Annotated in this window: 54 protein-coding genes and 1 riboswitch (1 of these 55 running past the window's edge); of the genes, 26 read left to right on the top strand and 28 right to left on the bottom strand. The window is 57.9% G+C overall.

Annotated elements, in window-relative coordinates; all coding sequences use genetic code 11:
• From galE to modE, 3 genes are all read right to left on the bottom strand, one after another.
• A protein-coding gene (gene galE / locus AC27FC_RS13655; protein ID WP_023334950.1) for a UDP-glucose 4-epimerase GalE crosses the window boundary here: on the bottom strand, window positions 1-468 show its start. 549 nt of this gene lie to the left of the window's left edge; 468 of the gene's 1,017 nt are visible here — the first part of the coding sequence; the start codon lies at window positions 466-468; the stop codon falls past the left edge of the window.
• Window positions 469-669: 201 nt separating this feature from the next.
• Entirely contained in the window at window positions 670-2,142 is a 1,473-nt protein-coding gene (gene modF / locus AC27FC_RS13650) for a molybdate ABC transporter ATP-binding protein ModF (protein WP_196354697.1), read from the bottom strand.
• 67 nt (window positions 2,143-2,209) lie between these two features.
• Complete coding sequence (gene modE / locus AC27FC_RS13645) at window positions 2,210-2,998, bottom strand: molybdenum-dependent transcriptional regulator (RefSeq protein WP_033144964.1); 789 nt, start codon at window positions 2,996-2,998, stop codon at window positions 2,210-2,212.
• A 127-nt stretch (window positions 2,999-3,125) separates the two neighbouring features.
• Here modE and AC27FC_RS13640 point away from each other — a divergent pair, with 127 nt between their 5' ends.
• The 4 genes from AC27FC_RS13640 to modC all read left to right on the top strand — a co-directional run bounded on the left by AC27FC_RS13640 (window position 3,126) and on the right by modC (window position 5,977).
• A complete protein-coding gene (locus AC27FC_RS13640) occupies window positions 3,126-3,275 on the top strand; it encodes an AcrZ family multidrug efflux pump-associated protein (protein ID WP_023310811.1) in 150 nt (49 codons plus the stop codon).
• Window positions 3,276-3,453: 178 nt separating this feature from the next.
• The gene (modA, locus tag AC27FC_RS13635; RefSeq protein WP_087822196.1) at window positions 3,454-4,227 is read left to right on the top strand and encodes a molybdate ABC transporter substrate-binding protein; all 774 of its coding nucleotides are present in this window, start codon (window positions 3,454-3,456) and stop codon (window positions 4,225-4,227) included.
• Complete coding sequence (modB, locus tag AC27FC_RS13630; RefSeq protein ID WP_032641645.1) at window positions 4,227-4,916, top strand: molybdate ABC transporter permease subunit; 690 nt, start codon at window positions 4,227-4,229, stop codon at window positions 4,914-4,916. The genes modA and modB overlap by 1 nt, the downstream gene beginning before the upstream one ends.
• 2 nt (window positions 4,917-4,918) lie before the next feature.
• Window positions 4,919-5,977, top strand: a complete 1,059-nt coding sequence (gene modC, locus AC27FC_RS13625; RefSeq protein WP_029742082.1) for a molybdenum ABC transporter ATP-binding protein ModC — start codon at window positions 4,919-4,921, stop codon at window positions 5,975-5,977.
• Here the strand turns inward: modC and AC27FC_RS13620 are convergent, their stop codons facing one another.
• Window positions 5,978-6,796 carry a pyridoxal phosphatase gene (locus AC27FC_RS13620; RefSeq protein WP_126795114.1) on the bottom strand — a complete coding sequence of 273 codons (819 nt, stop codon included), beginning with the start codon at window positions 6,794-6,796 and terminating at the stop codon, window positions 5,978-5,980.
• Between the two features lie 140 nt (window positions 6,797-6,936).
• Between AC27FC_RS13620 and pgl the strand changes: the two genes are divergently transcribed.
• Complete coding sequence (gene pgl, locus AC27FC_RS13615; RefSeq protein ID WP_487160231.1) at window positions 6,937-7,932, top strand: 6-phosphogluconolactonase; 996 nt, start codon at window positions 6,937-6,939, stop codon at window positions 7,930-7,932.
• A 77-nt stretch (window positions 7,933-8,009) separates the two neighbouring features.
• On the opposite strand, the gene AC27FC_RS13610 is transcribed toward pgl, so the two are convergent.
• Window positions 8,010-9,293, bottom strand: coding sequence for a putative acyl-CoA thioester hydrolase (locus AC27FC_RS13610; protein WP_033144970.1), 1,284 nt, complete (start codon window positions 9,291-9,293; stop codon window positions 8,010-8,012).
• 226 nt (window positions 9,294-9,519) lie between these two features.
• On the opposite strand from AC27FC_RS13610, the gene hutI reads away from it, so the two are divergent.
• The 5 genes from hutI (at window position 9,520) to hutH (ending at window position 15,765) form a co-directional block, all read left to right on the top strand.
• Window positions 9,520-10,743 (top strand): imidazolonepropionase, encoded by a 1,224-nt coding sequence (gene hutI, locus AC27FC_RS13605; RefSeq protein ID WP_096150609.1) that lies wholly within the window; start codon window positions 9,520-9,522, stop codon window positions 10,741-10,743.
• Entirely contained in the window at window positions 10,740-11,678 is a 939-nt protein-coding gene (hutG, locus tag AC27FC_RS13600; RefSeq protein WP_196354696.1) for a formimidoylglutamase, read from the top strand. Before hutI ends, hutG begins: the two co-directional genes overlap by 4 nt.
• A gap of 19 nt (window positions 11,679-11,697) precedes the next feature.
• Window positions 11,698-12,432 (top strand): histidine utilization repressor, encoded by a 735-nt coding sequence (locus tag AC27FC_RS13595; protein WP_023310841.1) that lies wholly within the window; start codon window positions 11,698-11,700, stop codon window positions 12,430-12,432.
• 127 nt (window positions 12,433-12,559) lie between these two features.
• Window positions 12,560-14,245 (top strand): urocanate hydratase, encoded by a 1,686-nt coding sequence (gene hutU, locus AC27FC_RS13590; RefSeq protein ID WP_196354695.1) that lies wholly within the window; start codon window positions 12,560-12,562, stop codon window positions 14,243-14,245.
• Entirely contained in the window at window positions 14,245-15,765 is a 1,521-nt protein-coding gene (gene hutH, locus AC27FC_RS13585; RefSeq protein WP_196354694.1) for a histidine ammonia-lyase, read from the top strand. The genes hutU and hutH overlap by 1 nt, the downstream gene beginning before the upstream one ends.
• A 98-nt stretch (window positions 15,766-15,863) precedes the next feature.
• Here the strand turns inward: hutH and AC27FC_RS13580 are convergent, their stop codons facing one another.
• Both AC27FC_RS13580 and bioA read right to left on the bottom strand, forming a co-directional pair.
• Entirely contained in the window at window positions 15,864-16,340 is a 477-nt protein-coding gene (locus tag AC27FC_RS13580; RefSeq protein ID WP_008501131.1) for a kinase inhibitor, read from the bottom strand.
• Window positions 16,341-16,388: 48 nt separating this feature from the next.
• Window positions 16,389-17,678, bottom strand: coding sequence for an adenosylmethionine--8-amino-7-oxononanoate transaminase (gene bioA, locus AC27FC_RS13575; RefSeq protein WP_400457444.1), 1,290 nt, complete (start codon window positions 17,676-17,678; stop codon window positions 16,389-16,391).
• 86 nt (window positions 17,679-17,764) lie between these two features.
• Here bioA and bioB point away from each other — a divergent pair, with 86 nt between their 5' ends.
• The 4 genes from bioB to bioD are packed head-to-tail and all read left to right on the top strand — an operon-like array spanning window position 17,765 to window position 21,392.
• Window positions 17,765-18,805 (top strand): biotin synthase BioB, encoded by a 1,041-nt coding sequence (gene bioB, locus AC27FC_RS13570; protein ID WP_033144975.1) that lies wholly within the window; start codon window positions 17,765-17,767, stop codon window positions 18,803-18,805.
• Entirely contained in the window at window positions 18,802-19,959 is a 1,158-nt protein-coding gene (gene bioF, locus AC27FC_RS13565; protein ID WP_196354692.1) for an 8-amino-7-oxononanoate synthase, read from the top strand. Before bioB ends, bioF begins: the two co-directional genes overlap by 4 nt.
• Window positions 19,943-20,698 (top strand): malonyl-ACP O-methyltransferase BioC, encoded by a 756-nt coding sequence (bioC, locus tag AC27FC_RS13560; protein WP_196354691.1) that lies wholly within the window; start codon window positions 19,943-19,945, stop codon window positions 20,696-20,698. Before bioF ends, bioC begins: the two co-directional genes overlap by 17 nt.
• Window positions 20,691-21,392, top strand: a complete 702-nt coding sequence (gene bioD, locus AC27FC_RS13555; protein WP_167818311.1) for a dethiobiotin synthase — start codon at window positions 20,691-20,693, stop codon at window positions 21,390-21,392. The genes bioC and bioD overlap by 8 nt, the downstream gene beginning before the upstream one ends.
• Here the strand turns inward: bioD and AC27FC_RS13550 are convergent.
• Window positions 21,355-22,077, bottom strand: a complete 723-nt coding sequence (locus AC27FC_RS13550; protein WP_167818310.1) for an ABC transporter ATP-binding protein — start codon at window positions 22,075-22,077, stop codon at window positions 21,355-21,357. The genes bioD and AC27FC_RS13550 overlap by 38 nt on opposite strands.
• Window positions 22,078-22,829: 752 nt before the next feature.
• Between AC27FC_RS13550 and uvrB the strand changes: the two genes are divergently transcribed.
• A complete protein-coding gene (gene uvrB, locus AC27FC_RS13545) occupies window positions 22,830-24,845 on the top strand; it encodes an excinuclease ABC subunit UvrB (RefSeq protein WP_029742168.1) in 2,016 nt (671 codons plus the stop codon).
• Between the two features lie 529 nt (window positions 24,846-25,374).
• Here uvrB and yvcK read toward each other — a convergent pair.
• Entirely contained in the window at window positions 25,375-26,283 is a 909-nt protein-coding gene (yvcK, locus tag AC27FC_RS13540; protein WP_029742167.1) for a uridine diphosphate-N-acetylglucosamine-binding protein YvcK, read from the bottom strand.
• Window positions 26,284-26,508: 225 nt separating this feature from the next.
• Window positions 26,509-26,642: riboswitch (molybdenum cofactor riboswitch) on the top strand.
• Between yvcK and moaA the strand changes: the two genes are divergently transcribed.
• The 6 genes from moaA to AC27FC_RS13510 all read left to right on the top strand — a co-directional run bounded on the left by moaA (window position 26,630) and on the right by AC27FC_RS13510 (window position 30,109).
• Complete coding sequence (gene moaA / locus AC27FC_RS13535) at window positions 26,630-27,619, top strand: GTP 3',8-cyclase MoaA (protein ID WP_064672124.1); 990 nt, start codon at window positions 26,630-26,632, stop codon at window positions 27,617-27,619. Its footprint overlaps the riboswitch before it by 13 nt.
• Before the next feature lie 24 nt (window positions 27,620-27,643).
• Window positions 27,644-28,156, top strand: coding sequence for a molybdenum cofactor biosynthesis protein B (moaB, locus tag AC27FC_RS13530; RefSeq protein WP_196354690.1), 513 nt, complete (start codon window positions 27,644-27,646; stop codon window positions 28,154-28,156).
• A gap of 3 nt (window positions 28,157-28,159) precedes the next feature.
• Window positions 28,160-28,645: a cyclic pyranopterin monophosphate synthase MoaC gene (gene moaC / locus AC27FC_RS13525; protein ID WP_008501142.1), complete on the top strand. Its 486-nt coding sequence runs from the start codon at window positions 28,160-28,162 to the stop codon at window positions 28,643-28,645.
• Window positions 28,638-28,883, top strand: coding sequence for a molybdopterin synthase sulfur carrier subunit (gene moaD / locus AC27FC_RS13520; protein WP_023334974.1), 246 nt, complete (start codon window positions 28,638-28,640; stop codon window positions 28,881-28,883). The genes moaC and moaD overlap by 8 nt, the downstream gene beginning before the upstream one ends.
• Window position 28,884: 1 nt before the next feature.
• Complete coding sequence (gene moaE / locus AC27FC_RS13515) at window positions 28,885-29,337, top strand: molybdopterin synthase catalytic subunit MoaE (RefSeq protein WP_182931662.1); 453 nt, start codon at window positions 28,885-28,887, stop codon at window positions 29,335-29,337.
• A gap of 64 nt (window positions 29,338-29,401) precedes the next feature.
• On the top strand, window positions 29,402-30,109 hold the full coding sequence (locus AC27FC_RS13510; protein WP_033144982.1) for a Bax inhibitor-1/YccA family protein: 708 nt from the start codon (window positions 29,402-29,404) through the stop codon (window positions 30,107-30,109).
• Window positions 30,110-30,209: 100 nt separating this feature from the next.
• On the opposite strand, the gene AC27FC_RS13505 is transcribed toward AC27FC_RS13510, so the two are convergent.
• Genes AC27FC_RS13505 through AC27FC_RS13495 form a run of 3 tightly spaced genes read right to left on the bottom strand, consistent with a single transcriptional unit; the run spans window position 30,210 to window position 33,168 of the window.
• Entirely contained in the window at window positions 30,210-31,172 is a 963-nt protein-coding gene (locus AC27FC_RS13505; RefSeq protein WP_196354689.1) for a lysylphosphatidylglycerol synthase domain-containing protein, read from the bottom strand.
• Complete coding sequence (gene clsB / locus AC27FC_RS13500) at window positions 31,172-32,410, bottom strand: cardiolipin synthase ClsB (RefSeq protein WP_048979617.1); 1,239 nt, start codon at window positions 32,408-32,410, stop codon at window positions 31,172-31,174. The genes AC27FC_RS13505 and clsB overlap by 1 nt, the downstream gene beginning before the upstream one ends.
• Window positions 32,407-33,168 carry an endonuclease/exonuclease/phosphatase family protein gene (locus tag AC27FC_RS13495; RefSeq protein WP_023334979.1) on the bottom strand — a complete coding sequence of 254 codons (762 nt, stop codon included), beginning with the start codon at window positions 33,166-33,168 and terminating at the stop codon, window positions 32,407-32,409. The genes clsB and AC27FC_RS13495 overlap by 4 nt, the downstream gene beginning before the upstream one ends.
• A 133-nt stretch (window positions 33,169-33,301) precedes the next feature.
• Here AC27FC_RS13495 and AC27FC_RS13490 point away from each other — a divergent pair, with 133 nt between their 5' ends.
• Window positions 33,302-33,712, top strand: a complete 411-nt coding sequence (locus AC27FC_RS13490; protein WP_014883088.1) for a YbhQ family protein — start codon at window positions 33,302-33,304, stop codon at window positions 33,710-33,712.
• Here AC27FC_RS13490 and AC27FC_RS13485 read toward each other — a convergent pair.
• The 5 genes from AC27FC_RS13485 to cecR are packed head-to-tail and all read right to left on the bottom strand — an operon-like array spanning window position 33,674 to window position 39,314.
• Window positions 33,674-34,780, bottom strand: coding sequence for an ABC transporter permease (locus tag AC27FC_RS13485; RefSeq protein ID WP_039261395.1), 1,107 nt, complete (start codon window positions 34,778-34,780; stop codon window positions 33,674-33,676). The genes AC27FC_RS13490 and AC27FC_RS13485 overlap by 39 nt on opposite strands.
• A gap of 9 nt (window positions 34,781-34,789) precedes the next feature.
• Window positions 34,790-35,923 carry an ABC transporter permease gene (locus AC27FC_RS13480; protein ID WP_087822210.1) on the bottom strand — a complete coding sequence of 378 codons (1,134 nt, stop codon included), beginning with the start codon at window positions 35,921-35,923 and terminating at the stop codon, window positions 34,790-34,792.
• Window positions 35,913-37,652: an ATP-binding cassette domain-containing protein gene (locus tag AC27FC_RS13475; protein ID WP_094934357.1), complete on the bottom strand. Its 1,740-nt coding sequence runs from the start codon at window positions 37,650-37,652 to the stop codon at window positions 35,913-35,915. The genes AC27FC_RS13480 and AC27FC_RS13475 overlap by 11 nt, the downstream gene beginning before the upstream one ends.
• A complete protein-coding gene (gene hlyD / locus AC27FC_RS13470) occupies window positions 37,645-38,640 on the bottom strand; it encodes a secretion protein HlyD (RefSeq protein WP_094934356.1) in 996 nt (331 codons plus the stop codon). The genes AC27FC_RS13475 and hlyD overlap by 8 nt, the downstream gene beginning before the upstream one ends.
• Window positions 38,637-39,314, bottom strand: coding sequence for a transcriptional regulator CecR (gene cecR / locus AC27FC_RS13465; protein WP_064672132.1), 678 nt, complete (start codon window positions 39,312-39,314; stop codon window positions 38,637-38,639). Before cecR ends, hlyD begins: the two co-directional genes overlap by 4 nt.
• 207 nt (window positions 39,315-39,521) lie before the next feature.
• On the opposite strand from cecR, the gene rhlE reads away from it, so the two are divergent.
• Together rhlE and dinG are read left to right on the top strand one after the other, a co-directional pair.
• Window positions 39,522-40,907: an ATP-dependent RNA helicase RhlE gene (gene rhlE / locus AC27FC_RS13460; RefSeq protein ID WP_033144989.1), complete on the top strand. Its 1,386-nt coding sequence runs from the start codon at window positions 39,522-39,524 to the stop codon at window positions 40,905-40,907.
• Window positions 40,908-41,004: 97 nt separating this feature from the next.
• A complete protein-coding gene (dinG, locus tag AC27FC_RS13455) occupies window positions 41,005-43,182 on the top strand; it encodes an ATP-dependent DNA helicase DinG (RefSeq protein ID WP_112778330.1) in 2,178 nt (725 codons plus the stop codon).
• On the opposite strand, the gene AC27FC_RS13450 is transcribed toward dinG, so the two are convergent.
• The 5 genes from AC27FC_RS13450 to AC27FC_RS13430 all read right to left on the bottom strand — a co-directional run bounded on the left by AC27FC_RS13450 (window position 43,169) and on the right by AC27FC_RS13430 (window position 48,530).
• Window positions 43,169-43,672, bottom strand: coding sequence for a fimbrial protein (locus AC27FC_RS13450; protein WP_196354688.1), 504 nt, complete (start codon window positions 43,670-43,672; stop codon window positions 43,169-43,171). The two genes, dinG and AC27FC_RS13450, sit on opposite strands and share 14 nt — an antisense overlap.
• A complete protein-coding gene (locus tag AC27FC_RS13445; RefSeq protein ID WP_047061877.1) occupies window positions 43,669-44,661 on the bottom strand; it encodes a fimbrial protein in 993 nt (330 codons plus the stop codon). The genes AC27FC_RS13450 and AC27FC_RS13445 overlap by 4 nt, the downstream gene beginning before the upstream one ends.
• Window positions 44,662-44,681: 20 nt before the next feature.
• Entirely contained in the window at window positions 44,682-47,225 is a 2,544-nt protein-coding gene (locus tag AC27FC_RS13440) for a fimbria/pilus outer membrane usher protein (protein WP_143347355.1), read from the bottom strand.
• A 25-nt stretch (window positions 47,226-47,250) separates the two neighbouring features.
• Entirely contained in the window at window positions 47,251-47,925 is a 675-nt protein-coding gene (locus AC27FC_RS13435; RefSeq protein ID WP_143347354.1) for a fimbrial biogenesis chaperone, read from the bottom strand.
• Between the two features lie 68 nt (window positions 47,926-47,993).
• Window positions 47,994-48,530 carry a fimbrial protein gene (locus AC27FC_RS13430; RefSeq protein WP_029739812.1) on the bottom strand — a complete coding sequence of 179 codons (537 nt, stop codon included), beginning with the start codon at window positions 48,528-48,530 and terminating at the stop codon, window positions 47,994-47,996.
• Window positions 48,531-48,796: 266 nt separating this feature from the next.
• Here AC27FC_RS13430 and ybiB point away from each other — a divergent pair, with 266 nt between their 5' ends.
• A complete protein-coding gene (gene ybiB, locus AC27FC_RS13425) occupies window positions 48,797-49,759 on the top strand; it encodes a DNA-binding protein YbiB (protein ID WP_196354687.1) in 963 nt (320 codons plus the stop codon).
• 116 nt (window positions 49,760-49,875) lie between these two features.
• On the opposite strand, the gene ybiJ is transcribed toward ybiB, so the two are convergent.
• The 3 genes from ybiJ to mcbA all read right to left on the bottom strand — a co-directional run bounded on the left by ybiJ (window position 49,876) and on the right by mcbA (window position 51,077).
• Window positions 49,876-50,136 carry a DUF1471 family protein YbiJ gene (ybiJ, locus tag AC27FC_RS13420; RefSeq protein ID WP_023310874.1) on the bottom strand — a complete coding sequence of 87 codons (261 nt, stop codon included), beginning with the start codon at window positions 50,134-50,136 and terminating at the stop codon, window positions 49,876-49,878.
• 285 nt (window positions 50,137-50,421) lie between these two features.
• A complete protein-coding gene (locus AC27FC_RS13415; RefSeq protein WP_196354686.1) occupies window positions 50,422-50,688 on the bottom strand; it encodes a DksA/TraR family C4-type zinc finger protein in 267 nt (88 codons plus the stop codon).
• Between the two features lie 122 nt (window positions 50,689-50,810).
• Entirely contained in the window at window positions 50,811-51,077 is a 267-nt protein-coding gene (mcbA, locus tag AC27FC_RS13410; protein ID WP_032661263.1) for a DUF1471 family periplasmic protein McbA, read from the bottom strand.
• A gap of 243 nt (window positions 51,078-51,320) precedes the next feature.
• Here mcbA and rlmF point away from each other — a divergent pair, with 243 nt between their 5' ends.
• On the top strand, window positions 51,321-52,232 hold the full coding sequence (gene rlmF, locus AC27FC_RS13405) for a 23S rRNA (adenine(1618)-N(6))-methyltransferase RlmF (RefSeq protein ID WP_048976788.1): 912 nt from the start codon (window positions 51,321-51,323) through the stop codon (window positions 52,230-52,232).
• A gap of 46 nt (window positions 52,233-52,278) precedes the next feature.
• Here the strand turns inward: rlmF and ybiO are convergent, their stop codons facing one another.
• The 3 genes from ybiO to glnP all read right to left on the bottom strand — a co-directional run bounded on the left by ybiO (window position 52,279) and on the right by glnP (window position 55,995).
• Window positions 52,279-54,492, bottom strand: a complete 2,214-nt coding sequence (gene ybiO / locus AC27FC_RS13400; RefSeq protein WP_182071419.1) for a mechanosensitive channel protein — start codon at window positions 54,490-54,492, stop codon at window positions 52,279-52,281.
• A 124-nt stretch (window positions 54,493-54,616) separates the two neighbouring features.
• Window positions 54,617-55,339 (bottom strand): glutamine ABC transporter ATP-binding protein GlnQ, encoded by a 723-nt coding sequence (glnQ, locus tag AC27FC_RS13395; protein WP_032641580.1) that lies wholly within the window; start codon window positions 55,337-55,339, stop codon window positions 54,617-54,619.
• Window positions 55,336-55,995 carry a glutamine ABC transporter permease GlnP gene (gene glnP / locus AC27FC_RS13390; protein ID WP_003858462.1) on the bottom strand — a complete coding sequence of 220 codons (660 nt, stop codon included), beginning with the start codon at window positions 55,993-55,995 and terminating at the stop codon, window positions 55,336-55,338. The genes glnQ and glnP overlap by 4 nt, the downstream gene beginning before the upstream one ends.
• Window positions 55,996-56,042: the final 47 nt, after the last annotated feature.

The raw sequence follows: 56,042 nt of genomic DNA, 5'->3' as shown, positions 1-56,042 counted from the left end.
CACCATCAGCTTGCTTTTGCCGTACGGGCTTTGCGGGGTACCGGTCGGGAAGCTTTCAACGTAAGGGATTTTGGGCTGATCGCCGTAGACGGTGGCGGAGGAGCTAAAGATGAAGTTTTTGACGTTCGCCGCGCGCATGGCGGAGATGAGACGCAGAGTGCCGTTGACGTTGTTGTCGTAATACTCGAGCGGCTTTGCAACGGATTCACCGACCGCTTTCAGACCCGCGAAGTGGATCACCGCTTCGATGGCATGGTCGTGAAGGATCTCGGTCATCAGCGCTTCGTTGCGGATGTCGCCTTCCACGAAAGTCGGTTGTTTACCGCCAAGGCGTTCAATCACCGGCAGCACGCTGCGCTTACTGTTGCACAGGTTGTCGAGGATGATGACGTCGTGACCGTTTTGCAGCAGTTGCACGCAGGTATGACTACCTATGTAACCGCTACCACCTGTTACCAGAACTCGCATATTTCGCTCCATTGGGCTTATGGTATGTAATAACCATAGCATAACAGAGACGCGAAAAGTGTGACATGGGATAAAATAGTGGAATCGTTTACACTCGTTTTCACACTCGCTTTTACAATGACTGAGTGCATTCTAGATCAAAGAGATAGCGATGTATTGATGCAAGTTATCTGAAAAAGAGGAGGGCAGAGCCCTCCACGGTTAATCGACGTTGCTGAGAAGATAGCGATAACCCTCACCGTCCGGCACAAACTCCAGGCGATGCGTGATGCAGGCGGGGGCATCTTCGGCATGATGTGAAACGAACAGCAGCTGCGTTTCACCTTCGCTAATCAGCACGTCCACAAAGCGGCGGATAAGCTGGCGATTCAGCGGATCGAGTCCCTGCAGCGGTTCGTCGAGGATCAGAAGCGTAGGGTGTTTCACCAGCGCGCGAACGATCAGGGCCAGACGCTGCTGCCCCCACGACAGACTATGAAACGGCGCGTCAGCGACCCGGTTGTCCATGCCCAGAATATCCAGCCACTGTTGGGCCAGCTTTTGCTGTTTGTCCGACACCGCCTGATAAATACCGATGGAATCAAAATACCCGGAAAGGATCGCGTTGCGTACCGTGGTACTGACCCGGTAATCCAGATGCAGGCTGCTGCTGACGTAGCCGATATGTTTTTTAATATCCCAGATGGTTTCGCCGCTGCCGCGACGCCGACCAAACAGCGTCAGATCGTTGCTATAGCCCTGCGGGTGATCGCCGGTTATCAGGCTCAGCAGCGTGGATTTTCCCGCGCCGTTAGGGCCGATAATCTGCCAGTGTTCGCCGGGATTGACCGTCCAGCTAAGACGGTTGAGGATCGGGCGATCGTCATAAGAGACCATCCCATCCCGCAGCACGATGCGCGGCTGGTGGGGATCGAGCGCGTGGCGGGCCGAAGGGGCGTCAGGTTCCGGAAGCGTAATTCCGTCGAGTTGTTCACTGTGCGCGAGCTGGGCAATGAGCGCCTGCTTGAGCAGCGCTGTTTTTTCACCGGTCTCGGTCAGGTTACAGTCGGCCAGTACGCCCGCGTGCTGAATAAAGTCCGGAATTTCATCGAAGCGGTTAAGCACCAAAACCAGGGTATATCCCTGCTGATTAAGCGACTCCAGCAGGGCCGCCAGCTGCGCACGGGACTGCACGTCAAGGCCGTCAAACGGTTCGTCGAGGATAAGCAGCTCGGGCTCGCTCATCAGCGCCTGGCAAAGCAGCGTTTTTCGCGTCTCGCCGGTAGAAAGGTATTTAAAGCGCCGGTTCAGCAGGGCGGTGATGCCGAACCGTTCTGCCAGGCGCTGACAGCGGGCGGGATCTTTTACCTCATCCTGAATAATTTCCGCCGTCGTACGGCCGGTATCTTCTTCGCCAGGGCTGAGTAAATCAGTGTTATTGCGCTGCCACTCGTCGCTTACCAGCTTTTGCAATTGTTCAAATGACAGGCGCGTCAGGCGCGTAAAGTCGCCCTGGCTTTCGCCCTTGAGGAGGGGGAGCTCGCCGGCCAGCGCACGGGCCAGCGCGGATTTACCGCTGCCGTTAGTGCCGACAAACGCCCAGCTTTCACCCGCGCGTATCGTTAAATCAGCAATCGTCAGCGTTCGGGTATCGCTAAGACGAAACGTGCCTTGCGAAATATGCAATGATGACATGGTTTATCCCTGTTTTTGCAGCAACAGATATCAGGGATACGCACTGTCGGCGCGATTGTCAATGCGCTCAGCACAATGTGGCGATAATCACCCGGTCTGCGTTGAACCAGGCGGTAACGACAGAACCTTCTTCTAAACCGTCCGCTTCGCTAAGCGGTATCGTCGCGCAAAGCGGTTGCCCGTCTGCGAGGGTCATCAGCACTTCGCACTGCGCCTGGCCGCGTTCGATATGGCTAATAGCGCCCTGGAGCTGGTTATCGGCCGCCTTTGCGGCGTTGGGATCGCGCGTGATATTGACCCACGGCGCTTTCAGCAGCACCAGCACCTCTTTACCTTCATCGAGCTCAAGGCGCTCTGCGCTCTGCGCCGTTATTGCGGCTTTCAGACGGGTGGTGCCATCGGCAAGCAGGATCTCAATATGCTGCTGTACCTGCAGATTGTCGCGCGCCGTCACCGTTCCAAACCACTGGTTGCGGGCGCTGGTTTGTAACGAGAAGCGGGAAATGGCGGCCAGCAAGCTGTCCAGCGGAACGTTATCGTCGTCGCTCAACACATCGAACGCCTTTTGCTGGATCTGGGCCAGCAGATCGTAAAGCTGAATAAGGCGCTGGCCATAGCGCGTCACGATCGCACCGCCGCCGCCTTTGCCGCCTGTGGCTCTGTCCACCAGCGGGTGTTCGCTCAGGGTGTTCATTTCGTTGATGGCGTCCCAGGCACTTTTGTAGCTGATGCCCGCGTTTTTCGCCCCCTGGCTAATTGAGCCCGTTTGTTCTATTTGTTTAAGCAGGGCGATACGTCGCGGATCGGCGAAAAGCTTTTGCTGAAGTCGTAGAGTGAGAAGAATTTCGGCCTGCATAACAGTGTCCTGGCAAAAAGAGTATTGTGGCCTAAATGGTGCAGGGCGCAAAGGGTACCGCACAAAAGGGGATGTTTTTCTCACTTGAAAGGGTAGAATGAGCCGTTCACAATATCTGGAGAAAACCATGTTAGAGTTGTTGAAAAGTCTGGTATTCGCCGTGATCATGGTACCAGTAGTGATGGCCATCATCCTCGGTGCCATCTACGGCCTGGGTGAAGTGTTCAACGTCTTTTCGAACATTGGTCACAAAGACCAGGCTAAAAAGCAGCATTGATTCCCCACAAAACGCCCGGCCAGTCCGGGCGTTTTGCTCTCAAGATTTTCCCGTCTACGCCGATATTATTTAACGCATCACACCGGTTTACCCCTTCAGCGTTACGATTAAACGCTGGGATCTCCCTGACGTAATCGTTATATTAAGATGTATATAACGCTACTCACAGGAGTTACAGATGGCACGTTCATGGATACGCCTTTTCGCAGGGGCAACGCTGACGCTTTCACTTACCGGACACGCGCTGGCGGACGAGGGTAAAATCACCGTCTTTGCCGCGGCGTCGCTGACCAACGCGCTGCAGGACATCGCGGCGGCGTATAAAAAAGAGAAAAACGTCGAGGTGGTCTCCTCTTTTGCCTCTTCCTCGACGCTGGCGCGCCAGATAGAAGCGGGCGCACCGGCGGATCTGTTCATCTCGGCTGACCAGAAGTGGATGGACTACGCGACGGAGAAGAAATCGATTGATGCCACAACCCGCGAAACGCTGCTGGGGAATAGCCTGGTTGTCGTGGCGCCAAAAGCCAGCGCGCAGGCGGACTTCACCATCAACAAAGAGACCCACTGGACGAGCCTGCTGAACGGTGGCCGTCTGGCCGTGGGCGACCCGGAGCACGTTCCGGCCGGGATTTATGCCAAAGAAGCGCTGCAAAAGCTGGGTGCATGGGAGACATTGTCACCGAAGCTGGCCCCGGCGGAAGACGTGCGCGGCGCGCTGGCGCTGGTAGAACGCAACGAAGCCCCGCTGGGCATTGTGTATGGCTCTGATGCCGTTGCCAGTAAAGGTGTAAAAGTGGTCGCAACGTTCCCGGAAGACTCCCACAAGAAAGTGGAATATCCTGTTGCGATTGTTGATGGACATAAAAATGCGGCCGTGACGGCCTTCCGCGATTACCTGAAAGGGCCGGAGGCGTCCGCAATCTTTAAACGTTATGGATTTACGACTCACTGATGATATTGACCGATCCTGAATGGCAGGCTGTTCTGCTGAGCCTGAAAGTCTCTTCCCTGGCGGTTGCGCTGAGCTTGCCCTTTGGGATCTTCTTTGCCTGGCTACTGGTTCGCTGTCAGTTTCCCGGCAAAACGCTGCTCGACAGCGTGCTGCATCTTCCGCTCGTTTTGCCGCCCGTGGTGGTCGGTTACCTGCTGCTGATTTCGATGGGGCGACGCGGTTTTATCGGCGAGAAGCTCTACGACTGGTTTGGGCTGACGTTTGCGTTTAGCTGGCGCGGTGCGGTACTGGCGGCGGCGGTGATGTCATTTCCGCTGATGGTGAGGGCGATACGCCTCGCGCTGGAAGGCGTGGACATGAAGCTCGAACAGGCGGCCCGCACGCTGGGCGCAGGGCGCTGGCGCGTCTTTTTCACCATCACGCTTCCGCTCACGCTGCCGGGCATTATTGTCGGGACGGTGCTGGCCTTCGCCCGCTCGCTGGGCGAGTTTGGCGCGACGATCACCTTTGTGTCGAACATCCCCGGCGAGACGCGAACCATCCCGTCGGCAATGTATACCCTGATTCAAACGCCGGGCGGTGAAGGCGCGGCGGCGCGGCTGTGTATTATTTCAATTGTGCTGGCGCTGGCATCGCTGATGGTGTCTGAATGGCTGGCGCGGCTCAGCCGCGAGCGGATGGGGAAATAAGCATGCTGGAACTCCATTTCACCCAGACGCTGGGAAACCATACCCTGACGCTTAACGAGACGCTGCCGGCAAGCGGAATCACCGCTATCTTTGGCGTGTCGGGGGCGGGAAAAACGTCGCTGATTAATGCCATCAGCGGCCTGACCCGCCCGCAGTCAGGCCGTATTGTCCTGAATGACCGCGTCCTGAATGACGTGGAGAACAAAATTTACCTCTCGCCGGATAAACGCCGCATCGGCTATGTTTTCCAGGACGCGCGCCTGTTCCCGCACTACAGCGTGCGCGGCAACCTGCGTTACGGCATGGCGAAAAGCATGGCCGGGCAGTTTGACAAGCTGGTGACGCTTTTAGGCATTGAGCCTCTGCTCGACAGGCTGCCATCCTCGCTTTCCGGCGGAGAAAAACAGCGTGTGGCCATTGGCCGCGCGTTGCTGACCGCCCCGGAGCTGCTGCTGCTCGACGAGCCGCTGGCCTCGCTCGATATTCCGCGTAAACGCGAACTTCTGCCTTATCTACAGCGACTGACGCGCGAAATTAATATTCCGATGCTCTACGTTAGCCATTCGCTGGATGAGATCCTCCATCTGGCCGACAAGGTGCTGGTGCTGGAAGAGGGCAGCGTGAAGGCCTTCGGCAACCTGGAAGAGGTGTGGGGCAGCAGCGTAATGCACCCCTGGTTACCCAGGGAACAGCAGAGCAGCATCCTGAAAGTGAGCGTTCTGGAACATCACCCGCACTACGCGATGACCGCCCTGGCGCTGGGCGACCAGCATCTGTGGGTCAATAAGATCGACAAACCGCTACAGTCCGCGCTGCGAATTCGCATCCAGGCGTCGGACGTCTCGCTGGTGCTGCAGCCGCCGCTGCAAACCAGTATTCGAAATATTCTGCGCGCCAAAGTGGCGGAGTGTTTTGATGATAACGGGCAGGTGGAAGTGAAGCTTGAAGTCGGCAGCAGGACGCTCTGGGCGCGCATCAGCCCGTGGGCGAGGGATGAGTTAGGGATCAAACCCGGCCTGTGGCTTTACGCGCAAATTAAGAGCGTCTCGATTACCGCCTGATTACAGCAGGTGGGTATAAATGTACTGCGCGATGCTGTCGGTGGTGTTGTCGCCAATCACCACGTTGGCGCGGGCTTTTACCGCGTCGTCGGCATTGCCCATCGCCACGCCGGTACCGGCGGCTTCCAGCATGCTGATGTCGTTGTAGTTGTCGCCGAAGGCGATCACGTCACGCATCGACCCGCCCTGTGATTCCACATACTGCGTCAGGCGCTTGCCTTTGCTGTTGCCTTTGCGGGCAATATCCACCTGGTCATGCCAGGACCATTCGCACTCCAGACCCAGCGTTTGTTCCACGTGTTTTGCGAAGGTATTCAGTTTGGTGGTGTCTTCATCGGTCAGGGCGAATTTCCAGATAGCCTCAACGTCCTGGGCTGCCTGACGCAGGGAGGAAACCTGGGTAAAGACCGGACGCTGCGCTTCAGGCAGGGACAACGCCCAGTTGCTGGTGCGCACCACGTGGCCTGTAGGGCGCTCGTACACCATCGCGTTATCCACGTACATCAGGCCGTGAACGGCATGCTCATCCAGCAGATCGATCAGCTGCAGCGCCTGGGGAACCGGCAGCGGGTCGGATTCTAAAACCTTTTTTGCCTGATAATCATACAAATAAGTGCCATTACAACAAATTGCAGGTGTATCTAACGCCAGTGCCTGATAAAAAGGGTGAATGGCAACGTGATGTCGACCCGTTACGATAAGGAGTTGATATCCCACTTCCTGCGCGCGTTTTAGCGCCTCAAGGGAGGAGGGGAGAAGGGTTTTTTGCGGCGTCAGTAAGGTACCGTCTAAATCCAGAGCAATCACACGCGAGGTCATCTGTTTTCCCGGGTTAATATTGAATTTACGTTTTGATGGGATGGTACACCGAGAGGCGAACGCTTCAAAACTCCTGTCGACAATTCAGCATTCACCGTCAAAAGTTAACTACTTTCATGCGCAGTGAGGAGTGAATATTCATGAAACAAACCGTTTATACCGCCAGTCCTGAAAGCCAGCAGATCCACGTCTGGCGTCTAAATACCGAAGGGACACTCACGCTGGTTCAGGTTGTTGATGTGCCAGGCCAGGTGCAACCGATGGTCATCAGCCCGGATAAACGTTTCTTGTACGTGGGTGTGCGCCCGGAGTTCCGCGTGCTGGCCTATCGCATTTCTCCGGACGATGGTGCGCTGACGTACACTGCCGAAGCCCCGTTGCCGGGCAGCCCAACCCATATCTCGACCGATCGTAAAGGCAACTTTGTCTTCAGCGGCTCTTATAACGCGGGCTGCGTCAGCGTAACGCGTCTGGAAGATGGTATTCCGGTCGAAACCGTGGATGTGGTGGAAGGGCTTGAAGGCTGCCACTCGGCGAATATCTCTCCGGATAACCGCACGCTGTGGGTGCCTGCGCTGAAGCAGGATCGTATCTGCCTGTTCACCCTGAGCGACGATGGTCACCTGGTGGCGCAGAATCCTGCCGAAGTGACTACCGTTGAAGGCGCCGGTCCGCGTCATATGGTCTTCCATCCGAACCAGCAGTACGCCTACGTGGTCAATGAGCTGAACAGCTCTGTGGACGTATGGGAGCTGAAAGATCCAAACGGTCAGATTGAGTGCGTGCAGACGCTGGACATGATGCCGTCTGATTTCTCCGATACCCGCTGGGCGGCGGATATCCACATTACGCCAAATGGTCGACATCTGTACGCCTGCGACCGTACCTCCAGCCTGATTACCGTCTTTAGCGTCTCTGAAGACGGCAGCGTACTGGCGATTGAAGGGTTGCAGCCAACGGAAACCCAGCCGCGCGGCTTTAATATCGATCACAGCGGTAAATACCTGATTGCGGCGGGGCAGAAATCCCACCACATCGCGCTGTATGAAATTAAAGGCGAGCAGGGGCTGCTGGAAGAGAAAGGGCGTTACGCCGTAGGCCAGGGGCCAATGTGGGTCGTGGTAAACGCTCACTAAGAGGCTAAAAACAAAAAACCTCGCGAATGCGAGGTTTTTTTATGCCCGGTAAACGCAGCGCCACCGGGCAAAACAGCTTACTGCTTCGGCTCAGCAACCACTTTGCTACCCAGACCGCGGTTGTTGTATTCCCACATGCGGTTGAAGTTAGCGTCGTTCAGGTTGCGCTGCACGTTCCCTTTATCATCCACCGCACCGGTATTGCCGGAGAATGGACGTTTGGAGATCGCGGCATCAGCCCACGGCTTCGCCATGTTGAAGCCTTCATTGATCACGCTGTCGCGGATCACGACCTGACCGTTGGTCGCAGAGTCCACGTCCAGGGAGCGTCCCAGCTGCGCCACGCCGTCACCGGCAGCGTTAAAGCGGCTGTTCACGGCCAGGAAGCCGTAGAAGAGGTTAGACTGGGTTGCCGGAGCAAACACGTAACCTTCCTGCTGGGTGCGTGAGTTCACCACGCGGAAATCGGTATTATCAAACACCACCGCGCCGCGACCGGACACCAGATCCACGTCACCTTCAACGTAGCTGTTGGTCACCAGAGTACGGGTCAGACGGTTATTCTGCAGGGTGTTCTGCACGCCGCTGTTGGTCACGAAGAAGGTGTTCTGACGGCCCAGAATGTTGACATTATTAATCTGCACCTTATCGCCATCGCTACGCAGCGCAACGGCCTGGTGGCTGCCGGCATCAACGCTGTCGCCCAGGGTATTCTGAATGGTCAGGTTCTGCAGCTGCAGACCGTTATTCTGAGACCAGAATACCGCCGAGCACATCACGCCAATGGTGGCGGAACGCTTGCTCTGGCAGTTATCAAACATGTACCACGCCGGTTTACCCGGCATATATTTACCGGCCGGGTTCACCAGGTGACGCCAGGTGTTGCTGTCGATTTCGGAATCAATCGCCAGGCCAATTTTTACGTCGATCGCTTTTTCGCCCAGACCGTAAAGCGTAATGCTGCCTGGGGCCGCCGGAACATACACGGTGCCTTCATATTCACCCGGCAGGATCGCGATGTACTGGCGAGACGCGCTGTGTTTAGTGATGGCAGCATCAACCGCAGCCTGAATAGAGGTATGCGTTACGCCCTGCGCACCCGCCGGGCCAACCACGAAGTCAGGCTGTTTAGGCAGGTTGATAGACGACGGTGTCCACGGCGCAGCGTTAGGATCCATCGCCGAGAAGTAGTGCGCACGATCGAAGTTCTTCGCTTCATCAGCGGACAAAATCGGGCGGGAGGCGGTACCGGGCGCAACCTGCTCAGAAGGGCGCTGATCCGGTGGTGTTGAACTGCATGCGGATAAGGTCACGCCAAAGGCGAGTGCTAACGCCAGACGGGAAATCCTGGAAATGTTCAAGGTAGAGCTCCTGGGTATGCAAGTCTTAAACGGGATAGACGAAATAGCCTGCTTTTTTATACTAAGTTGAGCGAAACGGGAAGATAAAAAGGGTAAAAGTTGCATTTTTAGCCCCGGAGCGGCAGGTAGGTGATCACAAATAAATAACATTTTCCGTCAAGGCGGTTGACAGTGGACGGTGGATGCAAATAAATGTCTATACAACCTAAGACAAGTGGAATGCCCCATGCAGCAGATTCATCCCGACGATGTAATATGGCGAAATGCGCGACTGGCTACGATGGCGCCGGACGTACCTGCGCCTTATGGACTGAAAGAGCAACACGCCCTGGTCGTGCGCGGCCACACTATTCTGGCCGCGATCCCTGAATCTGACATTCCTTCCGGACACCGTCACTGTGTCGATCTTCAGGGACGTCTGGTCACGCCTGGCCTGATTGACTGCCACACCCACCTGGTATTTGGCGGCGACCGCGCGGCGGAGTGGGAGCAGCGTCTGAACGGCGTCTCTTATCAAACCATCAGCGCCCAGGGGGGCGGGATTAACGCTACCGTGACGGCGACGCGCAGCAGCTCAGCCGAAACCTTGCTGAAACTGGCGCAGCAGCGGCTCCAGCGTCTCATGAATGAAGGCGTGACGACCGTTGAAATCAAATCGGGATACGGGCTCAACGCCGAGGCCGAAGAGAAGATGCTGCAGGTTGCCCGCCAGCTGGGTCTCAATAATCCGATCGATATCAGCCCAACGCTGCTGGCGGCCCATGCGGTTCCGCCGGAATACCGGCAGGATCCGGATGCTTACCTCACGCTGGTCTGTGAGCAGATACTGCCCACGCTGTGGCAAAAAGAGTTATATGAAGCAGTCGACGTGTTTTGTGAAAACGTCGGCTTTACCCCGTCGCAAACCGAGCGCCTCTTCAAGGCCGCCGCCGCGCTCGGTATCCCGGTGAAAGGGCATGTCGAGCAGCTGTCGAATCAGGGCGGCGCGGCGCTGGTCAGCCAGTATAAGGGCCTTTCCGCCGATCATATTGAGTATCTCGACGACGCAGGCGTTCAGGCGATGGCGGAAAGCGGCACGGTTGCCGTCCTGTTGCCGGGTGCGTTCTATTTTCTTCAGGAGCGCCAGCGTCCACCGGTTGAACAGCTCAGAAAACAGGGCGTGCCGATGGCCGTCGCCACCGACTATAACCCCGGCACCAGCCCGTTTGCGAGCCTGCACCTGGCGATGAACATGGCCTGCGTCCAGTTTGGCCTGACTCCGGAAGAAGCCTGGGCTGGCGTCACGCGGCATGCCGCGCAGGCGCTGGGCCGTGGCGCAACCCACGGACAGCTCAGGGCAGGGTTTGTCGCCGATTTTATCGTCTGGGATGCACATCATCCGGTTGAGATGGTCTACGAGCCGGGACGCAATCCGCTGTATCAACGTATTTTCCGTGGGGAGGCAGTATGAGGTTATGGCGGCCCGTAGCCGAAACCGTCTGGCAGGGGCGCGATGACAGCGCCGAGGCCAGCAGTGCAAAGCGCATTTTCCAGACGATAAAGCAGCAGGGCCAGTTCACGCCGCTTTCATCCGGCATCGCGCTGATAGGTTTTGAATGTGATGAAGGGGTAAAACGCAATCAGGGCAGGCCCGGCGCCGTGCAGGCACCGGATATGCTGCGAAAGGCGCTGGCAAATATGGCAAGCCATCAGGGACATGATCGGCTGGCGGATATGGGCTCGGTGTACGTTGAAGGCGGCGAGCTGGAAGCGGCACAGCAGGCGTTAAGCGATGCCGTCACGGCCTGTCAGCAGTCCGGGATGCGGACGCTGGTGTTTGGCGGCGGGCACGAAACCGCGTGGGCGCACGGTCGCGGCGTGCTGGACGCCTTCCCGAACGAGCGGGTTGTCATTATCAACCTTGATGCCCATCTCGATCTGCGCAAGGCCGACCGGGCCACATCCGGCACCCCGTTTCGCCAGCTGGCGCGCTACTGCGATGAGCGCGGGCGGGAATTTCACTACGCCTGCCTTGGCGTGAGCCGGGCGGCGAACACGCTGGCGCTGTGGGATGAGGCCGAACGCCTGAACGTCACGCTGGTGGAAGATCTCCATTTCAGGCGCGATGCGCTATCCGCCCTGGAAAGGGTGCTGGCGCAGGCCGATCGTATCTATCTGACGATCGACCTGGACGTCCTGCCCGCCAGCGAAATGCCTGCCGTGTCCGCACCGGCTGCGTTAGGCATACCGGCGCTGGATCTTCTCCTGGTTATCGAACAAATCTGCCGTAGCGGTAAGCTACAGGCCGCCGATCTGGTAGAGTTTAACCCGCAGTACGATCGGGACGGGCAGGGCGCTAAGCTCGCCGCCCGCCTGGCCTGGCAAATTGCTCACTGGTGGGCATAACACTATTCAAGGAGTCACGATGTTTTCACGCTCACCTCTGCCGCAGTCGAGCCCTCCCGCGCCTTTCTATGAAAAGGTGAAGCAGGCAATTAGCGAAAAAATCGCTACCGGCGTCTGGCGCCCGCACGATCGCATTCCTTCGGAGGCCGAGCTGGTAGCGCAGTTTGGTTTTAGCCGGATGACCGTCAACCGGGCGCTGCGCGAGCTGACCGACGAAGGGCTTCTGGTGCGCCTGCAGGGCGTGGGGACGTTTGTGGCGGAACCGAAAGGACAGTCGGCGCTGTTTGAAATCCGCAGCATTGCGGACGAGATAGCCGCGCGTAATCATCAGCACCGCTGTGAGGTGCTGGTGCTCGAAGAGACCCAGGCCAGCGCCGAGCAGGCCACAGAGCTTAACGTCAAGGAGGGAAGCCGCATTTTCCACTCCGTGATGGTGCATTTCGAAAACGACATTCCGGTGCAGATTGAAGATCGCTGCGTGAACGCTGAGCGGATACCGGACTATCTGAACCAGGATTACACCCAGACCACGCCGCATGCCTATCTCTCGCTCGTCGCACCGCTGACGGAAGGGGAGCACATTGTGGAGGCCGTGCGCGCCACGCCGCAGGAGTGCGAAAGGCTACGCATTAAAGAGCACGATCCGTGCCTGCTGATCCGCCGTCGAACCTGGTCCTCGTCGCACATTGTGTCGCATGCCCGGCTGCTTTTCCCGGGGAATCGCTACCGGCTGCAGGGCCACTTCATGTCATAAGTTTTATAAGCGTGATCGCTAACGCAATATAACAAAATTGTATCTTTTTTGTTAAATCTGACCTTGTGTGTGCTTGTCTATACAAGTATATCTAAATGCATCATCTGTCCCCTATGAGGAGCACACAATGTCGTCAGGTAAATACCGCCAGCAGGACGTCCGCGCCGCGCGCGGCACCACGCTTACCGCCAAAAGCTGGCTCACCGAAGCCCCGCTGCGCATGTTGATGAACAACCTCGACCCTGAGGTGGCGGAAAACCCCCACGAGCTGGTGGTCTACGGCGGCATAGGCCGCGCCGCGCGCAACTGGGAATGCTATGACGCAATTGTAAAATCCCTGACCGAACTCGAACACGACGAAACCCTGCTGGTGCAGTCCGGCAAGCCGGTTGGCGTGTTCAAAACGCACAAAAACGCGCCGCGCGTGCTGATCGCTAACTCTAACCTCGTGCCGCACTGGGCGACGTGGGAACACTTCAACGAACTGGACGCGAAAGGGCTGGCGATGTATGGCCAGATGACCGCGGGTAGCTGGATCTACATTGGCAGCCAGGGGATCGTGCAGGGCACCTACGAAACCTTCGTGGAAGCCGGTCGCCAGCACTATAACGGCTCGCTCAAAGGCCGCTGGGTATTGACCGCAGGTCTTGGCGGCATGGGCGGCGCGCAGCCGCTGGCCGCCACGCTTGCCGGCGCGTGCTCGCTCAACATTGAGTGCCAGCAGAGCCGCATTGATTTCCGTCTGCGCACCCGCTACGTCGATGAGCAGGCAACCGATCTGGACGATGCGCTGGCGCGCATCAAAAAATACACCTCCGAAGGCAAAGCGGTGTCGATTGCCCTGTGCGGCAACGCGGCGGACATTCTCCCGCAGCTCGTCGCCCGCGGCGTGCGTCCGGATCTGGTCACCGACCAGACCAGCGCCCATGACCCGCTGCACGGTTACCTGCCAAAAGGCTGGACGTGGGAAGAATATCAGCAAAAAGCGGAAACCGACCCGGAAGGCACGGTACTTGCCGCAAAACGCTCCATGGCCGAGCACGTCTCCGCCATGCTGGCCTTCAGCCAGATGGGCATTCCGACCTTCGACTACGGCAACAACATCCGCCAGATGGCGAAAGAGATGGGCGTGAATAACGCCTTTGACTTCCCGGGCTTCGTTCCTGCCTATATCCGCCCGCTGTTCTGCCGCGGCATCGGTCCGTTCCGCTGGGTTGCCCTGTCCGGCGACCCGGAGGACATCTACAAAACCGACGCCAAAGTGAAGGAGATCGTCGCCGATGACGAACACCTGCATCGCTGGTTGGACATGGCCCGCGAGCGCATTAACTTCCAGGGCCTACCGGCGCGTATCTGCTGGGTAGGGCTGGAGTGGCGTCAAAAACTCGGCCTTGCCTTCAACGAAATGGTGCGCAGCGGTGAAGTTTCCGCGCCGATCGTCATCGGCCGCGATCACCTGGACTCCGGCTCCGTCGCCAGCCCGAACCGCGAAACCGAAGCCATGCGCGACGGCTCGGATGCGGTCTCCGACTGGCCGCTGCTGAACGCTCTGCTGAACACCGCCAGCGGCGCGACCTGGGTGTCGCTGCACCACGGCGGCGGCGTGGGGATGGGCTTCTCCCAGCATTCCGGGATGGTCATCGTCTGCGACGGAACCGATGAAGCCGCCGCGCGTATCGCTCGCGTGCTGCACAACGACCCGGCCACCGGCGTGATGCGTCACGCGGATGCGGGTTACGAAATTGCCATTGACTGTGCCAAAGAGCAGGGCCTTAACCTGCCGATGATCCCTGCCACACAAGGAAAGCATTAATGAACGCATTAACACTCACTCCCGGCTCGCTGACGCTCAAGCAGCTGCGTAACGTCTGGCGTAAACCGGTCACCCTTTCGCTGGATGCAAGTGCCCACGCCGCCATTAACGACAGCGTCGCCTGCGTCGAAGCCATCGTTGCCGAAGGGCGCACCGCCTACGGGATTAACACCGGATTTGGCCTGCTGGCGCAGACCCGCATCGCGACACACGATCTGGAAAACTTACAGCGTTCGCTGGTGCTGTCACATGCGGCGGGCGTGGGTCAGCCGCTGGATGATGAGATTGTCCGTCTGATGATGGTGCTCAAAATCAACAGCCTGGCCCGCGGCTTCTCCGGCATTCGCCTGAGCGTGATTCAGGCGCTGATGGAGCTGGTCAATGCGGAAGTCTATCCGTGGATCCCGGCAAAAGGTTCCGTTGGCGCATCCGGCGATCTTGCGCCGCTGGCGCACATGTCGCTGCTGCTGCTCGGCGAAGGCAAAGCGCGCTGGCAGGGCGAGTGGCTTCCTGCGAAGGAGGCGCTGAAAAAAGCCGGATTAACGCCAATTACGCTGGCGGCGAAAGAGGGGCTGGCGCTGCTGAACGGCACGCAGGCATCGACCGCTTTCGCGCTGCGCGGCCTCTTTGAAGCGGAAGATCTGTTTGCCTCGGCGGTGGTGTGCGGTGCGCTGACCACCGAAGCCGTGCTGGGCTCGCGTCGCCCGTTCGATGCCCGCATCCACGAGGTGCGCGGTCAGCGCGGGCAGATTGATGCCGCCGCGATGTACCGTCACGTGCTTACCGACACCAGCGAGATCGCGGATTCACACCACAACTGTGAAAAGGTGCAGGATCCGTATTCCCTGCGCTGCCAGCCGCAGGTGATGGGCGCGTGCCTGACGCAGCTGCGTCAGGCGGCAGAAGTGCTGCTGGTGGAGGCCAACGCGGTGTCCGATAACCCGCTGGTGTTCGCCCAGGAAAATGAAGTGGTCTCCGGAGGCAACTTCCACGCCGAGCCGGTGGCAATGGCGGCGGATAATATCGCCCTGGCGATTGCCGAAGTCGGCGCGTTGTCCGAGCGCCGCATCGCGCTGATGATGGATAAACATATGTCCCAGCTGCCGCCGTTCCTGGTGCGTAACGGCGGGGTCAACTCGGGCTTTATGATTGCCCAGGTGACCGCGGCGGCGCTGGCGAGCGAGAACAAAGCCCTGTCGCACCCGCACAGCGTGGACAGCCTGCCAACGTCAGCGAACCAGGAAGATCACGTTTCGATGGCGCCGGCTGCCGGGCGTCGCCTCTGGGAAATGGCCTCCAACACCCGCGGCGTGCTGGCGGTGGAGTGGCTGGCGGCATGTCAGGGTGTCGATCTGCGTGAAGGGTTAAAATCCAGCCCGCTGCTGGAGCAGGCGCGTCATGCGCTGCGCGAGCACGTATCGCACTACGATGACGACCGCTTCTTTGCGCCGGATATTGATAAGGCGATGCAGCTTCTGGAAGAGGGAAGCCTTGTAGGACTGCTACCTTCAGTGCTGTGATTTTTTGCCCTGACCCTCTCCCACAGGGAGAGGGAATTGCCCGGTTTTCTCCCTCTCCCTGTGGGAGAGGGCCGGGGTGAGGGCATCAGCCCGCACTATTATGAATACATCGCCGTAATCGACGCGCTCCCCAGCGAATGGAAATGCACGTTAAACCCTACCATCGCGCCGCTCGCCCCTTCATCGACCTCAATCTTCTCCACATCCAGCGCGTGCACCGTGAAGATATAGCGGTGGGTTTCCCCTTTTGGCGGCGCCGCGCCGCCGTAGCCCGCTTTACCAAAGTCAGTGCGCGTCTGAATGGCGCCTTCAGGCAGGGCAACCAGGTCTGAACCGGAACCCTGCGGCAGGACGCGCGTGTCGGCAGGCAGGTTCGCCACAATCCAGTGCCACCAGCCGGAGCCGGTCGGCGCATCCGGGTCGTAGCAGGTCACGACAAAGCTTTTGGTTCCGGCCGGAACCTCATCCCACGCCAGGTGCGGGGAGATATTGTCTCCCTGATACCCCATGCCGTTGAATACGTGGCGTTCCGGCAGTTTTTCACCGTCGCGCAGATCTTTACTGATGATTTTCATACGGTTTACCCTCGTTGATCGCTCGTTCAGCAAGTGTAATGCATAGGGTTACATCGTGAAATGCGCGGGAATGTTAACGGCTGTTACAACCGCGTCGGTTAATTTACGCAGCTGCTCCGGCGTAATGCTGTACGGCGGCATCAGGTAGATAAGCTTGCCGAAAGGCCGCACCCAGACGCCCTGCTCAACGAAGAAGCGCTGCAGCGCCGCCATATTCACCGGATGGGTGGTTTCAATCACGCCGATGGCGCCCAGCACGCGCACGTCCGCTACGAAATTCGCGCCCGTGGCGGCGCTCAGCTCGTCTTTCAGCTGCGCTTCAATCGCTGCAACCTGCGTCTGCCACTCGCCGCTCTCCAGAATGGCCAGGCTTTCGCTTGCGACGGCGCAGGCGAGAGGATTACCCATAAACGTCGGGCCGTGCATAAAGCAGCCCGCCTCGCCGTCGCTGATGGTGTCGGCCACCTGGCGGGTCGTGAGCGTGGCGGAGAGCGTCATGGTGCCGCCGGTCAGCGCTTTACCCAGACACAGAATATCCGGCGCAATGCCCGCATGCTCGCAGGCAAACAGCCTGCCGGTGCGGCCAAAGCCGGTGGCGATCTCATCGGCAATCAGCAGAATGCCCTCGCGGTCGCACATCCTGCGAATGCGCCTCAGCCATTCCGGGTGGTACATCCGCATTCCGCCTGCGCCCTGCACAATCGGCTCCAGGATCACGGCTGCGATTTCATGGCGATGCGCCGCCATCAGCCGCGCGAAACCGACCATGTCCATCTCGTTCCACTCGCCGTCGAAACGGCTCTGCGGGGCAGGGGCGAACAGGTTTTCCGGCAGATAGCCCTTCCACAGGCTGTGCATGGAGTTGTCCGGATCGCACACCGACATCGCCCCGAAGGTATCCCCGTGATAGCCGTTGCGGAAGGTGAGGAAGCGCTGGCGCGTTTCGCCCTTCGCATGCCAGTACTGCAGCGCCATTTTCATCGCCACTTCCACCGCCACGGAGCCGGAATCGGCCAGGAACACGCACTCCAGCGATTCAGGCGTCATCGCCACCAGGCGACGGCATAAATCCACCGCGGGCTGATGGGTGATTCCGCCAAACATCACGTGCGACATCTGGTCAATCTGGGCCTTCATCGCCGCATTAAGGCGCGGGTGGTTGTACCCGTGAATGGCCGCCCACCACGAAGACATCCCGTCTACGAGCGGTTCGCCGCTGGCGAGGTGCAGCTCGCAGCCGTGGGCCGAGGCCACCGGATAAACGGGAAGAGGGCGGGTAGTGGAGGTGTAAGGGTGCCAGATATGCTGCTTGTCGAAGGCGAGATCGTCCTGGGTCATAATCGACTTGTAAACCATTTTGAAAAGTTTTAGGTTTACGAGTATAAACCGAACCGAAAATTAACAAAACCCTTTGGAGAAGCCCGATGGCTCACCACGCACGCTGGACGATGTCGCAAGTCACTGAATTATTCAACAAACCTTTCCTTGAGCTGATGTTCGAAGCCCAACAGGTGCATCGTCAGCACTTCGATCCGCGCCATGTTCAGGTCAGCACGCTGCTGTCGATCAAAACCGGTGCCTGTCCTGAAGACTGCAAATATTGCCCGCAGAGCGCGCGCTACAAAACCGGCCTGGAGTCCGAACGGCTGATGGAGGTGGAGCAGGTGCTCGACTCGGCGCGCAAGGCGAAAAACGCCGGTTCAACCCGCTTCTGCATGGGCGCGGCGTGGAAGAACCCGCACGATCGCGACATGCCGTATCTGGAGCAGATGGTGAAGGGCGTGAAGGAGATGGGCCTCGAAGCCTGTATGACGCTCGGCACGCTGAACGAGGAGCAGGCGCAGCGCCTCTCTGCGGCGGGGCTGGACTACTACAACCATAACCTCGACACCTCGCCGGAGTTTTACGGCAACATCATCACCACGCGGACCTATCAGGAGCGTCTGGACACGCTGGATAAAGTGCGTGACGCGGGGATCAAGGTCTGCTCGGGCGGTATCGTGGGCTTAGGCGAAACGGTGAAAGACCGCGCGGGCCTGCTGCTGCAGCTGGCGAACCTGCCGACCCCGCCGGAAAGCGTGCCGATCAACATGCTGGTGAAGGTCAAGGGCACGCCGCTGGCGGACAACGACGACGTGGATGCGTTTGATTTTATTCGCACTATCGCGGTGGCGCGCATCATGATGCCGACCTCTTTCGTGCGCCTCTCTGCCGGTCGCGAGCAGATGAACGAGCAGACCCAGGCGATGTGCTTTATGGCCGGAGCCAACTCCATCTTCTACGGCTGCAAGCTGCTGACCACGCCGAACCCGGAAGAGGACAAAGACGTTCAGCTGTTCCGCAAGCTGGGGCTTAACCCGCATCAGACCGAAGTGCTGACGGGCGATAACGAGCAACAGCAGCAGCTGGAGCAGCAGATTTTCAACGCCGACACCGACCAGTTCTACAACGCGGCAGCCGTATGACCTGGCAGGCACGCATTAATACCGCGCTGGACGAACGCCGGGCGGCAGAGGCGTTTCGCGTTCGCAGGGTGGTGGAAAACGGCGCGGGCCGTTTTCTTACCCGCGAGGGGCGGCAGTTTTGTAATTTCTCCAGCAACGACTATCTCGGGCTGAGCCAGCATCCTGCCATCATCCGCGCCTGGCAGCAGGGTGCGGAGCGGTTTGGCGTGGGCAGCGGCGGCTCGGGACACGTCAGCGGATATACCACCGCGCATCAGGCGCTGGAAGAGGCGCTTGCCGACTGGCTCGGCTACCCGCGCGCGCTGCTGTTCATCTCCGGCTTTGCCGCCAACCAGGCGGTCATTACCGCCCTGATGGGAAAAGAGGACCGTATTGTCGCCGACCGCCTGAGCCACGCCTCGCTGCTGGAGGCGGCAAGTTTAAGCCCGGCGCAGCTGCGCCGCTTTGCCCATAACGATGCGGGGCAGCTCGCCGGGCTGCTGGATAAACCCTGCGACGGACAACAGCTGGCGGTTACGGAAGGGGTGTTCAGCATGGACGGCGACAGCGCGCCGCTTGCCGCGCTGCACGAGGCAGCAAAGCGGCAAAACGCCTGGCTGCTGGTCGACGATGCCCACGGCATTGGCGTAATGGGCGACGAAGGTCGCGGCAGCGCATACCAGCAAAACGTGAAGCCCGAGCTGCTGATCGTCACCTTCGGCAAAGGCTTTGGCGCCAGCGGCGCCGCCGTGCTGTGCAGCGAGTCCGTCGCCGACTATCTGCTGCAGTTTGCCCGACACCTGATCTACAGCACCAGCATGCCCCCGGCGCAGGCCGTGGCGCTGTCTGCGTCGCTGGCGGTGATCCGCAGCGCAGAAGGGGATGAACGTCGTCAGCGGCTGGCAGAGCATATCTCCCGCTTCCGCAAGGGGTTAGCGGCGCTGCCCTTCCACAGTCCCGATTCGCAAAGCGCCATCCAGCCGGTGATTGTCGGCGAAAACGGCCGCGCGCTGGCGCTGGCACAGGCGCTGCGCGAGCGCGGCATGTGGGTGACCGCCATTCGCCCGCCAACGGTCCCGCCGGGTACCGCGCGGCTGCGTTTAACCCTGACGGCGGCGCATGACGCTCGGGATATCCAGACGCTGCTGGAGGCGCTCCATGACGCCGGTGAATAAGCAGGCCGTCGCGGCGGCATTTGGTCGGGCCGCGCAGAGCTATTCTCAGCACGATGAACTGCAGCGTCAGAGCGCGGAGGGGCTTCTGGCCGCGCTTGGCGACAACCGCTTTCCGCAGGTGCTGGACGCGGGCTGTGGTCCCGGCAGCAACAGCCGCTACTGGCGCGGGGCGGGAAGCCAGGTCACGGCTATCGACCTCTCGGACCAGATGCTCGACGAGGCGCGACAGCGGCAGGCAGCGGACCATTATCTGCTGGCGGATATCGAGGCGATCCCGCTGGCGGATGCGCAGTTCGATCTGGTCTGGAGTCATCTGGCGGTCCAGTGGTGCAGCAGCCTGCCGCAGGCCTTGCGCGAGCTTTATCGCGTGGCGCGACCGGGCGGGAAGGTGGCCTTTACCACCCTGCTGGAAAGCTCGCTGCCGGAGCTGAATCAGGCGTGGAAAGCGGTGGATGAGCAGCCTCACACTAACCGCTTTTTATCGCATGAGCAGGTGATGCAGGCGCTGGCAGGCTGGCGTTACCGCAGCACGGTGCAGACCATCACCCTCAATTTTGGCGATGCGTTCAGCGCTATGCGTTCGCTGAAGGGCATCGGCGCCACGCACCTGCACGCCGGACGGGAGAAAAAACCGCTGACCCGGGGCCAGCTGCAGCGTCTGGAGCTGGCCTGGCCGCAGCAGCGGGGACATTTCCCGCTCTCTTATCAACTTTTTCATGGGATTATCGAACGTGACTGAACGTTATTTTGTTACCGGCACGGATACGGAAGTGGGCAAAACGGTGGCCAGCTCGGCGCTGCTGCAGGCGGCACGACTGCTCGGAAAAAACACCGCCGGATATAAGCCCGTTGCTTCCGGCAGCGAGGTGACGGCGGAAGGATTACGCAACACCGACGCGCTGGCGCTCCAGCGTAACAGCACCCTTGAACTCGCCTATTCAGCGGTCAATCCGTACACCTTTGCCGAACCGACCTCGCCGCACATCATCAGCGCTGACGAAGGTCGTCCGATTGATTTCACCGTGCTGTCAGCCGGGTTACGGACGCTGGAAAGCCAGGCCGACTGGGTGCTGGTGGAAGGTGCAGGCGGCTGGTTTACGCCGCTTTCGGACACGCAGACGTTTGCTGACTGGGTGCAGGCCGAGCAGCTTCCGGTCATTCTGGTCGTCGGCGTCAGGCTGGGCTGCATCAATCACGCCATGTTGACCGCGCAGGCCGTACAGCAGGCCGGGCTGACGCTGGCTGGCTGGATAGCCAACGACGTGGTTGCGCCGGGTAAACGACATCAGGAGTATCTGGCGACGCTCAGGCGCGTACTGCCCGCCCCGTGCCTGGGGGAAATTCCCTGGCTTGCTGAGGGTGCGGAAAATGCCGACACCGGGCGTTATCTCGATCTCAGCGTCTTGCTTCCCGCGACATCCAGTGCGCGATAAGCTCGTCATCCAGTTCGTTAACGTGGCCCTGCGCCACGTTACGCCCGCGATAGAGCATGCAGAAACGGTCCGCAACCCGGCGGATAAACGACAGCTGCTGCTCCGCTAATAGCACCGTCATACCTAACTCCCGGTTTAAGCGCGCCAGCAGCTGCCCCAGCTTCTGGGCGAAGCTGTGTCCTGCGCCGTGCAGGGGCTCATCGAGGATCAGCAGGTGCGGACGGTTCACCAGCGCGTTAGCCAGCGCCAGCTGATACTGATCGTCCGGAGAGAGCGTGTTCGCACGGGCCTGTCGCAATGCGTAGAGCGCCGGAAACAGGTCGTAAACGTCACTTTTCGCTTCCGGGTTGGGTTTCCCCATCGCCCGCATGGCGATATGCAGATTCTCCTCAATCGTTAGCTGGGAGAAGATCCGCCTGTCCTGCGGGACATAGCCTATCCCCGGTCCTGAGCATGGTTCTGGCGGCTGGTTAAGCAAGTCGCGCGGCGGCGCGCCCGCCTCGTGCCAGATGATGCTGCCGCTTTCAACGGGCACTCTCCCGGCGATGCAATTCATGAGGGTGGTTTTCCCCATCCCCGGCAGGCCAACGACGCCTGTACACATCCCTTGCGGAAAATCCAAATTCACGTTCCATAGCGTATGTTGGCTTCCGTAAAACTGATTCACAGCACGCAGACTCAACATCTTTTTCTCCTTAAAAATGTGTGTAGGTGAGGCTCGTGTTTGAATCTGCAAAACCCCTGCCAGAAACCGAAAAGTGTTCAAAAAAACGGCTTTTTTAGGAATGAATCACCAGAAAGCGGTTTATAAAAAACCGGATTGCACAGCGACGGTGCTGGAGGTGGTGAGTTGTGGTGCAGAACCCAAAATGATGAAAATGTGAGCAAGATCCCATCGACTGGTTATGAATGACGCAACTGTTAATCATCAAAAAATAGCTATAAAAATTTTTTACTGCCGTCTCGTGGGAAAAACCGGGAATTTGCCGAGCGCCAGTCTGTATGGGCTGGAAGCAGTTATCCACTATTCCTGTGGATAACCATGTGCATTAGAGTTAGAAAACACGCGATAAGCGAGAGAAGACGCGGCTTACGCCCAAATTGGCGCGAAACGCGGCTTTAGAAAATATCGTTTATTATTTAATTGCTTAGATAAAAGCAATTCCCGTCATGAAAGTGTCACCCGTTGCCACAAAACTATCATTACCTGGCTTGACAAATGTTAAAAAAGAAAAAGTTCTGGGGATAACCTGACCTGACTGGTGTTTTATATTGTCACAGTCCAAATTTTGGCCGCTATCGCGCTAATCATTCAGGCGCTATGCTAAATATCCTGACATGCTACTGGTTTTTCATCCAGTGTTTTTTACTGGCATTCCTGGCAACAACGAGTAAAATTACTCACCTGCCGCTTATAACGTCATCAGGTCGTCGCCCATGAGTAAACCGTTCAAATTGAATTCTGCTTTCCGTCCATCTGGCGATCAGCCTGAGGCGATCCGTCGTCTGGAAGAGGGGCTGGAAGACGGGCTGGCGCACCAGACGCTGCTGGGGGTAACCGGCTCGGGTAAAACGTTCACCATCGCCAACGTGATTGCGGATCTCCAGCGTCCAACGATGGTGCTGGCACCCAACAAAACCCTGGCCGCACAGCTTTACGGCGAGATGAAAGAGTTCTTCCCGGAAAATGCGGTGGAGTATTTCGTCTCCTACTACGACTACTACCAGCCTGAAGCCTACGTGCCGAGCTCTGACACCTTCATCGAGAAGGATGCCTCGGTGAACGAACACATCGAGCAGATGCGTCTGTCGGCCACGAAGGCGCTTCTGGAGCGTCGCGATGTGGTCGTCGTCGCGTCGGTTTCCGCGATCTACGGTCTGGGCGATCCGGATCTCTATCTCAAGATGATGCTGCATCTGACGCAGGGGATGATTATCGACCAGCGTGCCATCGTTCGCCGTCTGGCGGAGCTGCAGTACGCCCGTAACGATCAGGCGTTCCAGCGCGGCACCTTCCGCGTACGCGGAGAGGTGATCGACATCTTCCCGGCGGAATCGGACGATATGGCGCTGCGCGTCGAGCTGTTTGACGAAGAGGTTGAACGCCTGTCGCTCTTCGACCCGCTGACCGGTCACGTTGAGTCGGTGATCCAGCGCTTTACCATCTACCCGAAAACGCACTACGTGACGCCGCGCGAGCGTATCGTGCAGGCAATGGAAGAGATCAAAGTGGAGCTGGCCGAGCGCCGTAAGGTGCTGCTGGCGAACAATAAGCTGCTGGAAGAGCAGCGCCTCAGCCAGCGTACCCAGTTCGACCTTGAGATGATGAACGAGCTCGGCTACTGCTCCGGCATTGAAAACTACTCGCGCTTCCTCTCCGGGCGCGGGCCGGGCGAGCCGCCGCCGACGCTGTTTGATTACCTGCCGGCAGACGGTTTGCTGGTGATCGACGAATCCCACGTCACGATCCCGCAGATCGGCGGGATGTACCGCGGTGACCGGGCGCGTAAAGAGACGCTGGTGGAGTACGGCTTCCGCCTGCCGTCGGCGCTGGATAACCGTCCGATGAAGTTTGAAGAGTTTGAGGCATTAGCGCCGCAAACCATTTACGTCTCGGCCACGCCGGGCAACTACGAGCTGGAGAAATCCGGTGAAGACGTTGTCGATCAGGTTGTGCGTCCGACCGGGTTGCTGGACCCGATTATCGAGGTGCGTCCGGTGGCCACGCAGGTGGACGACCTGCTCTCGGAAATCCGCGCCCGTTCCGCCATCAACGAGCGCGTGCTGGTCACCACGCTCACCAAGCGTATGGCGGAAGACCTCACTGAATATCTCGAAGAGCACGGCGAGAAGGTGCGCTATCTGCACTCGGATATCGACACCGTGGAGCGCATGGAGATTATCCGCGATCTGCGTCTGGGCGAGTTTGACGTGCTGGTGGGGATCAACCTGCTGCGAGAAGGTCTGGACATGCCGGAAGTCTCGCTGGTGGCAATTCTGGATGCGGACAAAGAGGGCTTCCTGCGTTCTGAACGCTCCCTGATCCAGACCATCGGCCGTGCGGCGCGTAACGTCAACGGTAAAGCGATTCTGTACGGTGACAAAATCACCCCGTCGATGGCGAAAGCGATTGGCGAAACGGAGCGCCGCCGCGAGAAACAGCAGCGCTACAACGAAGAGCACGGCATTACCCCGCAGGGGCTGAACAAGAAGGTCGTGGATATTCTGGCGCTGGGTCAGAACATTGCCAAAACCAAAGCGAAGGGTCGCGGCAAAGCGCGTTCAGTGGTGGAAGAGGATACCGTCGTGCTGACCCCGAAAGCGCTGCAGCAGAAAATCCACGAGCTGGAAGGGCAGATGATGCAGCACGCGCAGAACCTGGAGTTCGAAGAGGCGGCGCAGATCCGCGACCAGCTTCATCAGCTGCGGGATCTTTTCATCGCGGCATCGTGAGTAAAGCGTTGTTTTCTCCCTCTCCCGGTGGGAGAGGGATCCCCAGTAATTTTTGAACAGAAGCAATAATGTTGTTTCAGAGCGATTGAAGGCTATCAGCGATGCTCTGGTCCGGCTGTAAATCGCTGAGGCGTTTCCTGCAGGCCGGGGCGAGGCGCAGGGATGCGCCGAGAAGGACGTTACCTCCGCCCGTACCCGATAAGCCGGAAGGAATAAGCCGATGACAAAATTGCCGGGAGCAATTTTGGACAGCGCTTGCGCTGGCCCCGAAGGGGGGAGCCCCAGGGATGGGGCGAACAATCCGCGCAGCGGCGATTTACCGCCGGGAGCCCGGGTCGCCAGGGTGGTGGCGACTGAGCCACCCTGGCACGTTCACCGGTCATGTCGTTACAGGGTAGCAAGGAACATAAAGTGAACGGAATGACCACCAGAGTCGTATGTTCCCCCTCACCCCAGCCCTCTCCCTCAAGGGAGAGGGGGTCGTCCGTGCGGGCATTATTATGAGGGCATCAGGCCGCACAAAACGAACCTAGCCTAGCGCCTGAATCGCCTTCTCCAGCGCCTCGCGCAGCAGATGACGGTCATGGCGATACTTGATATCGCTGGCCTCCAGCGGCTCCTGCACCACCAGACGATCGCCAATCCCTGACACATCCACTTTTGGGCCCACGACTACGCCGTCAATGATTTTCTTGCCGACGTAATGCTCCATTAATTCCAGTTTGTCAGCCAGCGACAGGCTGGCCGCCGCGGGGCTCAGTTCACGTCCCAGGTTACCGATGTAAACCATCGGGGCAGGGGTGCGGCGCAGCGCCTGAGCCAGCTCTTTTACGAGTAGAATTGGCATCAGGCTGGTATAAAAACTGCCCGGACCGATCAGGATAAGATCCGCTTCCCCGATGGCCTCCACCGCTTCTCGCGTGGCGGGCACGCTCGGATAGGTCATTAACTCCGTTGGCGGCAGGATGAGCTGGTCGATATTCACCTCGCCGTAAACTTCATGCCCTTCGGCGTCGATGGCCATCAAGTCTACCGGTTGTTCTGACATGGGGATCAGGAATGCGTCCACTTTGAGCAGATTACGGATTAAGTTGATGGCTTCCAGAGGCCGTACGCTCAGGTGATCGAGCGCCTTTAACATCAAATTTCCGAGGTTATGCCCGGAAAGTTCGCCATTACCGCCAAAACGGTACTCAAACATCGCCGACGCGACGCTAGGCTCGGTAATTAACTGGTTCAGGCAGTTGCGCATATCTCCCCAGGCAATGCCGCCTTCGGCACGACGAATGCGCCCGGTTGAGCCGCCGTTGTCGGTGGTAGTTACTATCCCTGTCAGCCTTGAGCCGAGTGACGACAAAGAGGACATAACCCGGCCTAAGCCGTGTCCTCCGCCAAGAGCGACCACTCGGTCAAGATCCGCAAAAGTGCGATTGCGCATACGTATTCCTTATCACGTTCGATCGCGTAACAGTAACCTAACTACCCCTAAAAGACGATGCCTCACCCGATGCAAAATGACGTATATCAATGTGAAAATGCGGTTTTTAGGTATTCTGTAGCGAAAATGCAGGAACGATTCGCTATATAGATAATTATACAGCGAAAAGCGAGAATGGCGTCGTCAGAATTTCCGCGCTACTATCGCCCTAACCACGTTTTCAAAATTGAAAACATACACTCTAGCCCTTGTGCCTGTGTCGAAAGATATGGCGCTCTGGCCGTGGCGAATTTGCCACCAGGGTACAGAAAGAAATGACTGTGCCTCCCGATCTGGAAAGGTGTACATGGCTTCACAACTTACTGATGCTTTCGCGCGTAAGTTTTATTACTTACGTCTGTCGATTACCGATGTGTGCAATTTCCGTTGCACCTACTGCCTGCCCGATGGCTACAAACCGGGCAGCGTCACCAATAACGGCTTTCTCTCCGTGGATGAAGTGCGCCGCGTCACGCGCGCCTTCTCTGAACTCGGCACCGAAAAAGTGCGTCTGACCGGCGGCGAACCCTCCCTACGCCGCGATTTCCCCGACATCATTGCCGCCGTGCGTGAAAACGAACGTATCCGCCAGATTGCGGTGACCACCAACGGTTACCGCATGGCGCGTGACGTGGCGAACTGGCGCGATGCGGGGCTGACGGCGATCAACGTCAGCGTCGATAGCCTGGATGCCCGTCAGTTCCACGCCATTACCGGCCAGGATAAATTTCAGCAGGTCATGGACGGCATCGACGCGGCATTTGCGGCCGGGTTCGAGAAGGTCAAAGTCAACACGGTGCTGATGCGTGATGTGAACCATCACCAGCTCGATACCTTCCTGGCGTGGATCAAATCCCGCCCTATACAGCTGCGTTTTATCGAGCTGATGGAAACCGGCGAGGGCAGCGAGCTGTTCCGTCGCCACCACATCTCCGGCATGGTGCTGCGCGACGAGCTGCTGAAACGCGGCTGGATCCATCAAATCCGCCAGCGCAGCGACGGCCCGGCGCAGGTCTTCTGTCACCCGGATTATGAGGGTGAGATTGGGCTTATCATGCCCTATGAGAAAGACTTCTGCGCCAGCTGCAACCGCCTGCGCGTCTCCTCCGTTGGCAAGCTCCATCTTTGCCTGTTCGGCGACGGCGGCGTGGACCTTCGGGATCTGCTGGAAGACGATGCGCAGCAGGCCGCGCTTGAAGCACGTATTTCTGACGCGCTGACGCATAAAAAACAGACCCACTTCCTGCATCAGGGCAATACCGGCATTACTCAGAACCTGTCCTACATCGGCGGGTAATCAGGCTTAAGAAGGAATCAGAAGATGAGTCAGGTAAGCGCAGAATTTATCCCGACACGCATTGCTATCCTTACCGTTTCCGACCGCCGTGGCGAAGAGGATGATACCTCCGGCCACTGGCTGCGCGAGGCGGCCCATGACGCGGGGCATCACATCGTCGATAAAGCGATCGTGAAGGAGAACCGCTACGCCATTCGCGCTCAGGTTTCGCAGTGGATTGCGAGTGATGAGGTGCAGGTGGTGCTGATTACCGGCGGCACCGGTTTTACCGCAGGCGATCAGGCCCCTGAAGCGCTGATCCCGCTGTTCGACCGCGAGGTGGAAGGCTTCGGCGAAGTGTTCCGCATGCTCTCCTTTGAAGAGATTGGTACCTCCACGCTCCAGTCGCGTGCCGTTGCCGGGGTGGCTAACAAAACCCTGATTTTCGCTATGCCGGGCTCGGCCAAAGCCTGCCGCACCGCGTGGGAAAACATCATCGCCCCGCAGCTGGATGCCCGTACCCGTCCGTGTAATTTCCATCCCCATTTAAAGAAATAAGCTATGTCACAACTGACCCATATTAACGCCGCCGGCGAAGCGCATATGGTGGACGTCTCCGCCAAAGCGGAAACGGTGCGCGAGGCGCGCGCCGAAGCGTTCGTCACCATGCTGCCGGAAACCCTGGCGATGATTATCGACGGCAGCCATCACAAGGGCGACGTCTTTGCCACCGCCCGCATCGCCGGTATTCAGGCCGCCAAACGGACCTGGGATCTCATTCCGCTGTGCCATCCGCTGATGCTGAGCAAGGTGGAAGTGAACCTGCAGGCGCAGCCGGAGCATAATCGCGTGCGCATTGAGTCACTCTGCCGCTTAACCGGCAAAACCGGCGTGGAGATGGAGGCGCTGACGGCGGCCTCAGTCGCCGCGCTGACCATCTACGACATGTGCAAAGCGGTGCAGAAAGATATGGTGATTGGCCCGGTTCGCCTGCTGGCAAAAAGCGGCGGCAAATCCGGTGATTTTAAGGTGGACAGCCATGATTAAGGTGCTCTTTTTTGCGCAGGTGCGTGAGCTGGTGAATACCGACAGCCTGACGCTGGATGCGTCCTTCGAAAACGTCGCGGCCCTGCGCGCGCATCTGGCGGCACAAAGCGACCGCTGGGCGCTGGCGCTCGACGAAGGCAAGCTGCTGGCTGCCGTTAACCAGACGCTGGTGGAGTTCACCCATCCGCTGAAGGAGGGCGATGAAGTGGCCTTCTTCCCGCCGGTTACGGGGGGCTAAGATGGCTGAAACCCGAATTCTGGTGAGTCCCGAACGTTTTAACGTGGGGACAGAATACTGCTGGCTGGCGGAACGCGATGAGGACGGCGCGGTCGTCACTTTCACCGGCAAGGTGCGCAACCACAACCTCGGTGACAGCGTGAAGGCGCTGACGCTGGAGCACTATCCGGGGATGACCGAGAAATCGCTGGCGGAGATTGTCGACGAGGCGCGAGGCCGCTGGCCGCTTGGCCGCGTCACGGTTATTCACCGCATCGGCGAGATGTGGCCTGGCGAGGAGATTGTCTTCGTCGGGGTGACCAGCGCGCACCGCAGCAGCGCGTTTGCGGCAGGGGAGTTCATTATGGATTACCTCAAAACAAAAGCGCCGTTCTGGAAGCGCGAAGCCACGCCGGAAGGTGACCGCTGGGTAGAATCGCGCGACAGCGATAAACAAGCCGCCAGCCGTTGGTAGTCGGTTTACGTGGATGTGTTAATCTTAACGTGTGTGTCTACTTAAACTTAATCAGGAGTGAATCATGGACCGATTTCCGCGTTCCGATTCAATAGTACAGCAGACCCGTAGCGGCCTGCAGACGTATATGGCTCAGGTGTACGGCTGGATGACGGTTGGCCTGCTGCTTACCGCGTTTATCGCGTGGTATGCGGCGAACACGCCTGAGCTGATGATGTTTATCTTCTCCAGCAAAATCACCTTCTTTGGGCTGATTATCGCGCAGCTGGCGCTGGTGTTTGTGCTTTCTGGTCTGGTGCAAAAGCTGAGTGCCGGAATGGCGACTACGCTGTTTATGCTCTATTCGGCGCTAACCGGGCTGACGCTTTCCAGTATCTTCATCGTTTACACCTACTCCTCCATCGCCAGCACCTTCGTGGTCACCGGCGGGATGTTCGGTGCGATGAGCCTGTACGGTTACACCACGAAGCGCGATCTGAGCGGTTTCGGCAGCATGCTGTTTATGGGGCTGATCGGGATTGTGCTGGCGTCGCTGGTAAACCTGTGGCTGAAGAGCGACGCGTTGATGTGGGCCGTAACCTACATCGGGGTGGTGATCTTCGTTGGACTGACGGCGTATGACACCCAGAAGCTGAAAAACATCGGCGAGCAGATCGACGTACGCGACAGTTCGAACCTGCGCAAATACGCGATTCTGGGCGCGCTGACGCTGTATCTGGACTTCATCAACCTGTTCCTGATGCTGCTGCGGATTTTCGGCAACCGTCGCTAAGGTTGTTTTGCCGGGGTGCGGTCTGGTGCCCTTACCCTGACCCTCTCCCACGGGAGAGGGAACAAACACTAAAAACGGCAACAAGGTTGCCGTTTTGCTTTTATTTCGCTAACGCCTTCTCGTTCTTCGCTCTCAGCTTTTTCGCCCGACTCTCCAGCACCAGATAACACACCGTTGCCAGCGCCAGCGGCAGGAAGTAATACAGCATGCGGTACGCCAGCAGGGCGGCGATAATCGTTCCCTGAGAGACATGCTCCCCGGCCAGCAGGGCAATAAATACCGCCTCCAGTACGCCGATCCCCGCCGGAATATGCACAATCACGCCCGCAATACTGCTCACCAGCAGCACGCCCAGCACGAAGAAGTAATTGACGTCCTCACCAATCAGCAGCCAGATAATCGCCCCCATCGCCATCCAGTTGGCGCTGGAGACGGCCATCTGCAGCACCGCAAACTTCCACGAGGGCAGCACCAGCTTTTGCCCCTTAATGGTCATATGGCGGCGTCTGGCAAAGGCGCAGGCCCACAGATAAACGGCGATAATCAGCAGCAGTACGATGCCCAGAGTGCGCAGCGTGGCCTCATCGATATACCAGTGCGCGGGCAGCTGCACCACGCCGATGGTGAAGATCACCCCGCCGAGCAAAATATAGCCCAGCCAGTTGGTGGTGATGCTTAACGAGAAAATGCGCGTGATGGTCCCGCCCGGCAGGCCGAGCCGCGAGTAGAGGCGATAGCGCATGCCAATGCCGCCGACCCAGGTGCTCAGCGTCAGGTTGAAGGCGTAGCAGATAAACGACACCAGCATAACCTGACGTTTGGCCAGCTTGTGGCCGCAGTAGGCACGGCCCAGCAGGTCATAACAGCCGTACATCAGGTAGCTGACAATAACCAGCCCCACAGCGCCCAGCAGCACCATCCGGTTATAGTTGCGGATGACTTTCCACACCTCTTCCCAGTCAACTTTCTGCGCGTAGACCACCAGCAGAACCGCGACCGCAATAAAAAATAGCCAGGTCAGGATCTTTTTTGCCAGCCGCCAGCGTGGATGCGATTTCGACATCAGGGTTTGCCTCCGTCTTCCGCTTCAATACGGTCCTGGGTTTCCATTTCGGGTTGTACCGGCGGGTCCACCTGCGCAAGCTTAGGCGTATGCGCCGGCAGCCAGCCGACCATGGCCGGGAAATGACGCAGAAAGTGGAACACCACCACGCTGATGCCCAAGTTCCACCAGGTGCGTTTGGGGACCATGGACTCGTCCACGCGCACGCAGTCGTTAACGATCAGCGCCTGCAGGTTATCCCGCAGGGTCTGATTAAACTGGCGATCGTGAATGATCAGGTTAGCTTCGAGATTGAGCGATAAGCTCAGCGGATCGAGATTACTGGAACCCACGGTGGCCCAGTGATCGTCCATCAGCGCCACTTTGCCGTGCAGCGGTCGGCGGCGATATTCGTAGATCTGTACGCCGCCCTTCACCAGATAGTTATACAGCAGGCGTGCGCCCACTTTGACAATCGGCATATCCGGCTCGCCCTGCACAATCAGCTTCACGCGTACCCCGCGTCGGGCCGCATTGCGCATGGCGTGCAGCAGGCGATAGCCCGGGAAAAAGTAGGCGTTGGCGATGATGACCTCGCGCTTCGCGTTGGCGAGCATCTTGAGATAATGACGTTCAATGTCGTCCCGGTGCTCGCCGTTATCCCGCCAGACGAAAAGGGCCTGCGCTTCGCCGGGCTTCCGGTTCTCTTCCGGGCGATGGCGGCGTCTCCACCATCGGCGAACGGCCTCTTTACCCGGAAGGTTCTCCAGCTCAAACAGTAAGATGTCCTGCACCACCGGGCCTTCAATGCGAATGGCGTAGTCCTGCTTCGCCTCCGGGCCGTAGTCGGACATATGCTCAGCGGAGTAGTTAATGCCGCCGACAAACGCCACCGTCTCATCCACCACCACAATTTTGCGGTGCATCCGGCGGAAAAGATTGGTCCGCATGCCGAACAGGCGAGGGCCGGGATCGTAGTAGCGGAACACCACGCCCGCAGCGGTCAACTCATTCACAAACGTATCGCTGAGATCCGGCGAGCCATAGCCATCAAGCAGCACTTCAATTTTGACGCCGCGCCGGGCGGCGCGCAGCAGCACGCCGTGCAGCTGTTTGCCGACGTCGTCTTCGAACCAGATAAAGGTTTCGAGGATCACCTTCTGCTGTGCATGGTCAATCGCTTTAAACACGGCCGGATAATACTCGTCCCCGTTGACCAGCAGCGTGATTCGGTTGCCTTCCTGCCAGGAACATTTCATAGGTGGATCTCCGCGCTGAGCGGGGCATGGTCGGAAAGATGTCGCCAGTTAAGGAGCGCCAGGGCGGTCGGGCTGCTGGCGTGGGCATTTTTCACGTAGATGCGGTCAAGCCGAAGCAGCGGGAAACGGACCGGGAAGGTGCGCGCAGGCCTGCCGTTGGCGCGAGTAAAAATCTCTTCTAGCCCGGCATCTACTTTCAACGGATGGTTTGCTCGCTGTCGCCAGTCGTTGAAATCGCCCGCTACCACCACAGGTTCGCCTTCGGGAAGGGCGTTGGCCCATTCGGCCAGCATTTTCAGCTGCGCCTGACGATGGGCTTCGCGAAGGCCCAGGTGAACACAGCCGACATGGACAGGTCGCTCGAGGTCTGGCGGCGTAATGCGGCAGTAAAGCAGGCCGCGTTTTTCGCTTTCCCCGACGGAGACGTCGCGGTTTTCGTAATGTTCAATGGGGTAGCGGGACAGCACCGCGTTTCCGTGATGCCCTTCCGGATAGACCGCGTTGCGGCCATAGGCGTAGTCACTCCACATGGTGTCGGCCAGAAATTCATAGTGCGGCGTGTCGGGCCAGTTCTCAAAGTGGAGCGGATGCACTTCGTGTGCGCCCATCACCTCCTGCAGGCAGACAATATCCGCGCTGACGGTGCGTACCGCGTCGCGCAGCTCCGGTAAAATGAAGCGGCGGTTAAATGCTGTGAAGCCCTTATGAATGTTTATCGTCAGCACCTTAAGCGAGAAATGCTGCATTTTTTGAGTCATAAGCTCCTTCCTGAGTGACTATCCCAATGAAAATAAAGTGTAGTCGTCGTCACAAAAAGATGCGGCGTTACGGAATTTTCCGTAAAGTGCGGTAGTCTGATTAAGCAGAGAAAAATCCTTCAGGAGAGAAGCCATGAAGTGGCAACAACGTGTTCGTGTCGCAACTGGCCTGAGTTGCTGGCAGATAATGTTGCATTTACTGGTCGTGGCCGTACTGGTGATGGGCTGGATGAGCGGCACGCTGGTGCGTGTTGGCCTGGGGCTATGCGTCCTTTATGGCGTCACCGTGCTGTCGATGCTGTTCTTGCAGCGCCACCATGAAGCGCGCTGGCGCGAGGTGGGTGATGTGCTCGAAGAGCTCACCACCACCTGGTATTTTGGCGCGGCGATGATCGTGCTTTGGCTGCTGTCGCGCGTGCTGCAAAACAACCTGCTGCTGGCCCTGGCCGGTCTGGCTATCCTCGCAGGGCCTGCGGTCGTCTCGCTGCTGACCAAAGAGAAAAAGCTACGCAATGTTGCGTCTAAACATCGCGTACGCCACTGAGCCCGTCGTGGCCGCTATGACCAGTAGCGGCCACAAACTTCCCCAGACAATATCCAGACTCGCATCCTTCAGATAGATTTGCTTGGTGATGTCCGTAAAGTGCCGAATCGGGTTTACCCACGTCAGATCCTGAAGCCACACCGGCATGTTCTCGACGGGTGAAACATACCCCGAGAGCAAAATCGCGGGCATCATAAAGACGAACACCCCGATAAACGCCTGCTGCTGCGTCGAGCAGAGCGCCGAGATCAGCAGTCCAAACCCCACCAGCGACAGCCCGTAAATGACCATCGTGAAGTAAAACAGCGCCAGCGAACCGGCGAACGGGATCTGGTAGGCCCAAATTCCCACCCCCAGCACGATGGTGGCCTGAAACGTCGCGACGATCAGCGCCGGGACCGCTTTGCCGACGAAAATTTGCCAGGTGGCGAGCGGGGAGACCAGCAGCTGGTCCAGCGTGCCCTGTTCGCGCTCGCGGGCGACGGAAAGGGAAGTCACGATCATCACCCCGATAGTGGTTATCATGGCGATCAGCGACGGCACCACGAACCACTTGTAGTCCAGGTTCGGGTTGTACCAGTTACGCACCACCAGCTCGCTGTTGTTGGGCTTCGGTTTGCCGTCCATCAGCTCCTGCTGGTAATCCTTCACCACCTGCTGCAGGTAGTTGGCCGCTATCTGGGCGCTGTTGGAGTTACGCCCGTCGAGGATCAGCTGCATCGGCGCGGTCTGGAAGGTATCCAGATTGCGGGAGAAATCCGCCGGGAACCGCACCAGCAGCAGCGCTTTTTGCGTGTCGATGGTGGGCTGGATCTCCTGCGGGCTTTTCAGCAGCAGGATGTGGGTAAAGGCTTTTGCACGCGCAAAGCGCTGCGTCAGCTCGACGGAATGTTTGCCGTTATCTTCGTTGTAAATGGCAATGGTGGCGTTGGTCACCTCAAGGGTGGCGGCAAACGGGAACAGTAAAACCTGGATCAGCACCGGCAAGACCAGAATGGCGCGGGTTTGCGGCTCGCGCAGCAGGGATTGCAGCTCTTTGCGTATCAACGTCCATAATCGGTGAAACATGTTCGCTCCTTAATCCAGTCGCCGTTTGGTTTTCATCCACGTCAACCCAATAAACATCGCCGCTGACGCCATTAAAAACAGCGTGTTGACGATCAGCACCACCGGAATATTCCCCGCCAGGAACAGGCTTTGCAGCGTGCTCACAAAGTAGCGCGCCGGAATAACATAGGTCACGGTGCGGATCACCGCAGGCATACTGTCTATCTGGAAGATAAACCCGGACAGCATAATCGACGGTAAAAAGGCGGCGTTGAGGGCCACCTGCGCGGCGTTGAACTGGTTGCGGGTGATGGTGGAGATGAGCAGCCCCATGCCCAGCGTGCTGAGTAAAAACAGGCTGGTGATAAAAAACAGCACCACCAACGAGCCGCGATACGGCACGCCGAGGATAAAGACTGAGACAAGCATACAGAGCAGCATCGCCAGCATGCCGAGGAAATAGTAGGGGATGAGCTTGCACAGCAGCAGCTCGACGCGCGTCACTTCGGTAGAGAGCAGCGCCTCCATGGTCCCGCGCTCCCACTCGCGGGCGATCACCAGCGAGGTCAGGATCGCGCCAATCACCGTCATGATAATCGTCACCGCGCCCGGAATAATAAAGTGCTGGCTGATGGCGGCGGGGTTAAACCAGTAGCGCGTCTGCACGTCGATCAGCGGTTTAAATTCTTCACCCCGGTCCTCCGCGCGCTGCATCTGCCACAGCTGCCAGATCCCCTCCGCGTAGCCCTGTACAAAGTTTGCGGTGTTTGGCTCGCTGCCGTCGGTAATCACCTGGATCGGCGCGTCGGTATTCGCCCGCGCCATATTGGCGGCGAAATCCACCGGAATGACGATCAGGCCGCGAATTTTCCCGGCCTGCATTTTCTGGATCAACTCCTGCCTGTTATCGCTGATAGTGGCGTCAATGTAGGGCGATCCGGTCATGGCGTGAGTAAAGTCCAGCGCATCCTCACTCTGCTGCTCCAGCAAAATCCCGACCCGCAGCTTGCTGGAGTCCAGGTTAATGCCGTAGCCAAAAATAAACAGCAGCAGCAGGGGGATGACTACCGCAATCAGCCAGCTGCTGGGGTCACGCACGATCTGCCGCGTCTCTTTAATGCACAGCGCGCGCACCCTGCGCCAGGAAATGGCATTACTGCGCATGGGCATTCTCCTTATCCCAGTCGTGGATGAGGGTGATAAACGCTTGCTCCATGGTCGGATCCGGAACCTCATCGTCGGCGGCCTGGTTTTTCAGGTCGTCCGGGGTACCGTGGGCAATCAGCTTGCCGCGATACACCAGCCCGATGCGGTCGCAGTACTCCGCCTCGTCCATGAAGTGGGTGGTCACCATCACGGTCACCCCTTTTTCCACCATGCTGTTGATATGCAGCCAGAACTCACGGCGGGTAATGGGGTCAACGCCTGATGTCGGCTCATCAAGAAACAGAATATCCGGCTCGTGCATCAGCGAGCAGGCCAGCGCCAGCCGCTGCTTAAAGCCGAGCGGCAGCTCGTCGGTGGCGTGGGAGGCAATGTTGGTTAAGGCGAAGGCGTCGCTCATGCGGCGGATTTTCTCGTTCTGTGCCCGCCCGCGCAGGCCGTACACGCCGGAGAAAAAGCGCAGATTCTGTTCGACCGTCAGGTTGCCGTACAGCGAAAACTTCTGCGCCATATACCCGAGATGCTGGCGCGCCTTGCCGGAGCTGACCTTCAGGTCCATATCCAGCACCAGCGCCTTGCCGGACGTCGGCACCAGCAGGCCGCACATCATCTTAAAGGTGGTCGATTTTCCCGCGCCGTTCGGCCCGAGCAGGCCAAAAATCTCCCCGCGTTTTACCGAAAAATTGACGTTATCGGTAGCGGCGAAATCCCCGAACTTTTTGGTGAGGGATTTGGCTTCAATCACCGTTTCGCCCGGCGTGCCTTCCACCGTATGCAAAATGGCGGCAAGCGGCGACTCTGAGGTACCCGCGCCGCCCAGCAGGTCGATAAACGCGTCCTCAAAGCGCGGCGCGGTCTCTTCCATCTCGATCTCAGGCATGCCGGGCGCCTGGCGAATATCGTCGACGGTGGCCTCTTTTTTGAGGATCACCCGTACCGAGCGGCCCTGGATCATCCCGTCGCTGACCTGCGGCAGCCTGAGCACCCGCTGCAGCAGCCTGCGGTTAGACTCCTGCGGGCTGTGCAGCAGGAAGCTGCGCCCGGCCATGCTCTGCGTCAGCGTCGTCGGCTCGCCCTGATAAAGCAGTTCGCCTTCGTTCATCAGCAGCACGTCCCGGCACTGTTCCGCTTCGTCGAGGTAGGAGGTGCTCCAGAGGATCAGCATCCCGTCGCCCGCCAGCTCGTGCACCATCTGCCACAGTTCGCGGCGCGAAATCGGGTCTACGCCGACGCCGGGCTCGTCCAGCAGCAGCACTTTCGGCTCGCCAACCAGCGTGCAGGCCAGCCCCAGCTTCTGCTTCATCCCGCCGGAGAGCTTGCCCGCCAGCCGGTCGGTGAACGGGCCGAGGGAGGTAAACTCCAGCAGGCGCGCGAAGGTTTTCTGCCGCGTTTCGCCGGTGACGCTGCGCAGGTCGGCGTACAGGTTCAGGTTTTCCATCACCGTCAGGTCTTCATACAGGCCAAACTTCTGCGGCATATAGCCGAGCATGGCGTGAAGGGCTCCGTCATCCTCGATCGGGTCAAGGCCGAGCACGCTGGCCGTGCCTTCATCCGGCTTGAGCAACCCCGCCAGCATCCGCATCAGCGTGGTTTTACCGGCGCCGTCCGGACCGACCAGCCCGGTCACATAGCCTTTCTGGATAGTGCAGTTCAGCGGCGCGACGGCCGGTTTGTCCATTCCCGCGAAGCGTTTAACCAGATTGTTGAGCTGAATAACCGCGTCATTCATGTCGTTCCCCGTTGTTCACTTTTACGGTGACGGGCATGCCCTGACGCAGCGCGTCGTCCGCATCGGTCACGATGATGCGCAGGCGATACACGAGGTCGGTACGCAGATCAGGTGTTTCAACGGTTTTCGGCGTGAATTCGGCAGTAGGGGAGACAAAGCCCACTTTGCCGTGATACGGCTTGTCCGGGCGACCGTCGGTATAGAGCAGCAGCTCGCGGCCCGGCTGCATCTGGCCGAGGTTCGGCTCATCAACGTAGGCGCGTACCCAGACCGGACGGGTCAGGGAGAGCGTTAAGACTGTGCTGCCGGCGCTGAGCATGCTGCCCGGCTCCACGGCGCGGGTCATCAGCATGCCGTCAGACGGCGCGATTAAGGTGGTGTCGTGCAGATCCAGCTCTGCCTGAGCCAGCTGCGCCTGCGCCTGTTCAAGGCTGGCTTTCGCCTGGGCGATATCCTGCGGGCGGTTACCGGTGTGGTACTGGCTTAATTTATCCTGCGCGGACTTCAGCGTGGCCTGCGCCTGGTCGCGGGACGAGCGCGCATTTTCCAGATCGTTGGCGGAAATGGTGCGGCTTTTCCACAACCCCTGCTGGCGCGCGTAGAAGTTCTGCGCGTAGTCATAGGCGGCTTGCGCCTGCTTAACGGTGGCGGCGGCCTGGGCGATCTCTTCGTCGCGATAGCCTGCCAGCATCAGGTCATACTGCGCCTGGGCGACGGACACCCCCGCTTTGGCCTGCAGCAGCGCATTCTCATAGGACGCTTTATCCAGCATCCCCAGCGTCTGCCCGCTTTTAATGGCATCGCCTTCGTCAACGCTCAGCGAGGCGAGACGACCGCCCACGCGGAAGCTCATGTTCACCGTGCGAATATCCACGTTACCGTACAGCGTCAGGCCTTTATCCTGATGGCTCTGATACCACAGCCATCCACCGACTCCGGCAGCAAGCAAAACAACAACCACCAGAATGATGGCGACAGGTTTTTTCATGACTTCAGGCTCCTTTGCGTTAAGCCTTGCAGGATTAGATCGACGTGACAGGCGATGACCTTACTAATCTGCGCGGCTTTATCCTCATCAAATTGTGTCCAGCCGGTGCGTAACAGGATGGTTTCCCTGCCCAGACGGAAGGCAAGAATTTCACCCAGCAGGGCGTGGGTATGCAAAATTGTCTCGGTATCACTGGCGTCCCGCCCGGTATAGGCGGCGATCAGCCGGGTCAGGTGCGAGTGCATTGGCTCAATCACCCGATCGTGTACCCGCTGGTAGGCGACGGTCGGGGAGAGCTGCTCCCGGGAGATAAACTTGCTCAGGTTGAGCGTATCGTCGTGCGTCAGCAGGCGGATCATATCGTGGCAGGCATTGAGAATAAGCTGGCGAACGGCGGCGCGATCGGGCGACGGCTGGCCGAGCAGCGCGGTGGCTTCCTCAACGTGCGGGTGAAACTGCGTGCCGATAAAATCGGCGATCCACTCGGCGCAGGCGAGGTATAAATCCTCTTTTGAGCCAAAATAGTAGGTAATCGCCGCAATGTTCTGCCCGGCCAGCGCGGCAATATCGCGGGTGGTGGCATGCAGCCCGTACTCACCAAACTGCGCCAGCGCGGCGGCGATAAGCTGATTTTTGGCCTGTTCACCTTTGGTTGTGGTGGGGGTCGTATTCATGGCGGCATTAAGAATTAATCAATCGATTGATTAAGATTATGCCTGATTCACGCTAACGTCGAGGGAACGCTGAGGGATATTTTATGCGCCACGTCACAAAAGCTGCTACACTCCGCTCCTTCGCGACATTGTGGTTTTTGTCCTCCCCTATTCGTTATATCTCCCTGAAAACTACACCTGTGATGGTCGGGGCGGTTCGGAGTTTTTATGTCTTTTGATTCCCTTGGCCTGAACCCGGAAATTCTGCGCGCGATCGCAGAGCAGGGCTACGTTGAGCCAACCCCAATCCAGCAGCAGGCGATCCCCGCCGTTCTTCAGGGCCGTGACCTGATGGCGAGCGCCCAGACCGGTACCGGCAAAACCGCGGGCTTTACCCTGCCGCTGCTGGAACTGCTGGTAAAAAACCAGCCGCACGCCAAAGGCCGTCGTCCTGTCCGCGCCCTGATCCTTACCCCAACCCGCGAGCTGGCGGCGCAGATTGGTGAGAACGTGCGTGACTATAGCCGCTATCTCAACATTCGTTCGCTGGTGGTTTTCGGCGGGGTAAGCATCAACCCGCAGATGATGAAGCTGCGCAGCGGCGTCGACGTTCTGGTTGCGACTCCAGGTCGCCTGCTGGATCTGGAGCACCAGAATGCGGTGAAGCTGGACCAGGTTGAAATTCTGGTGCTGGACGAAGCCGACCGCATGCTCGACATGGGCTTTATCCACGATATTCGTCGCGTGCTGGCCAAGCTGCCTGCGCGTCGTCAGAACCTGCTCTTCTCCGCGACCTTCTCCGACGAGATCAAGGCGCTGGCGGAAAAGCTGCTGCATAACCCGCTGGAAGTGGAAGTGGCGCGCCGCAACACCGCCTCCGAGCAGGTGACGCAGCACGTTCACTTTGTGGATAAAAAGCGCAAGCGGGAACTGCTCTCCCAGATGATCGGCCAGGGCAACTGGCAGCAGGTGCTGGTCTTTACCCGCACCAAGCACGGCGCCAACCACCTGGCGGAACAGCTGAACAAAGACGGCATTCGCAGTGCGGCGATCCACGGCAACAAGAGCCAGGGCGCGCGTACCCGTGCGCTGGCTGAGTTCAAATCCGGCGACATCCGCGTGCTGGTGGCGACCGACATCGCCGCCCGTGGCCTTGACATTGAAGAGCTGCCGCACGTGGTGAACTACGAGCTGCCAAACGTGCCGGAAGATTACGTTCACCGTATCGGCCGTACCGGCCGCGCGGCGGCAACCGGTGAAGCGCTCTCTCTGGTCTGCGTGGACGAGCACAAGCTGCTGCGCGACATCGAGCGCCTGCTGAAGAAAGAGATCCCGCGCATCGAAACCCCGGGTTACGAAGTGGATCCGTCGATCAAAGCCGAGCCGATTCAGAACGGTCGTCAGGGCGGCGGTGGACGTGGTCAGGGCGGCGGCGGTCGCGGTCAGCAGCCGCGTCGTGCCGAAGGCGGCGCGCCGAAATCATCCGGCAAACCGCCGCGTCGTAACAACGACAGCAAACCGGCGGGTGAAAACCCGTGGCGCAGCGGCGAAGGGAAACCGGCAGGAGAAGGGCAGCGTCGACGCCGCCCGCGCAAGCCTGCTAACCCGCAGTAATCTGGAAGCCCGGTCGTAAAGCCGGGCTTTTCTTTTTGCGGCAGCGAAGAGAAAGTGCCACAATAGTGGCTGTTTATACAGTATTTCAGGTTTTCCAATGGCTTTAACCGCTGCGCTCAAGGCGCAAATTGGCGCATGGTATAAGGCGCTACAGCAGCAGATCCCCGACTTTATCCCCCGAGCGCCGCAACGGCAGATGATTGCTGACGTGGCAAAAACGCTCGCCGGGGACGACGGGCGACATCTGGCGATTGAAGCCCCAACCGGCGTCGGGAAAACCCTGTCGTATCTCATTCCCGGCATCGCGATTGCGCGGGAAGAGGACAAAACGCTGGTGGTCAGCACCGCCAACGTGGCGCTGCAGGACCAGATCTTCAGCAAGGATTTACCCCTGCTGCGCAAAATCATCCCCGACCTGCGGTTTACGGCAGCCTTTGGGCGCGGGCGTTATGTATGCCCGCGCAACCTGGCGGCGCTGGCCAGCAGCGAGCCGAATCAGCAGGATCTGCTCGCGTTTCTGGATGACGAGCTAACGCCAAACAATAAGGCCGAGCAGGAGCAGTGTGCAAAACTCAAAGTCGAGCTCGACGGCTATAAGTGGGACGGCCTGCGGGATCACACCAGCCAGGCCATCAGCGACGACCTGTGGCGCAGGCTCAGCACCGACAAAGCCAGCTGCCTGAACCGCAACTGTCACTACTACCGCGAGTGCCCGTTCTTTGTCGCCCGGCGCGAGATTCAGGAGGCGGAGGTTGTGGTCGCAAACCACGCGCTGGTGATGGCGGCGCTGGAGAGCGAAGCGGTGCTGCCGGAGCCCAAAAACCTGCTGCTGGTGCTCGACGAAGGCCACCATCTGCCGGACGTGGCGCGGGATGCGCTGGAGATGAGCGCCGAAATCACCGCTCCGTGGTTCCGCCTGCAGCTGGATCTCTTCTGCAAGCTGGTAGCGACCTGCATGGAGCAGTTCCGCCCGAAAACCACGCCGCCGCTGGCGGTGCCGGAGCGGCTGAGCGACCACTGTGAAGAGGTCTATAGCCTCATTTCATCCCTGAACAACATCCTGAATCTTTATCTTCCAGCAACCCAGGAAGCCGAACACCGCTTTGCGATGGGTGAGCTACCGGAAGAGGTGATGGAGATCTGCCAGCAGCTGGCGAAACATCTGGAAAAGCTGCGCGGGCTGGCGGAGATGTTCTTAAACGATCTCAGCGAGAAAACCGGCTCGCATGACGTGGTGCGTCTGCACCGCGTTCTGCTGCAGATGAACCGCGCGCTGGGGATGTTCGAAGCGCAGAGCAAGCTCTGGCGGCTGGCCTCGATGGCGCAGGCGTCCGGCGCGCCGGTCACCAAATGGGCCACCCGCGACGTGCGGGACGGGCAGGTGCACCTCTTTTTCCACTGCGTGGGCATCCGCGTGGCCGATCAGCTGGAAAAGCTGATCTGGCGCAGCGTGCCGCACGTGGTTGTCACCTCTGCCACGCTGCGTTCCCTGAACAGCTTCTCAAGGCTGCAGGAGATGAGCGGGCTAAAAGAGAAAGCGGGCGACCGTTTCGTGGCGCTGGACTCGCCGTTTAACCACTGCGAGCAGGGCAAGCTGGTCATTCCGCGCATGAAATTCGAGCCGCTCATCGACAACGAAGAGCAGCACATCGCGGAAATGGCGGCCTACTTCCGCGAGCAGGTCGAGAGTAAAAAGTACCCCGGTATGCTGGTGCTGTTTGCCAGCGGGCGGGCGATGCAGCGTTTCCTCGAACACGTCACCGATCTGCGTTTACTCCTGCTGGTCCAGGGGGATCAGCCGCGCTACCGGCTGGTGGAAACCCACCGTAAGCGCATTGATAACGGCGAGCGCAGCGTGCTGGTGGGGTTGCAGTCGTTTGCTGAAGGTCTGGATTTGAAAGGCGACTACCTGACGCAGGTGCATATCCATAAAATCGCCTTCCCGCCTATCGATAGCCCGGTGGTGATCACCGAGGGGGAGTGGCTGAAAAGCCTCAACCGCTATCCGTTTGAGGTGCAGAGTTTGCCTGCGGCGTCGTTTAACCTGATTCAGCAGGTCGGGCGCTTGATTCGTAGCCACGGCTGCTGGGGCGAGGTGGTGATTTATGACAAACGTCTGCTCACCAAAAATTACGGCCAACGGCTCCTGAACGCGCTGCCGATCTTCCCGATCGAACAGCCGGAAGTGCCCGAGGTAAAAAAACCGCCGGTCAAACTGACCGCAGGGCGCAAGAAAAGCCTCCGTGCTAAGGGGCGCGGTCCTACTGGTAAATGAAGGTCACCTGCACCACGCTGCTGAACGTTCCTGCCGTGACCGGCAATGAGGTGGCGTAATAGCGGGCGGCCAGCGGGAAATCCGCCGTGTGATTGTCCTGGTTGATCAACACGCTGAAGCTGGCGTCCGGGGCAAGCGAGATCTGATCCTGCGGGTCGGCAAGCTCCAGCGCCAGTCCTTTCGCTGTTCCGGTGCTGGCGAATTTAGTCGGATGAATACTGTCTGGCTGACCGTGAAAGGTGGCCGTGGCCAGCACGGAAGTGGTGGGGCATTTCGACAGGGTTAAGTCGAATGAATGCCATTGTCCGGTATCGCCCACGTCCTTAAAATCGCCGGTATTCGCTTTGCCCAGATTGACCGTCAGGTTCTGGCTGGTGCTGTCTACCTGGCAGGCGTTGGCGTAAATGTTTCCGCGAATATCGAGCTGAATCTCTTCCGCCAGGCTCTGGCTGGCGACTCCAAGGAGTAAAAGGGCTAATAAGGTTTTCATTTGTAGGCCACCGTAATGGTTGCGACGGCATTCGCCGTTCCGGGCGTCACCTCCGAACTGGTTTGTTCGTAAGAGACGCTGAAGGGATATTGCGAGCGGATATTGGCATAGGCGGTAAAGGTATCCATGTATTGCCCGAAAACAGGCATCTGACCGTTAAAGAGCATTCTCACCCCCACGCCGGTCGCCACGCCGTTTTCCGGCGTTAATTTGATCACGCCAGGAAAATTCGTTTCATAGCCATTGGCGCTGGTGACCATCATTTCCGGCTGTACATCCTGATCGCAGAGCATGTCGATATTGAATACCGACTGGGAGACCAGGGTTCCCGGACCGGTAAAACGGCTCACCGGAAAATCCCCCAGCGTGACGGTCAGAGATTTGGGTGATACGGTGCAGGTGACTGCTTTAACCACCACGTTACCTGAGTAGGAGAGGGTGTTTGGATAACTCAAGCTTTCTACTTGCTCAACACCAAAGCCAAATTGTGTGTTACTGGATGTGAGTGTACCGGCGGTTACCACCTCGCTGGTTTTCACCAGTTCCAGCGAGACGTCGAAGCTAAACGCAAATGAACCATCGCTACCGCTCGAATCAGACACTTGACCCACAGAAGACTTAGTTGTGCAGATTTGGTCTGCTGCTCCCATCACACGCTCCCCTTTACTGTTTCGGAGCGACACGCCGATCCCGGCAACACCCGACTCATAAACACCAGGGATATTGGGAGTCTCTCTACCCAGACCGTGGTAACAGGCAATGATCTGACGGCCTGCGTCTTCGGCTGTATAGCAGCCCCCCGCAATGTGAGCCGAACGTTCCGTTCCCGGGATGGTCTCTCCCACGGGAAGGCTGGTAGGCACTGAAATAGACGCTAACGATAGCAGCGCTGGTAAATTTGGTGAGACACAGTTGGCCTTTGCGTGCGGCATGAAGAGTGCTGCCGTCGCCAGAACTAAAAGTAAGAAAAACGATTTTGCTATCTGCATTCTGATCGGTCCGGTGTTAATCAGTGACACTGCGCGGCAGCGTTAATAATGTTGGTGTCATCCTTCTCTTGCGTCAGGGCGTAATCGGCGACGCAATGCTCGCTCGCCTCCTTGCCCCACGAAACGAAAAGGCGTCCTTGCTGCGGCAGTCCGGTGAGATACACCAGGCCGTCGTTACCGACGATAAATTCGCTGCTCTTGTCTTCCGTGGTGACCGTTGCGCCAAAGGGCAGCGGTTTGTCTTTCCAGGCCAGCGTCATTAAGACGCGGTTGCCCACGCGAGTATCGAAGCTGGCGCGAACTATCGCGCCGCGCGTTGGTGTCACCGTCTGCGAGGCGTGTGTCACGTCGGCATCGTCTGGCAGCGTCTCGGTATCCAGCGAAATTGGGTTGTGACGCCACGGAGTGACAAAGGGCACCAGCGTATAGCCGCGATAGTCCGTTTCCACGCCCGTCTGGTTGGCAACGTGCGTGCCGTGCGTTCCCGGCGCTTTAATCAGCACCACGGTTTCGCCCAAGGTCTGACCAAAGGTGACGCCGTCAGAGTGGGCGACGATGCCGCCCTGGATCCCGGCGTTCACGGTGTACTGATGGCTGTCCTGGCTTACGCCGCCGCGCACTTCACCGTAGGTGCCTTTGTAATCCGCATTCATACTGGTGGAGGTGTTGTTATTAGCGCTGTCCAGTCCCTGCTGAACGTTCCAGCTCAGCTTGTCTCCCTCCAGCGCGGTACCATTCAGGCCCAGGTTGTGGGTGGTGCCGTCTTTACCGTTGTTCAGGCTGTAGTTTGCCCAGGTGTTAGGCAGCCAGCGGTCGAGCGGAACCGACACGTTAAGGCCGATTTGTCGGTCATAGCTGATGGATTTACCGTCTTCGTCCGTGTCGTCGCTGTTTTTATTGATGCTGTAGCTCAGGCTATAGCTCACGCCGTGCCAGCTATTGTTGTAGTTAACGCTCAGGGAGGTCATATCCTGACGCTGGCTCCAGTAACTCTCTTTCACCAGGCTTAGCGTCACCGAACCCCACTTGTCGCCCAGCGTCTGGTCGACGGTGGCCTCCGCCCGTGCGCGGCGCTGCTGTGGAGCGGACCAGTCGTTTGCACTGGTCCAGGACTCCATGGTGTCCTGCAGGGTGTAAAAGCCTTTGCTGTTGTAGCGATAACCCGCCAGCGAAAAGTGAGTGCCGGTCGCGATAAAATTTTTGCTGTAGCGCAGACGAAGGGATTGCCCTTTGCTGGTTTTGCGCTTTTTCAGTAACGCTTTGGCGCGGGTAACGTCTACGGAGAACGCGCCGAGGTCTCCAACGTTTTTCCCTGCGCCGAGCGCAGCGGAGTGGTAATGCGAACTCTGCTGAGTACCGCCGTAAACGGTGACGCCGTGTGGCAGGCCATAGATGGCGCTGCCCTGGGCGAAAGGGGTCTTCTCAACCTCTTTATCATATGAACGGTAGCGCCCTGCAGCGACGCTGTACTTGAGGTGTTTTTCCCGCTGCAGCACCGGCACGGAGGCAAACGGCACCACGAAATGACTCTCGCTGCCGTCGGTCTCTTTTACCGTGACGTTCAGATCGCCGCTGCTGCCGGTGGGGTAGAGATCGTTAATCTCAAACGCGCCGGGGGCGACGGTGTTTTGGTAGATAACGTAGCCATTCTGGCGAACCACCACCTGGGCGTTACTGTGCGCCGTACCGCGTACCACCGGGGCATACCCGCGCTCGCTGTCCGGCAGCATGTCGCTTTCGGTAGCCAGCTGCGCGCCAGTGTAAGAGACACTGTCGAAAACGTCGGCCTGGGTGCTGCTCTGTCCCACGGTCAGCTCGCTCTTCAGCCCCACGATATCGCGCTGGGCATAGGTATAGACCGGGGTCAGCTTGCCGTCGCCCTGACCGCCATCCGAATTGTGGTTCCAGGTGCTGTAATTTCGCACGCGCCAGGCACCGGTGTTAAAACCGGGGCGCAGGTTAATAAACTGGCTGCTGTTGTCCGCTTTTCCATGCTGGCGGGCGTGGCTTTGGCTGGCGTTAACGCTATAGTTCAGGATGCCCGCGGTGATCCCTTCGTCATACTCTTTCGGATCGATGTAGCCGCGAGGCACCTGGCCCAGCGCCGACTGGGGAATACTCAGCAGTAGTTGCTGGTTTTTGATGCGGAAAGTCGCCGAGGCCGAAGGGATGGCGCTGAGATCCGCGCATTCCCCTTTTGCCGCCAGCTTTGGATAATCTTTGGTTTTGATGCCCAGATGCGTTAATTCATCCAGACTCAGGCATGGCTGCAGGGAATCATCTCCCTGCGCATCTTTTTGTAATGTAAAAAGGACGTCACGGGTGTCGATTTTATTGTTATTGACGAACATCGTGACCTGATATTTACCTGGCGCCTGACCGGGACCGTTTTCATAAACAGAGAGATCGGTCTTTGCCTGCTCTGGATTATCAATATCCAGCAGGGCAGGGTTAAAATAATCATTAGCGTGGGCCTGCAGCGCGCAGCATGTCACCGCTATCCCACAAAAAGTGGGCAGCATTTCACGCAGTCGACGTAATAGCGGCTTAGTTGTGCTGTACATGATTATCCAGGCGTTGAATAGAGTATTAACGAACGGATGCAGACCAGGTTTTACTGATGCTTCCGTAATCGTTAATGACCGACCAGCTTACGGTGTTACCGCTCATATTTGCCGGAAGGGCAAAGCGGGTAGAGGTATCTGGCACAGCCCAGGTAGCTTTTGCCACTTTTTGGCCGTTCAGCGTTACGCTCTGGAAATTCATATAGAAAGGCGTGGGGTTGTTTACCACCAGATCATTGCCTTCGCGGTGCCATTCTAGTTTATCAGCCACTGCTTCAGGTTTGCCTTTAATCGATGCAGGGCGATACAGCAATTTAATACGGGTATTAATGGCTATTTGTAATGTATTAACGCCCTCTTCATGGCTTGAAGAAGGAATGGCTTTAATATTTAACCAGTATAACGACTCGCGATCTTCTGGCATATTTCCGCCGGTGCGCACCACGCGCAGCACGTTATCTTCTTTAGCGTTCAGACGGAACAGAGGCGGGGTAATCAGAAATGGCGCTTTACCGCCTTTTTTCAAACCGGTATCCACCCAGGACTGTACCAGATAGTTAATATCATCCGGATTGGAAATCCCAATCGAAGACTCTTTGTTCTCTCCCTGATAAACCAGTCGGGTGCCATTAATAATCACACCTGCGTGGGCTGTTACTGCAGTCAGTAAAAGTGCGCTTAATAAATAACTGTGTCGCATAAATCTGTCTCAAAGAAAGAGGAGATATTAACCTTCGCGTGAAGGCGAATATCTCCTTATTGAACGTGTCAGTTATAAATAACTGTAAAAGTAGACGCTGAGTTAGCCTGGCCGGCAGTGATCGATGCCTGAGTCTGTATATAACGTGCGCCAAACTCCAGATTATTTACCGTCGTGCCAGCAGCTAAAGGATACTGCTTTGAAGGCGTATATAAACTGACGGGCTGTTCGGAAGAATCAACCAGCTGAATCGCCACGCCAGTTGCCGTCGTCGCACCCGGGGTCAAGGCCAGCGTGGTGTTATTATCCGCATCTGGCGTACCGCCGAAGTTGATGGCTGCAGATGTGACCGTTTCCGGGCAGTTTTTTAACTGAATATCAAATTTCGTTAAGGTGCTGGTAGAGCCTGCGCCGGTAAACGCTGTTTTGGAGACTTTGCCCAGCGCAACATTCAGCGGACTGCTTAAGCCGTTAACCACCTGACAGGCGGAATCGATAATTTCACCTGTGAAGTTAATTTGCCCTTCACCGGTGGATGCTGCGAAAGAAGATGCAGAGCATCCCAAAGCGGCAGCAATGAATATACCTAAAGTGACTTTTTTCATATTTAAACCTGTATGTTTCTCCTTTCGACATCTGCATCCCGCATTATTCGAAGTTATGTCTCAACTACTCACCGCTGGCTATTTAATCAGATAATTCAGGCCGGGAAAGGTCCCGCGCGGCTTCCAAATAATTCAATTAATTCTTGAAAAATAATTTTTCTTACTAAAACAACTGATTATAAAAAACCGCAGAGTGGGCAAAAAAACTAACAGCGGAGTCATCATCAGGGCTATATTGTTGATAACCTGCTGTAAGGAGAAATGTCGTGGATTATCGTAAAATTATCAAAGAGGTAGGCAGAGGCAAAAACCACGCCCGCGATCTGGACCTTGAAACCGCGCGTGCGCTTTATACCCGCATGCTTAACGGCGAGGTACCGGAGCTGGAGCTGGGCGGTATTCTTATTGCGCTGCGTATCAAAGGCGAAGGTGAAGCGGAGATGCGCGGTTTCTATGATGCCATGCAGGCGCAAACGCTGCGCTTAACGCCGCCGGTGGCGAAACCGATGCCGATTGTGATCCCGAGCTATAACGGCGCGCGCAAGCAGGCAAACTTAACCCCGCTGCTCGCTATCCTGTTACACAAGCTGGGGTTCCCGGTGGTGGTGCACGGCGTTAGCGAAGATCCCACTCGCGTGCTGACGGAGACCATTTTCGGGATGCTGGGCATCGAGCCAACGCGTCATGCCGGCCAGGCGCAGGCGAAGCTGGATGGTCATCAGCCTGTTTATATCCCGGTCGGCACGCTCTGCCCGCCGCTGGAAAAGCAGCTCGATATGCGCTGGCGCATGGGCGTGCGCAACAGCGCACACACGCTGGCGAAACTGGCCACGCCGTTTGGTGAAGATGCCGCCCTGCGTCTTTCCAGCGTCTCGCACCCGGAATACGTGGCGCGCGTGGGGCAGTTCTTTGAGGCAATTGGCGCAAGGGCGTTGCTGATGCACGGAACGGAAGGAGAGGTTTATGCGAACCCGCAGCGCTGCCCGCAGGTGATGCTGATTGATTCTGCAGGCACGCGCGCCATTCTTGAGCGCGGGGAAGAGAATACCGGTGTGATACTGCCTGAGGCAAAAGATCCCCATACTACAGCCCACTGGATTGAGCAGTGCCTTGCCGGAAATGTTCCTGTTCCGCATTCGATCAAGCTGCAGATGGCCTGCTGTTTGCTGGCTACCGGAGAAGTGGAATCCGTTCAGGCCGGGCTTGAACGCGTGGCGCAGGCGTTTTAGACAAAAAAAAGCCCGTCCAGTGGCGGACGGGCAAGCAAGGGTAACAACAACAGGGTCAATGAGGGTGGAGCAGCTCACCAGAGGGTATGGCGAGGGTACAGCATTCATTCAGTCGATTATTTGTAGATAACCGCGGTACCGCTCAGCTTGTTATTGCCGTTAGCGGAAGTAATGGTGTATCCGCTTGCACCGGCAGCAGCGGCTTTCTCAGCCAGTTTGGCTTCCAGACCGTCCAGGGTGGTGGCGCCATCAGCACTGACCACACCAACTTTGTTCATGTTCTGTGCCTGAGTAGAAGAGACAGGCTCTACGGCGAAAGCGCCGAAAGACAGAGCGGACAGGGCAACAGCAGCTACAGCATATTTGATGGTTTTCATAATTAATCTCTCGCAGGTGTTTCTGTTAAGGGGACGATGTTCCGTCGATGTGATAAGTATCACGGTTTTTTACGAGAGATAAAATCGAAGAGAATTGACGTGGTTGCTCAAAAAAATTGAATGACAAATAACTTATTGAATATTAATAAATTCAAAGCACCCCTTTACACTTCTTGCGGATGCGCTTTACAGAAGCGATACGAAGGGCACGTTTTGCTACGCGTCTGGCTAAAAACCGTGAGCGTAAAGGAACGTGCAGGCTCGGTTAGCCTGGGTAAAGCAAAGTCAACGTAACTGGCTGTCTTTCGAACCTCTGCGATTATATCCCGAGCGTGATGCATTTTTTGAATCTTTATGCTGCTGGCAGGCAATGCAAAGCCGTACGCCGGGAATGGCTTTTCGGCGCGCCTCCGGGATAGGTTCTCCGCATTCTTCGCATTCCGTTAAGCTCTCGCCGCGCGGAATTTCACCGCGGGCACGCGCAACCGCATCTTCAATTGTACTGTTGATCTGTTCGTTAACAGCGTCGTCATTTGCCCAGCCGGAAGCCATAGCGTCCTCCTGAAATCGGTTTAGGCCATACGTTTACTATGGGGTTAAAAAATGAACAATCAAGGCGAAGGGAGAAGAGAACTGCACCCGTTGGGCAGATGCAGTCTTGTGGAAGAGACAGGTTATTTATAGATAGTCGCAGTGCCGTACATATGGTTATCTCCGCCAGCGGAGTTCACCACGAATCCTTTTGCACCTTCCTGACGGGCTTTTTCGGCGAGTTTAGCCTGTAGGTCGTCAAGGTTACTGGCACGGCTTACCGAAACGGTGCCCGCAGGGCGTAGCTGGCTGGTGTCAGTACTCTGGGTCAGCGACTGGACGGCCATGGCAGAGAAGGACGCGGTCGCCAGGGCGGCTGCGATAACAGCAAGGGTCAGGTACTTTTTCATAATCACATCCTCATGAGGAAACAACAGGTGATTCCCTTTAAGTTTAGAAGCCTGACGAGTGTGACTTAGCGCAAATATTTGATGATGATCTGCTTATTTTTTGAACGATATAAATTGACAATTCGCTGACGGATCATAGACATAAAGGTGTTTGATTTATGGCTATTTTTTGAACGCCGCAGAGAAAGATTTACCGTTGGGCCAGCAAAGGGTATCTTACGCCGCTGTTTAAAGGAGAATGCCATGACTGCCCAAAAGCCGGGATTGCACCCGCGAAATCGCCACCGCAGCCGCTACGACATGAACGCGTTATGCCTGAGCTGCCCGCCGCTGCAGGACTATCTTGTTCAGACCCCAGCGGGTGAGCCTTCGGTCAACTTTGCCGACCCGCAGGCGGTTAAAATGCTGAACAAAGCCCTGCTGGCGCATTTTTACGGTGTGGCTCACTGGGATATTCCGGAAGGCTTTCTCTGTCCACCCGTGCCGGGCCGCGCGGATTACGTTCATCACCTTGCCGACCTTCTTGCCGAAGGCAATGAGGGTGTCGTTCCACAGCAGGCCACCATTCTGGATATTGGCACCGGGGCGAACCTGATTTACCCGCTGATCGGGGCGCATGAATATCAGTGGCGCTTTACCGGAAGCGAAATCGGTGACGAGGCCTTTGCCAGCGCCCAGGCGATTATCAGCGCTAACCCGGGATTAAGCCGCGCCATTCGCCTGCGTCGTCAGAAAGACGCGGCGTCGATCTTCAACGGCATTATTCACAAAAATGAAAGCTATGACGCCACGATGTGCAACCCGCCGTTCCATGATTCGGCGGCATCGGCCCGTGCGGGCAGCGAGCGCAAGCGCCGTAACCTGGGTCAGGCTGAAGACGCCGCGCTGAACTTCGGCGGACAGCAGCAGGAGCTCTGGTGTGACGGGGGCGAAGTGGCGTTTATCCTGCGCATGATTGCGGAAAGTAAACAGTTTGGCCGTCAGGTGAAGTGGTTCACGACGCTGGTTTCCCGCGGGGATAACCTGCCGCCGCTCTACCGCGCGCTGACCGAAGCGGGCGCCGTAAAAGTGGTGAAAAAAGAGATGGCGCAGGGCCAGAAACAGAGTCGCTTTATCGCCTGGACGTTTATGGACAATAACAAACGTCGCAAATAGCACCCTGTCATAGGCCGGGTAAGGCGAAAGCCGCCACCCGGCTCGGTTACAGCGTCGGCTCCTGCGGCGGGAGCGGCGATGCGGGCGGCGGCAATACCTGATACGTCTGCACGGGCATCCGCACGTTCGCCATATCGAAGTGTTTTTTCACCATGCTGTCGAGGGCAAAGCGCACCGTCCACTGCTTCAGCGGCTGGGTGGTGAACGACACGCGCAGGGTAAACGCCGTGTTCGTCAGCCCGACGATGCCGGCAAATGACGGCTCTCCGATCACCAGCCCGCGAATATCCTCCATCCCCATCAGTTCTTCTACCGCATCGCGCAGCGCCTGCTTCGCTTTATCTGCATCCTCGTGGCGATCCACATCATAGTTCGCCACAACGGAACCAATCCCGCGCACAAAGTTGGCGAAGGTGGTGATCGAAGACCAGGGGATGATGTGGTAGGCCCCGGTGTCCTGACGCACGCCAACCGAACGGATGGACATCCTCTCCACGGTGCCGGTTAACGGCCCGATGGTCACCAGATCGCCCGTGTTCATCCCGTTCTCAAACTGGATAAAGATGCCGGTAATAATATCCTTCACCAGCGTTTGCGAACCGAAGGAGATGGCCAGCCCCAGGGCACCGGCACCCGCCAGCAGCGGGGCAATATTCACGCCGATTTCCGACAGCACAATCATAATGGTGATGGTGCTGATAATTACCGCCAGCGCGTTGCGGAACAGGGTTAACAACGTTCTTGCCCGGGCGCTGGGTAGGGGCCTGCCGTGAATATCCGATACCAGGCGGTTCTCAATAAGGCTCGCCAGCAGCGTCCAGCCGACGGCGGAGAAGAAGAGAATCAGCGCGATGCGAATCAGGATGTCGACCGTTTTTTCACCCGCACCGTTGTGCAGCCAGTTCCAGAAATCAAACAGGCTCCACGCATTCAGAAGCAGCATAATCGCCACGCAGACGGTGAGAATGCGCGCCACTTTGAGCGATACCGACATCCAGCCGTTTACCCGCTTTTGCAGTTCCGGGTAATTACGCTGCACCTGCGGCGACAGGGTGATGGTTTTCGAGATCCATCGCGACAGCAGCCCCGACACAAAGGCCGCGATGCCGATAATGGCCAGGCTTTTGAACGTCGCCCCCATCATAAATTTCAGACTATTGCCCGGGTCAAACAGCGAGAAGAAGCACAGCACGATGAAGTAAGCGCTTGCCAGCCAGTGCCACACCAGGGCGAACGCGCGAATAAAGAGGCTAAAGAACGAGAGGGAGCGATCGGCCAGATTCAGCAGGCTTTGGGTAATGGTTTTTTTATTGTGGAAGATCAGATACAGCGACCAGACGGTAATGCAGATCATGATTAGGACGTTTGCCAGCGCGCCAAACTGGACGTTCACCTGATTGGAGATGATCGGCACGGCAACCAGCAGGCCGTAGCCAATCAGCCCGCTGAGCACGCTCAGACGCAGCGCCCAGTACTTCGCGCTCGCATCCCGAATGGAGAAAGGCCGCAGCTCCGGCACGTGCGGACAAAAGAGTAACCGCAGCAGCGCCTTGAAGAACTCAATCAGGGCAAAGGCATTCAGGAAAAGCGACTGCTGGAAGGCGATGGTTTTGTTGCCTGCATTCAGCCTGTCGGCCAGCATCTGGCCTAAAAACAGCGTCAACGCCAGCAGCAGTAAATCGATGATAAACGCTGAGGCTATCATCAACGGCAGGTGCAGCCAGCTGCTTTTATGCTGATTCTTCCTGCGTCCCCATTGCCCCATTTTGCGGTACAGCGGCCACGCGCACAGACGCACCAGCCAGTAAAAAAGAAATACCGCACCCGCCAGCATCAGGAACTGCGTGGCGGCGGCGGTAAACGTTTGCGGGTTAAACGGCTTGTGCGGGGAGCCAATCAGGTTGCGGTAAAGCTGAGCGAAGCGTGAGGAGAGCGCTTCCCCATAGTGGCGGCTCACGTCGGTGACGTTTTCCAGCACCGTTTTTTGCTCCTCAACCTGCGGCGGGGTGAGGGTTGGCACCGACTCCTGCGGCGGCGTGGCGGCGGCTTTGCGCAGCTGGCCAATGAGCTCCTGCCGGGAGGTATCGTTTTCAAGGACGTCGGCAAGCGCACCGTAGGCGGCTTTTTTCTGTTCAACATCGGGTTCCGGAGGCGGCGTATTTTGCTGGGTCGCAGGGGTTCCGGTGGTCACGCCGGGGATCGCGACGGCGAACGAAGGCGCACTAAACAGGCTAATCAACAGCAGCAGGATCCACGGCACGGCGTCCTCCGGTGAAAATGTCGAACAAAATGATAAGTATAGAAGTCGAGACGAGGAGGGGGATTTTTGGGAACAATCTGGCGTAAAAAAGCCGGGCAAGCCCGGCTTAGCGTAAAGCGATGGATCAGGATACGTGCTGCAGGAACTCCTGCAAACGCTGGCTCGGCGGGTTCGCAATCAATTCCTGCGGGTTACCGTCTTCCGCGATACGGCCTTTATCAATAAAGATCAGGCGGGACGCCACTTTCTCGGCAAAGCCGATTTCGTGGGTTACGATAACCATCGTCATCCCTTCTTCCGCCAGATCCTGCATGACTTTCAGCACCTCGTGGCGCAGCTCCGGGTCGAGTGCGGACGTAGGCTCATCAAACAGCATCATTTTCGGTTTGACCGCCAGGGCGCGGGCAATCGCCACACGCTGCTGTTGACCGCCGGACAGCTCGGAAGGGAAGTGGTGCGCACGTTCTGCCAGGCCGACTTTCGCCAGCAGATCTTTTGCCAGCGCTTCTGCCGCCGCTTTGCTGGCACCGCGCACGCGCAGCGGGCCAAACATCACGTTTTCCAGCGCCGTGAGGTGCGGGAACAGGTAGAACTGCTGGAACACCATGCCCGCTTCCTGACGAATCAGACGGTCGTCCACTTTCGGGTCGTTTACCTTCAGGCCGTCGACGATCAGATCGCCGCTGGTGATCTCTTCCAGCTTGTTGATGCAGCGCAGCAGGGTGGATTTACCGGAGCCGGATGGCCCAATAATCACCACCACTTCACCCTGTTTGATGTTCAGATCGATATTGTGCAGCACCTGGGTTGGGCCAAAGTGCTTGGAAACGTTTTTAAATTCAATCACAGGATTTTCATCCTTCTTTCAAGACGACGCAGAACGAAGCTCAGAACCAGAGTAATGATCAGGTAGACAACGGCTACCGCACTCCAGATTTCCAGCGCGCGGAAGTTGCCAGCTATGATCTCCTGCCCCTGACGGGTCAGCTCTGCCACGCCGATAACAATGAACAGCGACGTATCTTTAATGCTGATGATCCACTGGTTACCGAGCGGCGGCAGCATGCGACGCAGCGCCAGCGGCAGAATAACGTGGCGGATCGTTTCGCGACGAGAAAGACCTAGCGCCAGACCGGCTTCACTGAAACCTTTATGAATCGACAGCACCGCACCGCGGGTGATTTCCGCAATGTAGGCGCCTGAGTTGATCATAATGGTGACGACGGCTGCGCTGAACGGGTCGATGCGCAGGTCGGTGAACGCCATAGGCAGGGCGAAGTAGATGAACATGACCTGCACGACAATTGGGGTGCCGCGGATCACTTCGATGAAAACAAGTGCGATGTGGTTTGCGATCCAGCCGCCGTAGGTGCGGGCGAAACCGGCGACAAGACCGATAATCAACCCACCAACCAGACCCAGGACCGAAATCCACAGGGTCATTTTAGCGCCTTCAAGCAAGAGTGGAATGGCAGGCCAGATGGCGCTCCAGTCAAACTGCATGATAATTTCCTGTTACTGTTACCGTGTTTCAAAAATAGCAGGGGCGA

Source organism: Enterobacter sp. C3_dUdeg, assembly GCF_057536195.1.
This window is presented reverse-complemented; position numbering and strand designations above follow the sequence as displayed.

Coding starts and splice junctions, on each gene's coding strand:
- modC (WP_029742082.1), top strand. CDS start 4,919: ATGCTGGAACTCCATTTCACCCAGACGCTGGGAAACCATACCCTGACG.
- AC27FC_RS13640 (WP_023310811.1), top strand. CDS start 3,126: ATGTTAGAGTTGTTGAAAAGTCTGGTATTCGCCGTGATCATGGTACCA.
- AC27FC_RS13505 (WP_196354689.1), bottom strand. CDS start 31,172: ATGTCGAAATCGCATCCACGCTGGCGGCTGGCAAAAAAGATCCTGACC.
- AC27FC_RS13580 (WP_008501131.1), bottom strand. CDS start 16,340: ATGAAAATCATCAGTAAAGATCTGCGCGACGGTGAAAAACTGCCGGAA.
- AC27FC_RS13490 (WP_014883088.1), top strand. CDS start 33,302: ATGAAGTGGCAACAACGTGTTCGTGTCGCAACTGGCCTGAGTTGCTGG.
- AC27FC_RS13595 (WP_023310841.1), top strand. CDS start 11,698: ATGTTTTCACGCTCACCTCTGCCGCAGTCGAGCCCTCCCGCGCCTTTC.
- pgl (WP_487160231.1), top strand. CDS start 6,937: ATGAAACAAACCGTTTATACCGCCAGTCCTGAAAGCCAGCAGATCCAC.
- AC27FC_RS13450 (WP_196354688.1), bottom strand. CDS start 43,672: ATGAAAACCTTATTAGCCCTTTTACTCCTTGGAGTCGCCAGCCAGAGC.
- bioC (WP_196354691.1), top strand. CDS start 19,943: ATGACGCCGGTGAATAAGCAGGCCGTCGCGGCGGCATTTGGTCGGGCC.
- AC27FC_RS13620 (WP_126795114.1), bottom strand. CDS start 6,796: ATGACCTCGCGTGTGATTGCTCTGGATTTAGACGGTACCTTACTGACG.
- cecR (WP_064672132.1), bottom strand. CDS start 39,314: ATGAATACGACCCCCACCACAACCAAAGGTGAACAGGCCAAAAATCAG.
- hlyD (WP_094934356.1), bottom strand. CDS start 38,640: ATGAAAAAACCTGTCGCCATCATTCTGGTGGTTGTTGTTTTGCTTGCT.
- bioB (WP_033144975.1), top strand. CDS start 17,765: ATGGCTCACCACGCACGCTGGACGATGTCGCAAGTCACTGAATTATTC.
- rhlE (WP_033144989.1), top strand. CDS start 39,522: ATGTCTTTTGATTCCCTTGGCCTGAACCCGGAAATTCTGCGCGCGATC.
- AC27FC_RS13430 (WP_029739812.1), bottom strand. CDS start 48,530: ATGAAAAAAGTCACTTTAGGTATATTCATTGCTGCCGCTTTGGGATGC.
- hutG (WP_196354696.1), top strand. CDS start 10,740: ATGAGGTTATGGCGGCCCGTAGCCGAAACCGTCTGGCAGGGGCGCGAT.
- moaC (WP_008501142.1), top strand. CDS start 28,160: ATGTCACAACTGACCCATATTAACGCCGCCGGCGAAGCGCATATGGTG.
- bioF (WP_196354692.1), top strand. CDS start 18,802: ATGACCTGGCAGGCACGCATTAATACCGCGCTGGACGAACGCCGGGCG.
- moaA (WP_064672124.1), top strand. CDS start 26,630: ATGGCTTCACAACTTACTGATGCTTTCGCGCGTAAGTTTTATTACTTA.
- AC27FC_RS13495 (WP_023334979.1), bottom strand. CDS start 33,168: ATGACTCAAAAAATGCAGCATTTCTCGCTTAAGGTGCTGACGATAAAC.
- moaE (WP_182931662.1), top strand. CDS start 28,885: ATGGCTGAAACCCGAATTCTGGTGAGTCCCGAACGTTTTAACGTGGGG.
- ybiJ (WP_023310874.1), bottom strand. CDS start 50,136: ATGAAAACCATCAAATATGCTGTAGCTGCTGTTGCCCTGTCCGCTCTG.
- mcbA (WP_032661263.1), bottom strand. CDS start 51,077: ATGAAAAAGTACCTGACCCTTGCTGTTATCGCAGCCGCCCTGGCGACC.
- AC27FC_RS13435 (WP_143347354.1), bottom strand. CDS start 47,925: ATGCGACACAGTTATTTATTAAGCGCACTTTTACTGACTGCAGTAACA.
- AC27FC_RS13440 (WP_143347355.1), bottom strand. CDS start 47,225: ATGTACAGCACAACTAAGCCGCTATTACGTCGACTGCGTGAAATGCTG.
- modE (WP_033144964.1), bottom strand. CDS start 2,998: ATGCAGGCCGAAATTCTTCTCACTCTACGACTTCAGCAAAAGCTTTTC.
- hutH (WP_196354694.1), top strand. CDS start 14,245: ATGAACGCATTAACACTCACTCCCGGCTCGCTGACGCTCAAGCAGCTG.
- AC27FC_RS13550 (WP_167818310.1), bottom strand. CDS start 22,077: ATGTTGAGTCTGCGTGCTGTGAATCAGTTTTACGGAAGCCAACATACG.
- modA (WP_087822196.1), top strand. CDS start 3,454: ATGGCACGTTCATGGATACGCCTTTTCGCAGGGGCAACGCTGACGCTT.
- AC27FC_RS13485 (WP_039261395.1), bottom strand. CDS start 34,780: ATGTTTCACCGATTATGGACGTTGATACGCAAAGAGCTGCAATCCCTG.
- bioA (WP_400457444.1), bottom strand. CDS start 17,678: ATGACCCAGGACGATCTCGCCTTCGACAAGCAGCATATCTGGCACCCT.
- yvcK (WP_029742167.1), bottom strand. CDS start 26,283: ATGCGCAATCGCACTTTTGCGGATCTTGACCGAGTGGTCGCTCTTGGC.
- AC27FC_RS13445 (WP_047061877.1), bottom strand. CDS start 44,661: ATGCAGATAGCAAAATCGTTTTTCTTACTTTTAGTTCTGGCGACGGCA.
- moaD (WP_023334974.1), top strand. CDS start 28,638: ATGATTAAGGTGCTCTTTTTTGCGCAGGTGCGTGAGCTGGTGAATACC.
- AC27FC_RS13475 (WP_094934357.1), bottom strand. CDS start 37,652: ATGAATGACGCGGTTATTCAGCTCAACAATCTGGTTAAACGCTTCGCG.
- modF (WP_196354697.1), bottom strand. CDS start 2,142: ATGTCATCATTGCATATTTCGCAAGGCACGTTTCGTCTTAGCGATACC.
- uvrB (WP_029742168.1), top strand. CDS start 22,830: ATGAGTAAACCGTTCAAATTGAATTCTGCTTTCCGTCCATCTGGCGAT.
- AC27FC_RS13415 (WP_196354686.1), bottom strand. CDS start 50,688: ATGGCTTCCGGCTGGGCAAATGACGACGCTGTTAACGAACAGATCAAC.
- clsB (WP_048979617.1), bottom strand. CDS start 32,410: ATGAAATGTTCCTGGCAGGAAGGCAACCGAATCACGCTGCTGGTCAAC.
- hutI (WP_096150609.1), top strand. CDS start 9,520: ATGCAGCAGATTCATCCCGACGATGTAATATGGCGAAATGCGCGACTG.
- AC27FC_RS13510 (WP_033144982.1), top strand. CDS start 29,402: ATGGACCGATTTCCGCGTTCCGATTCAATAGTACAGCAGACCCGTAGC.
- moaB (WP_196354690.1), top strand. CDS start 27,644: ATGAGTCAGGTAAGCGCAGAATTTATCCCGACACGCATTGCTATCCTT.
- dinG (WP_112778330.1), top strand. CDS start 41,005: ATGGCTTTAACCGCTGCGCTCAAGGCGCAAATTGGCGCATGGTATAAG.
- glnP (WP_003858462.1), bottom strand. CDS start 55,995: ATGCAGTTTGACTGGAGCGCCATCTGGCCTGCCATTCCACTCTTGCTT.
- modB (WP_032641645.1), top strand. CDS start 4,227: ATGATATTGACCGATCCTGAATGGCAGGCTGTTCTGCTGAGCCTGAAA.
- hutU (WP_196354695.1), top strand. CDS start 12,560: ATGTCGTCAGGTAAATACCGCCAGCAGGACGTCCGCGCCGCGCGCGGC.
- rlmF (WP_048976788.1), top strand. CDS start 51,321: ATGACTGCCCAAAAGCCGGGATTGCACCCGCGAAATCGCCACCGCAGC.
- AC27FC_RS13480 (WP_087822210.1), bottom strand. CDS start 35,923: ATGCGCAGTAATGCCATTTCCTGGCGCAGGGTGCGCGCGCTGTGCATT.